Here is a 57671-nt window from a genome sequence, read left to right as displayed (position 1 = left end):
GTGTCCTTATCTGGGCCGGTATCGGACGGATGGTAAGTGTCTGCTTCATGTTTCTCGCCATTGCACAAGGCTCGGTCTGGTGGATGATTCTATTTGCAGTGTGTCTGCAAATATCCGCAGCCTTTTATTTTCCGGCGCTTCAATCGGTCATTCCACTTATCGTTCAAGATAAAGATCTTATCGCATTGAACGGAGTCCATATGAACGCTTCTACGATTGCTCGTATTATCGGAACGGTGGCAGCCGGTATGATGCTGTCTGTCATGAGCTTGTCTGCCTTGTACACAGCATCGCTCGTCGCCTATGGACTTCTTCTTGTCTCCACGTACTTCCTTGATATTGATGAGGGGGCTAAGGAAGACCGCAGCCAGAAGCGTAAAGAGAAGCAAGGCGGCGGATTCAAGGAGATTGTCCCGATGCTCAAAGGGATGCCTGTTGCTCTTATGGCGCTCTGTCTATCGATTATTCCAGGATTCTTTATTGGGAGCTTCAACTTGATGGTCATTAATATTAGCGAAATGCATCAGGATACGCAAATTAAGGGCTGGCTCTATGCAGCTGAAGGCATCGCCTTCATTCTGGCTGCATTCTTCGTGAAACGCATATCCGGTCAGCGCGATCTATTAAAGCAATTGTTCGCACTGTCCTTCATTATCGCAGCTGCGCAAGGGCTGCTATTCTTCGCTCATGTGAAATGGATGACGCTTGTGGCGTTCGGACTCTTTGGCTTTGCAGCTGGATTCTTCTTCCCCTTGTTGTCGACGTATTTCCAGAAGTCGATTCCGAAGGAACTGCATGGCCGCTTCTTCTCATTCAGGACGATGCTGGATCGGGTCATGTTCCAAGTGGTGCTTCTTGCGGCAGGTTTCAGTCTGGATACGATAGGCTTGCCTTACATGGTACTGATATTCAGCGCGCTATCGCTAGCTATCCTTTTGTATGGAATGGCTCATACCGTTGGCTCGACGTCCAAGCGCAAGCAGGACACCGAGAAATCGGTTATATGAAAGTAAGATATTCGTAAATGGGCTGTGTACAGGAGGGTTCCCAAATGTTCCGTAGAAGGAATATGATGGGAACTTTTTCTGTATGAGAAAAGGAGAGTGTACACCCCTTGTGGAATAGGATGTAGGGAAGTATCGATTTTGAGGACAGAGGAGGACGGAACATGAAACGGTCTGAGGAAATTATACAGAAAGCGGAACGATTCGGAGCGAGGAACTATCATCCGCTTCCTGTCGTAATCGAGAAGGCAGAAGGAGTGTGGGTTGAAGATCCAGAAGGGCGTCAATACATGGATATGTTAAGCGCTTACTCTGCCTTGAACCATGGTCATCGCCATCCGAAGCTGATCGAAGCTCTTGTGAATCAGGCGAATCAATTGACGCTTTGCTCACGTGCCTTCCATAGCGAACCGTTATCTCGTCTGAGCGAACAGTTGGCAGCATATACAGGCAAGTCCAAGATACTGCCTATGAATACGGGCGCTGAAGCAGTTGAGACTGCTCTCAAGGCGGCACGACGCTGGGCATATCGCCATAAGAGCATTCCGCGCGATCAGGCGGATATTATCGTATGCAGTGGCAACTTTCATGGTCGTACCATTACCGTTACCTCATTCTCTTCCAGTGAAGAATACAAAGAAGACTTCGGCCCCTTCACACCAGGCTTCACGATCATTCCTTACGGCGATGCCGAGGCACTGGAAAGTGCAATTACATCGAACACGGCTGCATTCCTCGTAGAACCTATTCAAGGAGAGAACGGAATTGTAATGCCGCCAGATGGGTATTTACGCAAGGTACGAGAGATCTGTACCCGACATCATGTGCTGTTCATTGCAGATGAAATTCAGACGGGATTCGGACGCACGGGCAAGCGTTTCGCCTGCGATTGGGAGCAGGTGATACCGGACATGTACATTATGGGCAAGGCACTTGGCGGAGGTGTGCTTCCGATTTCTGCTGTAGCAGCAGACGAAGCGATCTTATCCGTCTTTGAGCCAGGTTCGCATGGCTCAACCTTCGGCGGCAATCCGCTCGCTTGTGCGGTGGCCTCAGCGGCGCTTACCGTCCTTGAAGAAGAAGAGCTGGCAGAGCGCGCCGAACGGCTCGGATCATATTTCCAGAAGCAGCTTGCCAGCATATCCAGCCCGATTGTGAAGGAAATTCGCGGTCGTGGCCTGCTGATTGGCATGGAGCTAACGGAAGGGGCCAGGCTCTACTGTGAGGCTCTTATGCGTCTGGGTCTGCTCTGTAAGGAGACGCATGGCACGGTCATTCGCTTTGCGCCGCCACTGGTCATCACGGAAGAGCAGCTGGATTGGGCAGTAGAGCGTATTCGCAGTGTGCTGGTATCAGGGGCGATTATTGCTTGAACCACAAGAGGGTGACAACATCGCAATCTTCTTACTCGATAGAAGGTTTAAGTCATGCCTATTTAGTTAGAGAAGGAAATAGAAGTGATCATAGACGCAGTGAATAAGTAGAAGTTCGAATGGATATTCCAGAATTGTCATATCGAAGGGAGCGATCAGTATGACAGCACAGGACAGACAGATGAACATGCCATTATCTATTATTCAAGTACCATTCGGTCTAGGGGCAGGACGGCGTGGTGCGGAGTTAGGACCGGAATGCCTGATGCAGATCGGACTGGTGCGGCATCTCAATCAATTAGGGATTACTGTAGGAGAAGAACACCGTGTGGGCTGTACGGCTGCCGCCGTACATTCGGAGGCAGCAGCAACCGCAGCCCCAGTACGTAAGGCCAAGTATGTTGATGAAGTCATTGCGATGAGCGACGCCTTGTCCGAGCAGGTACAGGCATCTATAGAGTCGGGACGCTTCCCTCTGGTGCTGGGCGGAGATCATAGTATCGCCATTGGAACCTTGGCAGGTCTTACACAGCAATATCAGCAATTAGGTGTGATCTGGTTCGATGCACATGCAGACTTGAATACAGAAGAGACTAGTCCGTCAGGCAATGTGCATGGAATGTCGCTGGCCGTGGCGCTGGGGAGAGCCAGTTTGACCGAAGGTCAATGGAATTGGCCTGGCAAGCCTCTAAATCCGAAGAACATTGTGCTTGTTGGCTCCCGAGATTTAGATCCTGGCGAGCGTTCTTATATTCGTGAGCAAGGAATTGCATGCTTTACGATGCATGATATTGATCGCTATGGCATGCTGCATGTGATGAAGGAAGCCATCCGAATTGCCAGTGATGGCACAGATGGGGTTCATTTGAGCTTCGATGTGGATAGTGTCGATCCTGGTGAGGCTCCGGGTACGGGTACACCAGTACGAGGTGGGGTAAGCTATCGGGAAGCCCATCTTGCGCTCGAACTTCTGCATGAGTCTGGCATTGTGACCTCCGCTGAATTCGTCGAGGTGAATCCTTCACTGGATACAGACAATCGCACCGCACGGCTCGCGCTTGAGTTGATTGGCACCCTGCTTGGAGATCGAATCCTATAGGCTTCACTCCTATTTTTTCGCATAACATGGAAAGTTATACGATGGCATCCAGGTGAGGGCAGCATGCGGAGAAATTATCATAAACAAATTCATGTCCAATCCCAATCCTATGTTGTTCTGATGCAGGGTCGTCATCCGGCGATAGCCCTGTTAGGATGAGTTTTGAATAAGCTGGCATTGGATGGTTTTAGCCGTAGAGAAAGCTGCTGTGATTGCGTACAATATAGAAGGTATGGAACCTAATCCTAGCACGGAATGATAACGACAGCATTGCAGCGCATTAGCAGATAGGCGAGAAGCAGAAGCGGATCTTATTGCATCTCATGCCTATACTGTTTATGCGCTGATAGCTATGTAATGAAAGATCGTGACCAAGCGTGTGCATGATGAGAAGGGGATGTCGACGAAGGGGGAAGCGCGATGAAATATCGCAGTGTATTTGACATTATCGGCCCAATCATGGTGGGGCCATCCAGCTCGCATACAGCGGGAGCAGCGAAGATTGGTCGATTGGCAAGAAGTATTTTCGGCAGACAGCCGAAGCGGGTTCATATCTCCCTATACGGCTCATTCGCTGAGACTTACCGGGGGCATGCAACAGATGTTGCCATTGTTGCGGGTGTGCTCGATTACGATACGAACGATGCAAGATTGCCGGACTCATTGAAATATGCGGAAGAGGCAGGAATGGAAGTCATCATCACACCTGAGGAAGCTGTACCGGAGCATCCCAACACTGCCCGCATCCGGATGACGGACGAGCGCGATGAGATGGAGGTTGCAGGAATTTCAATCGGTGGCGGGAAGGTTGAAATTACAGAACTGGACGGGTTCAATCTGAAGCTCTCTGGACAGTGTCCTGCGATACTCGTTATGAACCATGACCGGTATGGAGTTATTGCGGGTGTGACCCATATATTGAGCGGAGAACAGGTGAATATCGGACATATGGAAGTAAGCCGCAAGGAGAAGGGGAAGATGGCGCTCATGGTCATTGAGACGGATGAGGCGATTGCCGAACCAATCCTGCAGCAAATTAGAGAGCTCCCTGGAGTAAATCGTGTGCTTCGTATGGAAGACTAAATACGATAGAAGGAAGGAGGAGTAGTTATGTTTCGCAATGTGGCGGAATTAATCGCAATTACTGAAGAACGACAGTGCAAAATCTCCGATGTGATGATTGAGCAGGAAATGGAAGTGCGTCAATGCTCGCGTGAGAAGGTGATCGAGCAGATGATGCGCAACTTGGATGTAATGGAGCAGGCAGTTGAGCGCGGCTTAGCAGGCGTTCGTTCCCATTCTGGGCTGACCGGCGGCGATGCGGTGAAGCTTCAACAATATATTCAATCTGGACAGTCCCTCTGTGGGGACACGCTGCTGGATGCCGTGAGCAAGGCGGTCGCTACGAATGAAGTCAATGCTGCAATGGGGCTTATCTGTGCTACGCCGACCGCGGGTTCGGCCGGGGTCGTTCCGGGTACCTTGTTCGCATTGAAGGACAAATTAAATCCTACCCGCGAGCAGATGGTGGAATTCCTGTTCACATCCGGAGCGTTCGGACTTGTCGTTGCGAACAATGCATCGATCAGCGGCGCAGCTGGCGGATGCCAGGCAGAAGTCGGATCAGCAGCTGGGATGGCTGCGGCTGCCATTGCCGAATTGGCAGGGGGAAGCCCTAAACAATCCGCACATGCGATGGCAATTGCGCTGAAGAACATGCTGGGGCTTGTATGCGATCCTGTTGCAGGTCTCGTGGAAGTGCCGTGTGTGAAACGAAATGCCATGGGCGCAGCGATTGCCATGGTCGCAGCAGATATGGCGCTGGCGGGTGTAGAGAGTGTCATCCCGTGCGATGAGGTGATTGAGGCGATGTTCCGCATTGGGCAGACGATGCCATCGACGATGCGGGAAACGGCGCGCGGAGGGCTTGCGGTTACGCCAACGGGAGAGCGATTGAAGCGGCAAATTTTCGGTGCGGAAGAACCGAAGGAAGAGGCTTAATCTTGAGGCATAATCGGGGAGCTTAATGCAACAGTGCAGCCCGACAGTGTTATCGAATAGGCGCAAGACTTAGGGAAATCAGGAAATAGGATTGCTGTGATTGACAGCGGATGAAGTGAGAATTGCAAACTTTAACTGACAGGCCATATACTGCACATACGATCAGGTGAGGAGGTGCGCCGATGCGGGAACGTCAGCCAGATTCGGCATCGTTGACCGAGCAGCGCAAGACAGAGCATATTCGAATATGCCTCGAACAACCAGTGAACGGAGTAGGGATAACAACAGGGCTGGAGCAATATCGCTTCGTCCATCAGGCACTGCCCGAAGTTGATTTTCGGGAGATCGAATTGAAGACAGAATGGCTTGGCAAGGAAGTTCGCACACCGCTGCTGATTAGCTCTATGACAGGAGGAAGCAGTCATGCGGCGCCAATCAATCGCAGGCTTGCTGTCGTGGCGGAAGCCCGTGGCTGGGCGATGGGTGTAGGCTCCGTACGCGCTGCGGTGGAGAATCCCGAGGTCGCGGGTACGTTCCGCATCCGTGACCTAGCCCCTACCATACCGTTATACTCCAATATTGGTGCCGTTCAGCTTAACGTTGGGATGGGAATTGAGCAGTGCCGCCGTGCGGTAGAGCTCGTCGAGGCGGACGGGCTTATTTTGCATTTGAATGCGATGCAGGAAGTGTTCCAGCCGGAGGGGGATGTCAATTTCTCCGGTCTGCTTCGCCGTATCGAGCAGCTATGCAGCGAGTTGGACGTGCCGGTCGGCGTGAAAGAGGTCGGCTGGGGCATTGCGCCGGATACAGCGAAGCAGCTTGTGGAAGCAGGCGTAGCCTTCATCGATGTTGCAGGGGCGGGTGGAACCTCATGGAGCCAGGTTGAGAAACTGCGTGCTCGCGATGCTGTCATGCAGCGTGCCGCGGAGGCCTTTGCCGATTGGGGCATTCCGACCGCAGTCAGTGTGCAGCAGGTACGCAAGGCGCTGCCGAATCAGCCTGTTATTGCGAGTGGAGGATTACATACAGGAGTCGATGCGGCCAAGTCGATTGCTCTTGGTGCCAATGTGGCTGGCTTCGGGCGCTCACTGCTTGCTGCAGCAGCAGATTCCGAAGAAGCGGTTGATAAGGTTCTGGCTCAGGTGGAAGCTGAGCTGCGGATTGCCATGTTCGGCATCGGGGTGCGCACGATACAAGAACTGCGTCATACAGAACGTATGGTTCGGCTGCTGTAATCGTCACAGTGGATTGAATATGTGATCGGCATAATTCGGGATAAACGGAATAATATCGTTATATCTATTGTTTTTATAGATAAAATATATAGTTTCCTCCCAATAATCCCTAGTTTTCGGTACAAAAGGCTAGAAAAACTCGATTTTGGAAAATAAAACCTGTATCCATACTATGGAAAATCCTTTATATTATGATTGGAATCACAATCTAACGTTCGGATTTAATAAAATCGTGATGAGGCCACCTCTCGAACGGGCGAGCGTCGATACCTATTTTGAGTGAGAAGGAAGGGTTGCATAAGGATGAAGCAATCAATTTTCGACTTTAACACCAAAACGGTAGTCGCCATCGGCATCGGGGCAGCATTGTACGGCTTGCTAAGCACAGTCACTATTCCGTTAGTGCCGCAGACCGGATTGCGTCCGGCAATTGCCATTCTGACCATCTTCGGAGCCATGTTTGGACCGATCGTTGGATTTTTGAGTGGAGCCATCGGGCATATCATTACTGATTTGACTTGGGGCGGCGGAACAATCTGGTGGACATGGGTGCTCGGGTCGGCTATATCCGGCTTTGGCATGGGACTTGTGTATTTGAATTCATCATTCAACATTAAGGAAGGGCGCTCCTCGAAGGGCAGCATTGTAGCATTGGCGATAACCGGATCGCTTGCGTTGGCTGTTGGTTTTGGTGTGTCCAGTATTTTGGATGTGTATTTGTTCGGAGAACCGGCAGATAAGATGTGGGTACAGTTTACGGCTTCCACGTTGGCGAATATTGGCGTTCACTTGGTGCTTGGATTGTTGGCTGTGCTGGCACTGCTTCAAATGAATCGCAACAATTCGAATTTGCGAGTGCAGAAATAATGCAGCGTTCAAGTTTGAAGACAGGAGCTACAGATTCAATGAAAGAACCGCTTATCTCGTTTCGAGATTTTAGCTTTCAATACCGTAGTTTGTCCGAACCGACATTGCGAAATGTGAACCTGGATATTTACCCAGGAGAAAAATATTAATTGCCGGCCCAAGCGGCTGCGGCAAATCGACCTTGGCCCATTGTATGAATGGGCTAATTCCTTTTACGTACAGTGGAACGATAACGGGAGAGTACACGCTTAAGGGGGAGCGTCCCTCTGAGCTTAGCATTTTTGAGATTAGCCGCAGCGTTGGAACAATCCTACAGGATCAGGATGGACAGTTTATTGGTCTGTCGGTTGGGGAAGACGTAGCGTTCGCTTTTGAAAATGATTGCATGAAAACGGCGGATATGAAGCCTAAGGTAACGAAGGCATTGGAAGTCGTGGACATGCTTCCTTATATCGATCATAGTCCGCATGAACTGTCGGGCGGTCAGAAGCAGCGTGTGTCACTGGCTGGTGTGCTGTCGATGGATGCGGATATTTTGCTGTTCGATGAGCCGCTTGCGAACCTGGATCCGGCAAGCGGCAAGCAGGCCATCGAGTTGATGGATCATATCCATAGCGAGACAAATAAGACGATTATTATTATTGAGCATCGGATTGAGGATGTACTGGAGCAGCATGTTGATCGCGTTGTCCTCATGTCAGAAGGTCGTATTGTTCAGATCGGAACGCCCGATGAGATGCTTGCTTCTTCTATCATGCAGCAGCATGGAATAAGAGAGCCTTTATATGTCTCTGCGCTGAAATATGCTGGCTATGTATGCAAGCCTGAGGACAAGCCATCTTCTCTACTTGCGATTAGCAATAATGACAAGGCAAGGGAATGCCTATCCAATTGGGTCGCTGGGGAAGGGGATGCCACTCGCCAGACAGAACGGACTTCGATGCTGGAGATGGATAATGTTCGCTTCTCTTATGACGGCGAACGGGAAGTGATTCGGGGAGTATCTCTGACGATTGGTGCTGGCGAGCGAATTGCACTGCTCGGGAACAATGGCGCAGGCAAATCCACGCTATCGCATTTGTTAACGGGAATAGCTACGCCGACGGCCGGCACGATCAAGCTAAATGGGGAAGATATCCGCTCGTGGTCGATTCGGAAAAGGGGCGGACATATCGGATATGTGATGCAGAACCCGAACCACATGATTACACAGCCTATGATTCGTGAGGAAGTTGCCTTCGGACTGCGCATGCGAGGCATGAAGGAAGAAGAGGTCATGGCGCGCGTTGAGGAGACACTGCGTATATGCGGTCTATACGGATATCGGGAATGGCCGGTATCTGCGCTCAGTTATGGACAGAAGAAGCGGGTGACCATTGCTTCGATTTTAGCCATGAAGCCGAGTCTTATGATCCTGGACGAGCCGACAGCAGGTCAAGATCATAAGCACTATACGGAGTTTATGAGTTTTATTTCTGAGCTGGCGGACAGTGGCATGTCCTTCCTGTTCATTACCCATGATATGCACTTAGCCTTGGAATATACGGAGCGTGCAGCTGTATTATGCAATGGGGAGCTGATTGCAATTGGCGATACCGCTCATGTACTGACCCACATGGAGGCGATTGAACGAGCCAATGTGAAGGAGACCTCACTTGGCACACTTGCCCGTCTGACTGGCGTGTGCGAGCCGGAGGCACTTGTGCGCAAATTCATCGACCACGAGAAGCGGGTGAAGCATCATGAGTAAGTCAGGTATGCTCTATATTGAACGGGATACGCTGTTCCATCGTATGGATGGAGCAGCGAAGATGCTTGTGCTGGCTGTGTGGACTGTAATCGTATTTTTATTTCAGGATTTGCGCATTTTCGTGCCCCTGTTTGGGATTGGTCTTGTACTTCTTATCAACGCGCAGCTGCCATGGAAGCGAATTCGGCTGCTCGTCTGGCTGATGATCGTATTTAATATATTCAATTCTTTATTCAGTTTATTAATTACACCGGCTTATGGCAGCACATTGACAGGTACGACTACTGTGCTTCTCGATATGGGCTACAACGCATTGACGCTGGAGACCGTTATCTATGTATTTACATTGTCCATGAAGTATATGTCTCTTATGCCGATAACCGTCTTGTTCATCTATACGACGCATCCGACACGGATGGCGAGCAGCTTAAATCGAATCGGCGTTCCTTACAAAATCGCCTATGCGTTCAGTATCGCATTTCGCTATATTCCAGATTTGCAGGCGGAATTCCGGCATATCTCGAATGCCATGCAGGCGCGTGGACTTGGATTCGGCAAGGGTGAGGGCACGATTATGCAGCGCCTTAAGCATTTTGTATCCATTACGACACCGCTCGTACTCTCCTCGCTGCATCGCATTGAGACGATATCGAATGCAATGGATCTGCGCGGCTTCGGGAAACATTCGAAGCGTACGTGGTTCTCGTCGACGGAATGGCATCGTGAAGATTATATCGTGGTCATTGTCAGCGTACTCGTGCTTGCCGCAGCGATTATATGGCGGGTGCAAGGGTTCGGGACATTTTGGTATCCATTTTAACGAATTCGTTACGAAGGAATCGTAACGTATATACACCCTCTTGGGTTCCTCTAGGATAGAGCATGCATGATGCTGTGCATGACTATCTGGGACACCTGGGAGGGTGTTTTTTGTTTTTTTGACCCCGGATCGTGGACTTAATGGAATCATTGGAATCTACTTGGGAATCTATCATTAACAAAACATTTATATGGAATTAACACTCTCTTGCTAGAGCAAGGTTATGGTATGAAAGGGTGGTGTAAGACATACCATCTCAATAAGGACGATACTGGAAAAGGGGAGAACACGGAATATGCAAATGCGCTCTAAGTGGATGCTACTTCTGTTTATGTGCTTTACACTGCTGGTAGGCTGCGGCCAGTCAGGGACAGCAGGAGGAACACAGACGCCAGAGAAAGGTACGACGCAGGAGGGGGCGACTACAGCTCCAGCCGATAACGCAGCCACACCGAAGGATGAGAATGTGGAGTTAACATTCTATTTTCCTATCGCAGTTGGTGGTCCACTGACGAAAGTGGTTGAGGGTATGACGGCGAAGTTCACCGAGAAGCACCCGAATATCACAGTGAAGCCTGTTTATACAGGCAGCTATGCAGATACGACGACAAAGATTCAGGCTGGCATCCAAGCAAAACAGCCGCCGGATGTAGCGGTTATGCTGTCTACGGAACTGTTCAGCATGTTGGATACGAATGCAATCCTTCCGCTTGATGATTTTATCGCGAAGGAAGGCAACGGTTTCCTTGATGATTTCTACCCGGCTTTCATGGCGAACTCGCAAGTTGAGAACAAGACATACAGTATCCCTTTCCAACGCAGTACTATCGTTCTTTATTACAATAAAGATGCTTTCAAAGAAGTCGGCCTAAACCCGGATCAACCGCCGAAGACTTGGGCTGAGCTTACAGAATATGCAACGAAGCTGAAAAAAGACGGTCGCCAAGGCATCGAGGTGCCAGGATCCGGATTTGCTTATTGGATGTTCCAACTGTTCTCCTTGCAGAACATGGCTGATCCAAAAGGCAACCTCATGTCCCAAGACGGCAAGAAAGTATTCTTCGATACACCAGAGAATGTAGAAGCATTGCAGTATTGGCAAGACCTGTCGAAGAAGCATAAGGTAATGCCGGAAGGTATTGTAGAATGGGCAACAGTTCCTACAGACTTCTTAGAGCAGAAGACTGCTATGATGATTCATACTACGGGCAACCTGACGAATGTGAAGAATAACGCTAAATTCGACTTCGGTGTTGCATTCCTGCCGATGAACAAGCAGTACGGTTCACCTACAGGCGGCGGTAACTTGTATATCTTCAAGGACATCGATCCGAAGAAACAAGCAGCAGCATGGGAATTCATTAAGTTCATGACAGAGCCGGAGCAAGCTGCTCAATGGAGTATTGACACTGGCTATGTTGGTGTCCGCAAGTCAGCGTACGACACAGATGTGATGAAGAAATATGCAGCTGAGTTCCCGCAAGCAGTTGTTGCACGTGATCAATTGGAGCACGCTTATGCGGAATTGTCTACGCACAACAATGGTAAAGTCTCCAAGGCGTTGACGGATCAAGTGCAAGCGGTGCTGACAGGCACGACGGATCCGGCATCTGCATTGAAGAAGGCACAGGAAGAGGCTGATCGCGCACTGAAGCCGTTCAACAAGTAATACACGCTCAAGATGCAATCGCATGCCTTATGTGCGTGCTGTATCGGCAGGGCTTAGGCCCTGCCGATTTATATACATCATGAACTTACTAGAATTCATTGGAGAAGGAGGTCAGGATAATGACCGCCAAATGGAAAGAACGTCTATCCCGCAATACATTGGCATGGGCGCTGCTGCTCCCGTCCCTGTTGTTCCTCATGCTCTTCACCTATTATCCAATGCTGAAGACAGCCTGGCTCAGTATGTATCAATCTGACCTGGCTACACCAGAGCCGATATTTGTAGGGCTTGATAATTTTACCATACTGTTCCAGGACCCTGTATTCCAGAAAGTATTCAGCAATAATATATGGTTTGCGATTGGCACAGTGCCTACTTCCATGGCGCTTGCTTTCATTATGGCGCTGTTCGCTGATAAGGCATTAGCGGGACGTTCATTCTCTCGTGTGGCATTTTTCTATCCGAATATGATTCCAATGATCGCGGTAGCGAATATTTGGCTGTTTATATACACACCTCAGTATGGTTTGTTGGCTCAACTGGCGAAGTGGGTTGGACAGTCGGCGGACATGAATATGCTAGGGCATCCCGATACAGTCATGTGGGCTATGATCGGCATGATGATTTGGAAGGAAGCCGGATACTTCATGATCTTCTACTTGGCCGGACTTCAGAATATTCCGAAGGACTTATATGAATCGGCCTCGGTAGACGGCATTGGTACTTGGAAGGTAACGACACGGATTACAATCCCGTTGACGATGCCTACTACGCTGTTCGTAGCAGTTGTAGCGTTGACGAATGCATTCAAGCTTGTGGATCATTTGTGGATTATGACCAAGGGTGGTCCAGACAATGCGAGCAGCCTGCTTCTGTATCACATTTATGACACAGCCTTCAGCTTCTACGATCAAGGAATGGCGGCGACCATGACTGTCATTATGATCGCACTGCTCTTGGTACTGTCATCACTACAATTTTTCGGCTGGGATCGCAAGATCCATTATCAATAAAGGAGGCGCCTTATGGACAAATCAGTTGGGATCAACGCAGAATTTAGTACAGGCGCCGTAGGCCGTAGGCCACCTTTATCGGATCGAGCCTTGAAGTTCGAACGGACGAAGCGCCGGATGAAGCAGTGGCTCTGGCATGCGATTATGCTCGTGGTCAGCGTCGTATGGTTTGTGCCGCTCATCTGGATGTTATGGACGGCATTCCGCCCCAAGGATGCGGGCATGAATTCATTCTGGTCGTGGGAGTGGACGTTAGCTAACTTTGCAAAGGTATGGGAAGGTGCTCCATTTGCCCAGTATTATTTGAACACCTTCACGATTGCAGGAGGAGTGTTGCTTGCGCAGCTGCTCAGCCTAACACTGGCTGCTTATGCATTTGCACGCCTGCGCTTCTTCGGGAAAGACGCTGTGTTTATGCTGTTCTTGGTACAACTTATGGTGCCAGCGGATGTTCTTATTTTCTCGAACTACCATGTATTGAAGGAGTTTGGTTTGCTAGATACGAAGCTGGGCATCATGCTACCGTACTTCGCATCAGCGTTCGGGATATTCCTGCTCCGCCAGACATTTAAGCAGCTGCCGCTTGAGTTGGAGGAAGCAGCGATGGTGGAAGGCTGCTCTCGCATGGGCATCTTATGGCGCATCTTCGTGCCGTTGTCTGCCCCTGTATATATATCATTTGCGGTTGTATCGGTCAGCTATCAGTGGAATAACTTTCTGTGGCCGCTGATTGTGACGAACTCCGTAGAGAATCGTCCGCTTACCGTGGGGCTTGCTATGTTTGCTCAATCTTTCGAGACGGGGGCGCAGTGGGCAGAAGTAAGTGCAGCAACATTGCTTGTTGTAGGGCCGCTAATTCTTGGATTTTTGCTGTTCCAGCGCAAGTTTATTAGCAGCTTCATGCACTCAGGAATTAAGTAAGAGCCACTCTTGGCTGCACGGATATGAATAGCACGATCTAAGGCGCTCTTTGGCTGCTCACACAGCACAAGGGGTGCCTTTTTTCATATGGATGCTGCAGGGAGATTGCTATGCTTGAGGTAGGCTGGAGGATTTGAGAAATATTACATTCGATTCGGAGCGCATTTTTGAATAAAATGGAGTTTATCTCAGTCCTTGGGGCACCCTAGAAAATACAGCAGGAAAGAAGGAGTGGCATACGAATTTATGTCAAAGAAGCAATTACAGCAGGATCCTCAGAAGGGAAATAAGTCGGAGCAATTCAGCTCTGCAGGATTTATATTGGCCGCTATCGGCAGTTCAGTCGGGCTGGGCAACATGTGGAAGTTCCCATACGTTACGGGGCAAAATGGAGGAGGAGCATTCTTCCTATTATTCATCGCCTGTCTCTTAATTGTTGGCTTGCCAGTGTTGCTTGGCGAACTGGCTGTTGGACGTGGCGGACGCGGTGACGCAGTCTCTGCTTTCACCACTTTATCACGCAGAAGAGGATGGGGCGTACTGGGCTTTATCGCCGTATTGGCTGCCTTCCTGATTATGACGTATTACAGCACGATCGCGGGATGGACGCTCCATTATGCAGTTGAGTCGGTATCAGGAATTTTATTTCAAAGTAGTGATTATGCGGAACACTTCAAGCTCTTCACCGGAGGGATGATGCCGATTGTCTGGCAGATCGTCGTGTTTGTCTTAACCGGATTCATCATTGCCAGAGGGATATCTGGTGGTATTGAGAAGTTCAATAAGATTGTTATTCCGGGCCTGCTCATCATTTTATTGGTTATGATGGTGCGTACGCTTACGCTGGACGGCGCTGCTGAAGGAATCTCTTACTTCCTGAAGCCTGACTTCTCACAGTTGACCTTCCATTCCGCACTGATGGCATTGGGGCTTGCATTTTTCTCCTTGTCACTTGGTATGGGGGCCATGCTGACGTATGGTGCATACGTAGACAAGCATCAATCGCTGCCACTTGCGACTGTTGCAGTAGGAGCAGGTGATTTAATCTATGCGCTTATTGCAGGGTTGATCATCTTCCCAACGATATTTACATTTGGAATTGAACCGGATTCCGGGCCGGGACTTGTCTTCGTGGCTCTCCCTGCAGCATTTGCCTCAATGCCTTATGGTGCATTGTTCGGCGGCTTGTTCTTCTTGCTCCTGGCAATTGCTGCGGTTACGTCTTGCTTGGCCCTTGCGGAAGTGCCTGTAGCCTATATCATGCGGCGCTACAACTTGGGGCGTGGCAAGGCAACCTCCTATGTGATTGCTGCCATGTACATCCTCGGTCTTCCGTGCACGCTGTCAGCGGGAGGGGTTCTGGAGGGAGCGACACTGGGCGGCCGTAACTTCTTCCAATGGATTGATTTCCTGACCTCGAATGTCATGCTGCCACTGGGTGGTTTGTTCGTAACGCTGCTTGTCGGATACGCATGGAAGCAGTCCGGAGAAGAGACGGGTCTCTCTCCCGTATGGAGAAGTATATGGCTGTTCACGATGCGTATTATAGCTCCTGTGCTCATAATATTGATTTTCTTGTCGTCGATCGGCTTGGTCTAAATTAGAAATGCCGAACAACGCCCCAGATGGCTGGATGAGCCTTCCGGGGCGTTGTTTTGTATTGCCTATTCATCTAAAGGGGGAGAATGTCATGCTACTTATCATTCACCAATCAGTGCTGATTTGAATCATCTTTGAATATGATTTCTTAACATACACTTGCACGGCTGCGGGCTGTTTCTGCTGATGTGTTCTTTTTTCGACATATTTCGATAAAACTATTCCAAAGTTGACATGAGATGATATAATGGAAATTAAAACCACAGCCCCTGTAACTCGGGCGGCTTATGGAGGCGTAGAGAAAATGGGCTTGGCTAATGGGGCAGGATCGGTATATTCGTTCGGCTCAGAAGACAATGTGCCGGAATTGCTCTGTGTCATGGAGAACGGATCGATGGAGCAATCGGCGGAGGCGGCTCAAGCATTATTCGAGCAGCTGTGCATGGAGCATGGTGTCCATGAAGCAACTAGTGCGCTGATCGAGCCGCTCTTGGATATTTTGACCGTACGATATAAGTCGGTTGCGAAGGCATCCATCTTGAATGGGATAGCGCAAGTACTGCGAACGGTGATGGACAGCCATCTTCCATTTGGGGTGACACCCTCTCGATATCGTCATGCTGATGATGCGGAGACTAGAGATATTGCCTCTCAGGTGGAGCAGAGCTGGTTTCACGTACTTCGTGAGCGCTATGCAGACTGGACGTCTCTCATTCACGAAGATGATCGAACAGCAGTGCAGGTGATTTATGTACTGCATTTGCTCCAATGGACAGATGAGGCTGTTGAGGATACGCTGCAGGAGGCTTCCTTCCATGGCCTTACAGCACGTGTGCGCCTTAATGGCTTGCTTGCGTTGGCAGATTATCGGCACCGTATCGGTAAGCCATTCAACCCATCCATAGCGTTCGGACAGCATCAAGACGATGAGCTTCACGAAGCGATTCGCGCTGTATGCGTAGCTGTTACCGCTCCTGAGTCACTAGGTCTTCTGGAGATGAGCAAGCTCATATCGGGGTGTGCGTTGCCTCGTCTGGATCGCATTCAGTTCCCGTGGGCGGACGGCGCTATTGCGTCGGTATGTGCGCAAGCTGCATGTCACTCCTTAAGTAAGGGGACAACCTTGGATGAACGAGCTGCTTTTTGGAAAGAAGCATTGGAGAAGACGATATCTGCTCATCAGCGCCGCTCACGGCAGGTAGTATGGGAGATAGGTGAGTCAACGGTTCAGTGGGATGAGGAGTGGCTGCAATGGAACTGGAACAGCCCGATGCTTGTCGCAGATGGCATGCTGTATTCTTTATTCCAGACGCCAGGTCAAGAGGGTGGCGTTATGCAGAAGCAGGAAGATGGAACGGTATCGATCCATCCTGCAGCTGCACGTGTCATTAAGGTATGCTTGCAAAATCAAGTCGATATGCCGAATGCAGAACGCTACGGAGCGGGTACGACGATTCGTTCGCTGTATCGATTCATCACATAAGAGAACCCTTGCTAGGTTAAGCCTACCTTCGGTTGTAAACGCAGGTAGATCGATTGGACAAGTTATGATGTGAATACACAATTGGACATTGAAGCTGGCAAGACGGAACTAGTCCGTCTTTTTCTTTTTCTCGGAGAAAGGTGTTACGGATTTTGCCCCTTCAATGGTGTCATTTACGAACGCCATATCTTGATTTTTCGCTTTCATTGCCGTAGTGCCTTTATAATTGCCACGATGCGATTTATTCTCCATAGTTGTGCCCCTCACTTTACTCAAAAATGATGGAAATTGAATGTTGGATCCAGCTACAGCAATAGTATGTTCGGTGCACAGTCTCCTTATCCAAGAAGAGCCAAGGCAAGGTGAAGGAAACGGTTGACATAGATATTAGACAACGCTACCTCCAAAAAAATTTAAGATTTGGCTGCAAGCGGATGAAGACGTAATTGGCTTCAGACAAGCAGCTTGGGTAATGATTTATTATTCCGAACAATAAAAATTGCTAAGATCTCAGAAGTCTCTACTGGCTTTTCTGCTCTCCTAAAGTGAGAAAAAGTTGACAATACGGAAAAAATCTAGTCGATGACTAGGTTTTTTTTGCGTTGTTGGTTATAATGGTTAAGGAATTTTTGCGTGTTTTTTACACGCGTCTTAGCGATACATGAAGCATAATTGATAGACTAGGTTTATGATAGTAGTGTAATGTTCGAAACAATGGCTATTCAAATATACGGTCTAAGGAGTTGTACTTATAAATGGCATTAAAAGCAGGTATTGTTGGGCTGCCTAACGTCGGCAAATCGACGTTGTTCAATGCGATTACACAAGCAGGGGCTGAATCGGCGAACTATCCGTTCTGTACGATCGATCCGAATGTCGGCGTGGTAGAGGTTCCAGATGAGCGCTTGGATAAGCTGACTGAGTTGGTTGTTCCGAACCGTACAGTTCCAACAGCGTTTGAATTTGTTGATATTGCCGGTCTGGTACGCGGTGCGAGCAAGGGCGAAGGGCTTGGGAACAAGTTCTTGGCTCACATTCGTGAAGTAGATGCAATCGTACACGTTGTGCGCTGCTTCGAAGACGAAAATATTACGCATGTTGACGGAAAGGTTGACCCAGTTAGCGACATTCAAACGATCAATTTGGAGCTTGTTCTGGCGGATTTGGAATCGGTTGAGAAGCGTCTTGATCGCACAAAGAAGAACATGAAGAGCGGCGACAAGAAGTATGCGGCAGAGGCTGCTGTATTGGAGCGTTTGAAAGAGGCGTTGTACGATGATAAACCAGCACGCAGCTTGGAACTGAGCGACGAAGAAAAGGTGCTTGTACGCGACATGCACTTGCTCACAATGAAGCCGGTATTGTATGCGGCGAACGTAAGCGAAGATGGCGTGAAGGATGCGGATAGCAATCCATATGTACAGCAGGTACGTGACTTTGCCGCAGCTGAGAATGCGGAAGTTGTGCCGATTAGCGCAAAGGTAGAAGCAGAAATTGCCGAGCTTGAGGGCGAAGATAAGGAAATGTTCCTTGAAGAGCTTGGACTGGATGAGTCCGGTCTGAACCGCTTGATTAAGGCTGCTTATCGCTTGCTTGGTCTGTATACGTACTTTACAGCTGGTGTACAAGAAGTACGCGCTTGGACGATTCGCAAAGGGATGAAGGCCCCGCAAGCGGCAGGTGTTATTCACACCGACTTCGAGCGCGGCTTCATTCGTGCCGAAGTGGTCTCCTATAATGATCTAGTTGCTGGCGGTTCCATGAATGCGGTGAAGGAACAGGGTAAGCTAAGATTGGAAGGTAAGGAATACGTTGTTCAAGATGGCGATGTTATGCATTTCCGCTTCAACGTATAGCGCTTCTGCATCTTCGCTTGCTTAGTTAATGCAGTGAGATCATCTGCGCATTTTAATGCAGGTTGAGCGAAGGAACGGTTGCGGAAATGGTTATGGTGGAACGCCGTAATCATTCATTTATTGAAGCACGAACCATGATTGCGCAAATCAAGGTTCATGAATATACGTGGTAGTATCGAATTGGAGAAGAGAGGTGAGCGTGTATGATGTTAGATAGACTGCAATCCCTTGCGGATCGCTATGAGAAGTTGAGTGAATTGCTATGTGACCCGGATGTGGCGAACGAGCCGAAGAAGCTTCGTGAGTATTCGAAGGAGCAATCCGATCTGCAGCCAGCTTATGAAGCATTTATGGAATTTAAAAATGTACTTAGCGAACTGGATGCGGCGAAGGTAATGATGCAAGAGAAGCTTGACGATGAGATGCGCGAAATGGTGAAGATGGAAATCGAGGAACTGAGTGCGCGTCAAACGGAACTTGAGGAACGTATTCGTATTTTGCTGCTGCCGAAGGATCCGAATGATGACAAGAACGTGATCGTGGAAATTCGCGGTGCGGCAGGCGGTGATGAAGCTGCGCTCTTCGCTGCTGATTTATACCGCATGTACACGCGCTATGCGGATTCACAAGGATGGCGTACAGAGCTGATGGAAGCGAACATGAGCGATCTGGGCGGATTCAAAGAAGTTATCTTCTCGGTATCCGGTAAGGGTGCTTACAGCAAGCTGAAGTATGAGAGCGGCGCGCACCGTGTTCAACGCATACCGGCAACTGAATCAGGCGGACGTATTCATACGTCAACTTCGACTGTAGCTGTGATGCCAGAGGTCGATGAAGTAGAAGTCGAAATATTCGATAAGGATATTCGTGTTGATACATTCTGCTCTTCTGGTGCGGGCGGCCAGTCCGTCAACACAACGAAGTCGGCAGTACGTGTAACACATATTCCGACAGGAATCATGGCTACGTGTCAGGACGGGAAGTCTCAGAACGATAATAAGGCGAAGGCATTGCAAGTCTTGCGTGCCCGCATCTATGAAATTAAGCGGCATGAGGAAGAAGCCAAGTACGCTGGCGAGCGCAAAAGTAAGGTCGGAACGGGTGATCGCAGTGAACGTATTCGGACGTACAACTATCCTCAGAGCCGTGTGACAGATCATCGTATCGGCTTGACTCTGCATAAGCTTGATCAAATTATGAACGGCGATGTGGAGGAACTCATCCAAACGCTTACGCTGACTGAACAAGCGGAGCTGCTGGAAAGGGAGAATCAAGCATGAGTGAGCCTTGCGGACGGAATGAGGAGCGTGGTCAGCTAAATGCGGCAGACAGAGCTCCATATCGCCTCGCATGGCCTGCAACAATAAGAGAAGCCTGGGTACAGGCTTCTTCTTTTTTAGCAGAGAATGGAGTCGATGATGCTGCACATCATGCCGAACTGCTGCTGCGGCATGTACTGGGTATGGAGCGAGTCGCTTACTTGGTTGCATTGACAGAGTTGATGCCTGAAAAAGCAATTCCTGTCTTTGAATCGGCAGTGACACGGCGATCTGCGGGTGAGCCGACCCAATATATTATTGGGGATGCTTACTTCTATGGTTTGCCGTTCGAAGTGACGTCGGATGTGCTTATCCCAAGACCGGAGACTGAGCTCCTCGTAGAGGCGATTCTGACTGAAGCTGACCGGATCTGGTCGCAAGATGAACCACTTCATGTTGTGGATATTGGTACCGGCAGCGGTGCAATTGCTTGTACATTGGCACATGAGCGTCCACATTGGCATATCACGGCTGGCGATATCTCGCCAGGGGCGCTTGCTGTTGCGAAGCGAAATGCGGAGCGGCTTGGCGTTGCAGAGCGGATGTCGTGGAAACAGGGGGATCTGCTGGCGCCGCTCGCTGGTAGTGAATTGGACATTCTCGTATCCAATCCACCATATATACCGGCTGGTGATATCGCGGATCTGATGCGTGAGGTGCGCGACTATGAGCCGCGTACGGCGCTGGATGGTGGAGCGGATGGCTTGGATCCGTATCGACGGCTGGTCGCCATGCTGTCCGAGCTTGGCAAGGCTCCACGAATGATTGGCTTTGAAGTGGGTCAAGGACAAGCGCAAGATGTGGCGGCAATGCTCGCGCAAGCTGGTTATGATGAGAAGCTGATCATTGTGCCTGACCTGGCTGGTATTGAGCGCCATGTGATTGGTGTTAGAAGCTTAGGAGATATTTAACTCTATAAGGACTGTTCCATGACGCAGAACATATCTGCGACTAGGGCAGTCCTTTTTTATGCAATAAAAATTTGGGGATCGGTTCATAGGCTGCATAATAACCACCAGTTTCACATAAGACTTTGACGAATCTATTTATCTATCAAAAAAACAACTATTGATAGGTTTAAGGATCCTGCTCACGGACATACTGATAGACAAGAGGCGCGCCCAACCTCACAAGGAGCAGGATGAACATGAATTTTCGTGTGTTCGTACTCGGTCTCGCGATTGCTGTACTGGCAGCGGGAGCTTTGATGCGTTGGGATAATGGCCATGCGGAGGCCATTGATAATCAGAATACTCAGAAGCAAACGATAGAGAAGCGGGATCATATTCCTGAGGATGCGATTCGGCTGCGAATATTGGCCAACTCGGACGCCGATAACGATCAGCGTGTGAAGCGTATGGTTCGGGATCGGATTGTGGAGCAGATTAACGGCTGGCTTAAGACAGAAAAGAAGCCGGATACTCGGGAAAAAGCACGCAAGCTGATTGCAGGACATTTGGATGAACTGAAGCAGACGGCAGAGCATGTGCTGAACGAAGAAGGACTGGCGTATGGAGTCAAGGTGAAGCTTGGAGAGGTTTCCTTCCCTGCCAAGTGGTATGGAGGCGAAGTATATCCTGCCGGGATGTATGAAGCATTGCTCGTTACATTAGGCGAGGGAAGCGGACAGAATTGGTGGTGTGTCCTGTTCCCGCCGCTCTGCTTCGTCGATGGGAGTACGGCTCAAGCACAAGCTGGCGATGCGAAGTCCAAGTCAGCTGCGCCATCTAAGAGTGGAGAACAAGACAAGGGCGCTCTATCAGCTGAGGGAAATGCTCAGGCAGCAGACGGGAATGCTCAAGCCCATGCCGCAACAGAATCGGGCGGGACAGAAGTGAAGTTCTTTCTGTGGGAGGCTCTAGAGGCATTGTTTCGGTTGATTGGTTCCATTTTCAGTGCAATATTTGGGTAATCTAATTCAGTAGCTGTGTGCACTAGGTGTGCCTTCTGCTCGTCTGGACGTGCTGTCGCCATTATGGTACAACTAAAATAAGCAACAGTTATTTATAGATTCGAATTAGGTACGAATACGTGTGAAACTTCAATTTATGAAGATGCCGAAGCTTCTTTGGCATCTTTCTTGCGTTGCTCCCGCCTTTTCTTTTTTGTTGTCGACATCGGGGCGGGAGAGCATACACTCTATATCGAAGTAAGGGATGTACACAATGAATACTCGACATGAACGGAAACAGAAGGACAGCGCGACTTCCGTGACGGAAGGAAGCGCTCAACGATTGCATACGAAGTGGTGGTCAGTAGACGAACACATGCCGCTCGAACAGCAGTATGGAATAACAGAAGGGGCGGCAATTCTAGCTGCGGGCGGTACCGTTGCCTTCCCAACGGAGACGGTATATGGGCTTGGTGCGGATGCTCGTGATACGGAGGCAGTTGAACGTATATTTGCTGCAAAGGGGCGTCCATCCGACAACCCGTTAATCGTTCATATTGCTGAACGGAACCAGCTTGATGAGCTTGTCCTGCCTTATAGTGATATCGCTGCTCGTCTTATGGAACGCTTTTGGCCGGGTCCGTTGACGATCGTGCTGCCGGTGCGAATGGGGGCTGTATCCCCTCGAGTGACGGCAGGACTGGATACGGTTGGTGTACGGATGCCAGGACATGATACGGCTTTGGCTCTTATACGTGCTTCTGGGTGTCCCGTGGCAGCTCCAAGCGCCAATCGTTCAGGACGTCCTAGTCCAACGCGTGCGGAGCATGTACGGGAGGATTTGGACGGCCTTATCGACGGTATTGTCGATGGTGGTGCGACTGGCGTAGGGGTAGAGTCTACTGTTGTAGAATTAATAGGCAGTCGTGTCCATGTACTCCGCCCGGGTGGGGTAACAACTGCGATGCTGCAAGAGGTGGCTTCCGAGGTAACGATTGATCCAGCGGTCGATCCCGATGGGGGGATGATCCGTGCGCAGGTTCCACAATCTCCAGAATCTGCGCTGGAGGATCAAGATTCCTTGTCTACGTCGCTGGTGAACAAGGAAGCAGATCCTTCGGCAGCAACGAGCGACATAATTAGCGATGGGTCGGTATCTCCTCAAGCTGCTTCAAAGCAAATGGGGCAAGCGAATGACATCCAGATGAGCGCGCCTCGCTCACCTGGAATGAAATATACCCATTATGCTCCCCAAGGTCAGCTGCATATCGTGCAGGGGAAGTCTGCGGAACAAGTGAGCGAATGCATTCAGCGTATGCTGCATGAAGCACAGCAGCGCGGGGAGACAACGGGTGTACTTGCCTTCACAGAGCATGCAGAACAATACCGAGCTGATATTGTAGCAACGATTGGCAGTGTGCATGCATTAGAAGAGGCAGCCGCACTGCTATATGATGCCCTGCGGCATTTCGATGAAGCGGGTGCAACTTATATTCTGGCAGAAGCTTGCACTACAGAAGGCATCGGTCTTGCCGTGATGAACCGTATGATGAAGGCTGCAGGTCATCGTATCATTTGGTGTGAATGAAGAACCTTGTTTGGGTAATGTAGCTTATAAGAGACAAGCTTCGTAATCTCCTTGCCGCTTGTCATGAAACTATCCTTGTCCGCATACGTTGGATACAGACGCTATGGGACGAGGAGTGGGGGCAATGTGGGAAACGGCAGCACCAATCGGCCAATGGATCACGATTCTTTTGATGGCGGCAGCATTGGGCTCAGATGCCTTTTCACTGTGTCTAGGTATCGGTATGAGAGGGGTACGGCGAAGAGATGCAGTTCGCATTAGCGGAGTTATCGCATTGTTCCATGTGCTGATGCCGCTGGCGGGTGTTGCAACAGGCATGTATATGAGCATGCTGCTTGGTGAAGTAACCACATGGGCAGCGGGAGGCCTTCTTATTATGCTAGGAGGGCATATGATATACAGCTCATTGAAGGGTGAATCCTCGCAAATGATTAATACTTCAACGGTATGGGGGATGCTGCTGTTCGCACTCAGTGTGAGTGTAGACTCCTTTTCCGTTGGAATATCACTGGGAATGTTCGGCTCTGATTTGTTGATGACAATCATTTCCTTTGGATTGTTCGGCGGTGCAATGTCGATCTTTGGCTTACTGCTTGGCCACCACGCAGGCAAGCATTTCGGCGAGTACGGGGAGGCTGCAGGTGGGGCGATCCTACTTACCTTTGGGGTATTGTTTTTGCTGCCTATCTAAGCTTTCTAAGATTTCTAAGATTTGGAGCGAAGTCAAAGCAAGCAGGAATGAGATTGATGAAGATGCGCGACCCTATAGATAGGTTTCATGGTATGAAGGGAGGGGGTCATATGATACGCATTTTATTTGTATGTACAGGCAATACATGCCGAAGTCCAATCGCAGAGGCTATACTGAAGCATATGGCAGAGGAACGCGGCTTGGGAATTCATGTTCAGTCAGCAGGTGTGGCAGCATGGGACGGCACACCGATGTCACAGCACGCTTCTACTGTACTAGAGGAGCAGAATATTGCCAATCATCGAGATTTTCGTTCAGCTGCACTGAATGAAGAGCGTGTGCATTGGGCAGATCTTATATTGACATTGACAACTAGCCACAAGCGTCATGTGCTTCAACAGTTTCCGGGTGCAACGAGCAAGACATTTGCGCTTAAGGAATATGTGAGCAACCCGGATTCAGAGCAGGAGCAATATCAACAGCTGCAATCATTGGCTGCGGATCTTCAATTGAAGCTTGCTATGGGACAAGCTCCAACGGAAGACGAACTGGTACAGCTTGCTGAATTGCAGCGGCTTATGCCGAATCAGGATGTGGCAGACCCGTATGGCGGTTCTTTGGAGCAGTATCGGATGACAGCGGCGGAGATCCAGGCTGCGCTAACTAGGTTGCTTGATAAGCTTCAGCCATAGACGGTTTAGTTTAGATTTATGGCACTGCCAAATGCAGCAGTATGTTGCTGTGTGTGTAAGTGGGCAGGAAAATAACGATTGCAATTGGTTGCGACATCCATTATGATCGATTTATATGGAGAGGATCCGATGTAACTGGCGACGGAAGTGGGGAACCACGGTGGAGCATCGGAGCATACGGCCGGTCGCCTGGGCAGAAGAGCAGTGTACGGATAGAGAGCCGTGCTATGCTCTTTTTTCAATCAATGAGACATGTTACACTGGAAGTAACGTGCAATTGGCTCGTCTAATTTGCGGGAAATTCGTTATAATAGACCCGTAGCATACCGAGCATGGTAACATGGACGGAGAGCACAATTGAAGACAACGGATGGAGGGTACGACAATGAAAATTGCCATTGGTGCAGACCATGCTGGCGTACGACTTAAGGAAGGGATTGTACAAGTCATCAAGGAGCTTGGTCATGACGTCGTTGATGTAGGCTGTGATTGTACAACATCAGTGGATTATCCGGATTATGCAGTACCTGTTGCAGAAATGGTTGCCTCAGGCGATGCAGATCGAGGCGTACTCATATGTGGTACCGGAATTGGGATGTCCATCGCAGCGAATAAGGTGCCAGGCGTCCGCTGTGGGCTTGTTCATGATTTATTCTCTGCTAAGGCAACGAGAGAGCACAATGATACGAATGTACTTGCTATGGGCGAACGTGTCATTGGGCCTGGACTTGCTGAAGAGATTGTACGCGTATGGCTGGGTACGGAATTCAGCCAAGGAGAGCGCCATATCGGACGTCTTCGCAAAGTCGCAGACGTAGAACATAAATATCACTCGCAAGCGTAGCGAGTGGAGGTGAATGGGCAGTATGAATGAGATCGAGAAGAACGAACATCAAGGTTCAGCATCGTCATTCTTGAAAATAGGGCAGGTTCGCGAGCAGGCAGAGGCAGCTGCACATGCCCTCGTACGCGAGGCAGGACTCAAGCCCGGGCAGCTAGTCGTCATTGGCTGCAGTACAAGCGAGGTGGCAGGTGCGCGCATTGGAACTTCGGGCGCAACGGATACCGCACAAGCGATATTTGCCGGGCTCGACGTGCTCCGCTCAAGCTATGGCCTCGAGATTGCATTCCAATGCTGTGAGCATTTGAACCGCGCACTTGTCGTTGAACGCCGCACATTGGAGCGGCTCCGGCTGGTGGAAGTATCGGCAGTTCCGGTGCGGAAGGCGGGAGGCTCGATGGCCGCTTATGCATATCGCCATCTGACTGATGCATGTCTCGCAGAAGAGATATGTGCCCATGCTGGCATCGATATCGGCGAGACGCTTATTGGCATGCATTTGCGCCGGGTAGCTGTTCCTCTGCGTACAGAAGTGCGATATATTGGCAAGGCGCGTGTCAATATGGCGAAGACGCGGCCGAAGCTTATAGGCGGGGAGCGGGCAGTCTATCAGCTTCCAACTGAGGATGGATTGTCTTCATGTGAATAGGCGCAGCGCTTGAATGCCAGCTGTTCACAATCAATTGCAGTGGGGCGGGAGAGCTACTGCTGCACTTATACTGCTGCTACGATAGAACCTTAACGCAGATGCGTTGTCATACATTGCAATAAGGGAATGAAAATGTGGGAGGGCTATGCCAATGGTAGATCATTTACGACAAGCAGATCCTGAAGTGTTGAAAGCAATGGACTTGGAGTTGCAGCGTCAGCGCAACAATATCGAGCTGATTGCTTCTGAAAACATCGTCAGTGAGGCGGTTATGGAAGCAATGGGGACGGTTCTGACGAACAAATACGCGGAAGGTTATCCAGGCAAACGCTACTATGGCGGCTGCGAGCACGTGGATATTGTGGAGGATATTGCCCGCAACCGCGCGAAGGAACTCTTCGGAGCTGAGCATGTCAATGTACAGCCGCACTCCGGTGCGCAAGCGAACATGGCTGTGTACTTGGCAGCATTGAAGCCAGGAGATACCGTGCTTGGCATGGATTTGGCGCATGGTGGACACTTGACTCACGGAAGCCCTGTGAATGCATCTGGTTTGCTGTACAACTTTGTGGCTTACGGTGTGGAAGAAGATACGTTCCGTATTGATTATGATAAAGTGCGCAAGGCAGCATTCAAGCATCGTCCGAAAATGATCGTGGCAGGCGCAAGTGCTTATCCACGTATTATCGATTTTGAAGCACTCGGCCAAATTGCGAACGATGTAGGCGCTCTGTTCATGGTAGACATGGCGCATATCGCAGGATTGGTTGCCGCAGGACTTCATCCAAGCCCAGTACCGCACGCTCATTTCGTTACGACGACAACACATAAGACACTGCGCGGTCCGCGCGGAGGTATGATTATGTGCCGTCAAGCTTGGGCACAAGCGATCGACAAGGCTGTATTCCCAGGCACACAAGGCGGCCCGCTTATGCATGTGGTGGCTTCTAAGGCTGTTGCATTAGGCGAAGCACTGCAGCCATCGTTCAAGCAGTATGCTGAGCAAGTGATCAAGAACGCGCAAGTATTGGCAAGTACGCTGGTTGAGGAAGGTTTGAGTATTGTATCTGGCGGTACAGATAACCATCTGATGCTGATCGATACGCGCAATATCAATATCACGGGTAAAGATGCGGAGAAAGTATTGGATTCCGTTGGCATTACCGTGAACAAGAACGCCATTCCTTTCGATCCGACAAGTCCGTTCATAACGAGCGGTATTCGTATCGGAACACCAGCGGCGACATCCCGAGGCATGGATGAAGCAGCAATGCGCGTTATTGGCCAAGTCATTGCTATGACATTGAAGCAGCCACAGGATGAGGCTGTATTAAACAAAGCACGCGGTATGGTCAGCGATCTGACAGCTCAGTTCCCGTTGTACTCTACATTGAAATATTAATTAGGTAGGAAGACACGCCTTTTGGCGGGTAGGACTCTTTTATTGCATATTTAATTGACAGAGCAGGTAATCACTCTTGAAGATGATCACCTGCTCTTTTTTGCGTAAATAGGCATGGAGAACTCTCGATTTCAGTACAGGATGCCTAGGTAGTGTGCGAGAGCCTCAGCAGAGTAGAATCTCGACAATTTCCGATGTTTGCTGCATGACCATGTATAAGCTGACTTCAACATGCTTAGAAATAGTACAGTGTGATCCTTTTGCACCGAGTTGTCGGAAATGTGAAAAATACCTCAAAAGTGCCTGCAAAACGTGCAGTGATAGGCTCAGAATGTTATAATAGAGCCTGTTTAGCTTAGATGAAGCCGGATAAGCTTGGAATGTACGGCTGTTCAAAGTAGGAATATCAGTTCAAATCATCACGTATTGAGATTAAAAGCAACGAGAGTAAAAGGCGGAGGGACACGAAATATGGGTAAACTGGTCATTTGCGATCATCCACTGATTCAACACAAATTGACATTGATTCGAGACAAGAAGACAACGACGAAGGACTTCCGCGAGCTCGTGGACGAAGTAGCAACTTTGATGGCGTATGAGATTACACGTGAACTGCCACTGCAAACGGTGACAGTCGAAACGCCAGTTGCCGAAACAGAGAGCAAAATGATCGCTGGCCGCATGCTGGGTCTAATCCCTATTTTGCGTGCTGGACTTGGTATGGTAGAAGGCGTTGTGAAGCTGATTCCAGGTGCGAAGATTGGACATGTGGGCTTGTTCCGCGATCCTGAGACGCTTCAACCGGTTGAGTATTATACGAAGCTTCCTACAGACGTGACAGAGCGTCAATTGATCGTTATTGATCCAATGCTTGCTACAGGCGGATCGGCGATTGCGGCTATTGACGTACTGAAGAAGCGCAGCTGCTCGCAAATTAAATTGATGTGCCTCATTGCAGCGCCGGAAGGTGTCAAGGCTGTTCAAGAAGCACATCCTGACATCGATATTTATTTGGCTGCATTGGACGAGCGTCTGGATGATCACGGCTATATTGTTCCAGGTTTGGGCGATGCTGGCGACCGCCTGTTCGGTACGAAGTAGAAGAATTAAAACTCGCTTCGGAAGCTCGGCTTCGAGTTCTTGCAACCTTCTCGGTGCTGAAAAGCGATCTTTTTGAAGTCAAAAAAATGATCTTAGAGCCAATAATGTATTGACTATTATGCAAGAAGAAAGACGGAGGATAAGACTATGTCCAAAGTGAAAGTAATGACGGTATTCGGTGTTCGTCCAGAAGCAATTAAGATGGCGCCGCTTATTCTGGAATTACAGAAGCATCCGGAGCACATCGAATCCATCGTATGCGTCACGGCCCAACATCGTCAGATGTTGGACCAGGTGCTCGATGTGTTCAATATTAAGCCAGACTATGATCTGGACATTATGCAGGCGCGTCAGACGCTGAATGATATTTCCGTGCGTGTCCTTCAAGGATTGGAGCCTGTATTGCGTGAGGCGAAGCCAGATATTGTGCTTGTACATGGTGACACATTGACAACGTTCCTCGCCAGCTACGCGGCATTCATGCAGCAGATTAAGGTAGGGCACGTTGAAGCGGGACTTCGTACATGGAATAAGCTTTCTCCGTTCCCGGAAGAAATGAATCGCCAATTGACAGGCGTTTTGGCTGATTTGCACTTTGCGCCTACCGATTGGTCGGCAAGCAATTTGCGTAAAGAAAATAAGCAAGATGCATCGATATTTGTCACAGGCAACACGGTTACAGATGTGTTTCAATATACAGTACGATCTGACTACAAGCATGAGGTGCTCGATTGGGCGCAAGGCAAACGTCTAGTATTGATGACTGCACATCGCCGCGAATCACAAGGTGAGCCGCATCGCAACATTTTCCGTGCTGTTCGCCGTATTGCAGACGAATTTGAAGACATCGCTATCGTATATCCGGTACATCCAAGTCCGGCTGTACGTGAACCGGCTCATGAGATGCTGGGAGATCACCCGCGCATTAAGCTGATAGAACCGCTTGATGTGGTTGACCTCCACAACTTCTATCCGCACACGCACCTCATCCTTACCGATTCTGGTGGTCTTCAGGAGGAAGCACCGTCATTCGGCATCCCAGTGCTCGTCCTCCGCGAAACTACCGAACGACCGGAAGGCATTGATGCAGGAACACTGGAATTGGTCGGCACGGATGAAGAGAAAGTGTACGCGCGTGCGAAGGCGCTGTTGTCGGACGAAACGATATATGCACGTATGAGCAAAGCTGCGAACCCTTATGGGGATGGCAAGGCGTCCCAAAGGATCGTCAGTGCGATTCTTCACAGTTTTGGGGTTCAAGAAGAGCGCCCGGAGCCATTTCACACAAAGTTCACAATTTGATAGATGACACTCTTCTATGAGGGAAGGCACCAGCATACAGTGATACTGTACGGTTTACGCGGATTTTCAAAGCTTGAAAGCGAATGTATATCGTTTTCATCCTTGTTGTTACGCGGTTTTTATCAATTGACAAAGACTCGTAATCTTAAGTAAAATGAATGGGAATTATAGGCTATGAAAATGTCGAATCGTAACGATCGCCCATGGCTGGTCGCCCTCTCCATTAGTGGAGCGGGTGTCTTGCTTGCCTTGTACATACTCTTAGGCTTTTACGCGGGGAAGTGGATCGCGAATGCGTCGAATGGGTCCAAGCTCTGGCTTGGAGTAGGGAGTATCGTCGGGCTATGCCTTGGCATCGTCAATATCATCTACTTAGTAAAGAAGTTCATGGGGGAACAAAATGAATGATATGGCTTCCATGGTTCGTGCCGTTACGAGAGTAACGCTCCTCTTGTTGTCTGCGTTCATCCTCGGTTGGGCTGTAGCACCGGAATACCGGACGTATACGGCTGGACTGACACTGGGAACTGCGGCAGGGCTGGCTTATGCTCACTACTTGTCTATCAAAGTTAGACAGATTGCAGAGATGGCTGCTAGTCAAGAGAAGAGGCGGTACAGCTTTGGATTTGTAACTCGGATGTGCATTGTACTCTTGGCAGTCATGTTCGCCATTAAGTTCGAACAGCACATATCCCTTGTGGCGACAATTGTCGGATTTTTCATTACTCAGTTATTGTCGATTTTCGTTAGTATAATTTGGGCAAGCAAAAAGAAAGCGTAAGCAGTCTATTGGAAAGGGGTGAACACATTTATGCACTCAGCACCGATTATCGAGGTTATGGGACTGCACCTGGATTTGTCCATCATCTTCACGCTACTCTTTAGCGGAATCATTACCTTTATTATTGCCCGGCTCGCTGTTCGCAATCTTTCGGTTGAAAATCCTTCCAAGATGCAGAACTTCTTGGAGTGGGTTGTCGAATTCGTACAAGGCATTATCGGTAGTGCGATGCCGCTGAAGAAAGGCAAGGCATTCATCTCATTAGGGATGACGCTTATCTTGTTTATTTTCATATCCAACGTACTAGGTTTGCCGTTCGCAATCATTACCGAAGCACATCATCCGGTGTCTATCTTCGGTCACGAGATTGCTGCTACAAGCCAAGCGGTATTCGATGATCTTGCAACTAAGGGCAAACCTGAACACGTCCATTTGTTGTGGTATAAGTCGCCAACGGCTGACGTATCCGTAACATTCGGTCTGGCGTTCTTGGTCTTCATTATCGTGAACTTCCTAGGCCTCAAGAACAATCGGAAGCACTACTTGAAGCACTACATTGAGCCATTCCCAATCTTCCTTCCACTGAACATCGTGGAGAACTTGGCGAAGCCAATTGCGCTTGGTATCCGGTTGTACGCGAACATCTTCGCGGGTGAGGTACTGATATCCACGCTCATTGGAGCAGGGGTATTCGGTCTACCATTCCTCGCGGCATGGCAAGGCTTCAGTATATTTATCGGCGCGCTCCAAGCCTTCATCTTCACGATGTTGACAATGGTATATATCGCGCAGGCATCTGTACATGAAGAACATTAACAAACTCTGCCGAGTCCCATACTGAGTTATGGACAACTTCGGGTGAGACATATAAACAAAGCAATTCAATAATACATGAATTTTGAGGAGGACTTTTCTAATGAATTTGATCGCAGCAGCAATTGCAGTAGGTTTGGGCGCTTTGGGCGCAGGTCTTGGTAACGGTATGATCGTTAGCCGCACAGTTGAATCGATTGCTCGTCAACCAGAAGCTCGTAACATGTTGCAAACAACAATGTTTATCGGTGTTGGTATCGTCGAGGTTATTCCGCTCGCAGCTACAGTTATCGCGTTCTTGGCAATGTTCTCTTCTTAATGAATAGACAAACGGTTTGGCGGGGAAGGCCGATGCCATCCGCGCCTTCGTTTTGTTAGCACGTCATGTTAACGGAAAGGAGTGACTGTAGTGAGTTTTGTTTGGGAAAATTTCGTGTGGGCGATCCTTGCTTTCTTAATTCTATATTTCTTACTGCAAAAGTACGCGTTCGGAGCATTGTTCGACGTGATGGAGAAACGCCGCGAGCTCGTGCAGCAGCAATTGGATGAAGCGGCGAATAGCCGTTCACAGGCACAAGTATTCGTAGAAGAACAGAAGGAAGCTCTTGCTACAGCGCGCAAAGATGCGTACGACATCATCGAGCAAGCGAAACAAACGAGCGTTCGTCAAGCAGACGAAATTATCGGCGGCGCGAAGAGCGAGGCTGTTCGTCTGAAGGAAGAAGCAGCTCGCGATATCGAGAGCGAGAAGAACAAGGCAGTTGCCGCTCTTCGCGAAGAAGTGGGCAACATGTCCGTTGCAATCGCATCGAAGATCTTGGAGAAGCAAGTTGACGAGAAAGATCAAGAGCAATTGGTCGGCCAATACCTGAAAGAGGTAGGGGGCAAACAATGAGCCAGAACATCGTAATCGCCAAGCGTTATGCCAAAGCGTTGTTCGAACTTGCTCAGGAGCGTCAACTGGTCTCGGAAACGGAACAGCAGTTGAAAGATACTGCGGAATTGGTGAAAGCCAATCATGAATTGTACCTTATTCTGACGTCGCCGAATATTGGTCATGTCGAGAAGTCCGCTGTGCTTAGCAAAGTACTGGATGGTCACGTATCTGATATCGTGTTGAACATGGTACAGCTATTGAGCGAACGTGGGCGCATTGACGCACTTCGCGAGATTGCGGACAGCTATGTACGCATTGCTGGCGAAGCGCTCGGCATTCTGGATGCAACAGTGACATCCGCTTATCCGCTTGATGAATCGGAGAAAGAAGCTGTCGCTGTTGAATTTGGTCAGAAACTAGGCAAGACGATTCGCGTTCATAACGTTGTTGACGCATCCGTAATCGGAGGCTTGCAAGTCCGCATTCGGGATCACCTGTATGACGGCAGCTTGTCCGGCAAGTTGGAACGCCTAAATAGATCATTGAAATCGCAAGCGCAGTAGTTCTTATCGAGACTGTTCAAGAAGTCCGTTTTTGAACACTCATTTACTATTTAGCACGGAAGAATGGGGTGAAGCGAGTTGAGCATCAGACCTGATGAAATCAGTACACTGATTAAAAGTCAAATCGAACAATATAAATCGGAGATCGAAGTGGCGGAAGTCGGTACAGTCATTAATGTTGGTGACGGTATTGCCCGTGTACACGGACTAGAGCAATGTATGTCCGGCGAGTTGCTCGAATTCTCTAACGGCGTTATGGGTATGGCCCTCAACTTGGAGGAGAATAACGTTGGTATCGTAATTCTTGGACCTTACAAAGACATTCGCGAAGGTGACCAAGTAAAGCGTACAGGCCGCATCATGGAAGTTCCAGTCGGTGAAGCGCTGCTTGGACGCGTTGTCAATCCACTCGGCCAGCCAGTAGACGGCAAGGGCCCGATCGCTACGACGGAATTCCGTCCAGTTGAATCCAATGCACCAGGCGTTATCGACCGTAAATCGGTACATGAGCCAATGCAAACGGGTATTAAAGCGATTGACTCGATGGTTCCAATCGGTCGCGGTCAGCGTGAGTTGATCATCGGTGACCGTCAAACAGGTAAAACAGCAATTGCGATCGATACGATCATTAACCAAAAAGGCAACGGCGTGAAATGTATTTACGTCGCAATCGGCCAAAAGCAATCTACAGTTGCACAAGTAGTAGAGACTCTGCGTCGTCATGGCGCATTGGACTACACCATCGTGGTAACAGCATCTGCATCCGAGCCAGCACCGCTTCTGTTCTTGGCTCCATATGCAGGTGTTTCCATGGGTGAGTACTTCATGTACAAAGGCGAGCACGTGCTCGTTGTCTATGATGACTTGTCGAAGCAAGCTGCGGCATACCGCGAATTGTCCTTGCTCCTTCGCCGTCCTCCAGGCCGTGAGGCATATCCTGGTGACGTATTCTACTTGCACTCCCGCTTGCTGGAGCGCGCTGCGAAGCTGAGCGACGAGAATGGCGGCGGTTCCTTGACTGCATTGCCATTTATCGAGACACAAGCATCTGACGTATCGGCTTACATTCCAACGAACGTAATCTCGATTACGGACGGACAGATTTTCTTGGAATCTGACTTGTTCAATGCTGGTCAACGTCCAGCGATTAACGTAGGTATTTCCGTTTCCCGTGTTGGTGGTTCCGCACAGATCAAGGCGATGAAGAAGGTAGCAGGTACACTTCGTCTCGACTTGGCACAATATCGTGAATTGCAAGCCTTCTCCCAATTCGGATCCGATTTGGATAAGTCAACGCTTGCTCGCTTGAACCGTGGTGAGCGCTTGATGGAAATTCTGAAACAAGGTGTCAACCAGCCGCTTCCAGTAGAGAAGCAAGTTGTCAGCTTGTATGTAGCGACGAGAGGGCATTTGGATGAAATTCCGGTGCAAGACATTCAACGCTTCGAGAATGAATTCCATGCTTACTTGGCAAGTAATCAAGATAGCATCTACCAATCGATCAGCGATACGAAAGATCTAGTAAAAGAAAACGAAGACGCACTGGTTGAAGCTGTTACGAAATTCAAGAAGAGCTTCGCCGTGTCGGTGTAATAGATAGAATTTGACTGTAGCCGGGAAGCCGCAGGGGCTCCCGGTGCGCATTCGAAGAAGTCCGCTTTGCCCTGCGCAAAGCGCTAAAGGCAGGTGAGATGGAAGTGGCTAAAGGAATTCTCGAGATTAAGCGCCAGATCAAGAGCGTGCAGAGCACGAAGCAGATCACGAAGGCGATGGAGATGGTTGGTGCGGCGAAGCTGCGCCGCGCGCAATCGAAGGCTGAGGCAGCTCGTCCTTATGCGGATAAGCTGAAGGAAGTCGTCTCCAGCATTGCGGCTGGTACGCAAGGGATTTCCCACCCGATGCTAGAGAAGCGTCCTGTTAAGAAGACAGGATTTCTCGTTATCACGTCCGACGGTGGCTTGAAGGGCGGCTACAATGCCAACGTTCTTCGTAAGGTCATGGTTACCATGCAGGAACGCAAGCAGACGAAGAATGATATCGTATTGTTCGTCATCGGACGCAAGGGTCGTGATTACTTCCGTAGAAGAGGATTTAATATCGTGGAGACCGTTACGGAGTTGCCGGATACGCCTTCATTTGCAGACATTAAATCTATCGCATACAACGCCGTGAAATATTTTGAAGAGCAGAAGTATGATGAACTGATTTTGTTCTATAACGAATTCGTGAACGCAATCACGCAGGTTCCGGTAGAGAAACAACTCTTGCCGCTTGATAATGAAGCGTTTAACGGTCCAGTAACATCGTATGAGTATGAGCCTTCTGCTGAAGAAGTGCTAGGGCAATTGCTGCCGAAGTATGCGGAGACACTCATTTACAGTGCGCTCCTCGATGCGAAGGCAAGTGAGTTCGGCGCGCAAATGACCGCAATGGGCAATGCGACGAAGAACGCAACGAAGATGATTAGCTCGTTGCAGCTCGTGTATAACCGTGCACGCCAAGCGGCGATTACACAGGAAATTTCGGAAATTGTAGCAGGGGCAAACGCTCAGGCTTAATTGGAAATGCATGTTTGACAGTAGGAGGGAACGAGATGAGTAAAGGACGCGTGCTTAGCGTAATGGGTCCGGTTGTCGACATTGAGTTCGAACGTGGACAACTGCCTGAAATTTTGAACGCGATCAAGATTGAGCAGAAGTCAACGACTGCCGGCGCGCCTGACATCAACTTGACTTTGGAAACATCGGTTCACTTGGGTGACAACGTAGTTCGCTGCGTTGCGATGTCTTCCACTGACGGCTTGATTCGCGGCATGGAAGCGACAGATCTTGGCGCTCCAATTACAGTACCGGTAGGCGAAGTGACGTTGGGTCGTGTATTCAACGTGCTTGGTGAAGCAATTGATAATGCGGGCGACGTTGTTAAAGAAACAGTTAGCCCGATTCATAAAGAAGCTCCTAAATTCGACGAACTTTCCACACAAGCGGAAATTCTCGAAACAGGGATCAAAGTTATCGACTTGCTGGCTCCTTATGTAAAGGGCGGTAAGATCGGTCTGTTCGGTGGTGCCGGCGTAGGTAAGACGGTAACGATCCAAGAGCTGATCAACAACATCGCGCAGGAGCACGGCGGTATTTCCGTATTTGCGGGTGTCGGCGAGCGTACGCGCGAAGGTAATGACTTGTACCATGAAATGAAGGATTCTGGCGTTATCAGCAAAACGGCGATGGTATTCGGTCAGATGAATGAGCCGCCAGGAGCACGTTTGCGTGTTGCCTTGACGGGTCTGACAATGGCGGAGCATTTCCGTGATGAAGAAGGCAAGGACGTACTCTTGTTCATCGACAACATCTTCCGTTTTACACAAGCAGGTTCCGAAGTATCCGCCTTGCTCGGCCGCATGCCGTCCGCGGTAGGTTACCAACCTACATTGGCTACGGAAATGGGTCAATTGCAAGAACGGATTACTTCCACGAAGAAAGGTTCTGTTACATCCATTCAGGCGATCTACGTTCCTGCGGATGACTATACAGACCCGGCTCCTGCAACGACGTTCGCTCACTTGGATGCGACGACGAACTTGGAGCGTAAAATTTCCGAGATGGGTATCTTCCCAGCGGTTGATCCGCTTGCATCCTCATCTCGTATCTTGTCGCCGGAAATTGTCGGCGAAGAGCACTACCAAGTTGCGCAGAGCGTTAAGCGTCTTTTGCAACGTTATAAAGAACTTCAAGATATTATCGCAATCCTTGGTATGGACGAGTTGTCCGAGGAAGATAAGCTGACAGTATCACGTGCACGTAAAATTCAGCGCTTCCTGTCGCAGCCGTTCCACGTTGCGGAACAATTTACGGGCATTAGCGGTAAGTACGTGCCTGTTAAAGAAACCGTACGCAGCTTCAAGGAAGTCCTGGACGGCAAGCATGATGACCTTCCAGAAGCAGCCTTCTTGTACGTTGGTACAATCGAAGAAGCTGTGGAAAAGGCAAAGACGCTGTAAGCGGCTTGACGTGAAACGGTCTGTCTAATGCCAAGGCGGAGGACAGAACGGAAGGAGGAAACCTCAGTTGAGCACCTTTTTGTTAGAAATCGTTACACCGGAGCACAAAGTGTTCGAACAGCAGGTGGACATGATTAGCGTCAAGGGCGTCGAAGGAGATCTCGGTATTTTGGCGAACCACATTCCGATGGTTACGCCGCTTCGCATTGGTCCGATGAAGATCAAGGAAAGCGGTAAGGAGCATTGGATTGCGATTCATGGCGGATTTGTTGAAGTGCGTAAGGACAAAGTCGTCGTGCTTGCAGAGAGCGCGGAAATGCCGGAAGACATCGATGTGGAACGTGCTAAGGCAGCAAAGGTCCGGGCGGAGCAACGTCTGGCACTGGCTGCGCGGAGCAAGCAAGATTCCCTAGACTTCCGTCGTGCGGAATTGTCGCTTCAACGTGCCGTGACGCGGATTAAAGTCTCGCAAAAAGAATGGTAATCATGATATAAATCGAAGAAGAGCTGTTCCAGAACCCCTCAGGTTTTGGAACAGCTCTTTTCTCATAAGGATTAATTTTTCATCATTCATATGAATTTGATTATGGCTTCAACATAACCTCAGCCTCAGAGCGATTCGTATGCATGCTGTAGAAGGCTTCTCCGACCAATTGCGGGTCAAAGGAGGTGTTTGGCTGGACGAAGCCGCAGACGGTCAATGTGCCAGCATACAGACCGTATTGCTTGAACTCATCATGTAGGCTGAGGGCAAGGCTGCGCAGACCAGATTTCCCGACACCGAGTGATGCCAGTGATGCTGTTGGCTGCAGTGCTTGTCCACCACCCGTCAGCAGGTATGAACCTGTACCGCGTGTTTTCATGCCCGGAAGAACACATTGGGCAGTCGTCAGCGCACCTACTACGTTTACCTTGAAGTCCTCGATCATATCAGAAGGCTGCACTTCAGAGGGAAGTCCAGGTGCATGGGCAGAAGCGTTGTATACGATAGCCTCAGGCGTGCCATACTCCGCTTCAAGTGCTGTTAGTGCTTGACGAAGAGCGGCTTCGTCGCTAGTAAGTGCGACAGCGCCTGTCGCTTCAATATTCATATCATGCAGAATGTCTTTCATTTGCTCTAACGTATCCGATTCTCGCGTAATGAGAACGGGAAGGTAACCACGTTGTCCAAAGGACTTGGCAATGCCAAGTCCGATGCCGCATCCGGCGCCGACGATCCAAATCATCGGTTGTGTCATATGTCGTTCAACCCCTTGTTGTATGATCCGATGTATGGATATTGTAAACCGAACATGCAGCAGAGTTCAAAACCATTTTTCACATATCCCGTCATTCACCAGAAAAATATTTTGGAAAATCTTATTTTATTGCTTGACTCACGTATAGGGTCTGTTTATAATAAAGACAGTTAATATTGATAATCATTCTCAAGTAAGGATTATCGGTTAACGACATCAATTGTACGTTCAGGAAGGCTACTTCTTGAACTGTCACATCAAGTGAAATATCCTTCTTCTTGGTTCTTTTGATTTTCAGTAGGTTGGTTAATTGTAGGTAGTTTCCTCATCCTCCGTGAGCTGTGGCCGGATCGCAGCTCTCTTTTTTTTGCCCTCATTTCCACTCGTGGGTATAGGGATGGTCACAACTCAAAAGAGTGAATCAGGTTAGAGCCGAGCCGAATTGAAAATGAGTTATATGAGTTGAATATAAGTTGGATATAAGTTGAATGTAACTTGTACTGGAATGCGTCGAAGCTGGCCCGTGTAATGCGGGCATTCATTGGCCCCTTTTTTGATCTGCGGATTAGAAAGGGGGTTTGTTGTTTCTTTGTTTTTTACTTTTAAATTGAACGAAATCAAAAGGAAAATCGTACTAATTACAGATTCGCAATAAGGAGGAATTTGTAATGAAGAAAATATTCTCTTGGGTACTAGCTCTAACACTTGCGTTGTCGATGATCGCGCCGTCAGCGTCAATGGCATCCCCGTCAAGCAGTAGTGATCTCGCAGTAGCTGCTCAGGGATTGGAACAGATCGCAGCGGAGAAAGCCGCACTTCTCACTAAAATGGGGACGGTAAGCGTACAATATGCCCTGATTGACAACGGAAAGATTACGTTGTCCGGCCAGGCTGGCATCAACGATATGGAAGGAAAGAAGCCGTTAACCAAGGATACAATGTATGGCATCGGATCAACGAGCAAAATGTTCACGGCCGCAGCCGTAATGAAGCTAGTGGAAGAGGGGAAGATTGACCTCGATGCGCCCTTGATCAACTATATTCCCGATTTCACAATGAAGGATGAACGGTATAAGCAGATCACACCGCGCATGCTGCTGAACCATTCCTCTGGCTTGCAAGGAGGCTCCAGTTACGGCAACGCCTTCCTGTTCGAGGACAATGATACCTATCCGCATGATACGCTGCTTAAACAATTATCAACGCAAAGCCTAAAAGCAAATCCAGGTGCGTTTTCTGTTTACTGTAACGACGGCTTCACACTGGCTGAGATTCTGGTAGAGAGAGTTAGCGGCATGAGCTTTACAGCATTTATACACAACTATTTTACGGAACCATTGAAGTTGAGTCATACCAAGACATCGCAGGACGTATTGGAACAAGATAAGTTGGCGGGGCTCTTTTTCCCTTTCTACCAAGGACAGCTTCCGAATGAAACCGTCAATGCGATTGGGACAGGGGGAATTTATTCTACAGCGGAAGATTTGGTGAGATTCTCTCAATTGTTTACGGGTGAGACGAAGGGTGTCCTCTCTGACAAGGCGATACAGGCGATGGCGAATGAAGAATACAAGAAGGGTCTGTGGCCGGAAGATACGGATAATAGTTTCAACTACGGTCTCGGCTGGGATAGCGTGAAGCTGTTTCCATTCAATGAATATGGCATGAAGGGATTAGCCAAAGGCGGCGATACGATGCTGTATCATGCTTCCCTCGTAGTGCTTCCAGAACAGAAGATGGCGGCAGCAGTGTTGACTTCTGGCGGTTCAAGCATGACAAATGAGATGCTGGCGAACGACTTGCTGCTGCAAGCGCTGAAGGAGAAGGGGGCAATTAAAACGATAAAACCGGAGAAATCCTTCGGCAAGCCTCTAAAGGTTGAGATACCTGCTGAGGTGGCGAAGCAGGCTGGTTATTATGGTACTAGAAATCAGCAAGTGAAGGTTGAGATCAAGAAGGACGGCGAACTGTTTTTGCCGTTAGCAACTCTCATTGATCATTCGAAAGAAAAGTATGTGTACACATCGGATGGAAGCTTCATCAATGAGAACGGAACTTCCAAGGTCAGTTTTGTAACCGAGAAGAATGGCCGCACATACATCTGGGTGAGAGAATATATGAAAATGCCAGGTCTGGGACAGTTTGTACTGTCGCATTATGCGGCAGAAAAACTGGAAGTGAACAAGCTCTCTAAGGAGACTGCTGAGGCATGGGAGAAGCGGCAAGGCATGACATTCTATCAAGTAAACGAGAAATATTCTTCCCTCATGTATTTCTTGCTAAAACCGGCGTTACAGATTGCTCGTTCTAACGAGCTGCCAGGCTATTTAGGGGATAAAAAAATTACAGGTCCAAACACGGCCGCAAGCGAGCTTAATATTCCGGGCATGCTGGGCGGTCGGGATCTGGCGGAATCTAGATTCTTCACGCAAGATGAAGTCGAATACATGGAGGAGGCCGGCAAATTGTATATCAGCGGTGCGAACGTTAATCCCCTTTATGCTGGAAAAAGCTCAACTGCCACGCTGCAAGCGAACGGGCATGCAAGATGGTATACAGTTCCGGATGTAGCCGTGGGCAAGACGATGACTGTTGCGCTACCAGCGAAGGGTGCATTCGTGGTCTATAACGAGCAAGGCCTACCAGTTAACTTTACAGTTGTCAGCGGCAATAACGAAGTGACGCTGCCTAAGAATGGCACAATCGTCTTTGCTGGTGCACCAGGCTCGGAATTTGGCATTACATTGAAATAACCAAACGATAGATGATGGAACGGCGACAGCAGCATGCACGTGATAGTTGAAGTAAGTTGAGCCGCTACCTGGATCTATCTAAACTGAAGTGCACTCTTTAATAGTAGTCATTGGGTAGACACCTCTGTGTCTTATCTGATGAATGTCTATAAGGAGTGCATTTTTTGGTTTTTACAGGATATAAATCCATAGCTCAGCCAGTGGTTGCATCCAGTGAGAGGAGAGAAGCATATCTGCTGATTGGTTACTCTCCTGAGACTCCAGAGCTGCTCGAGCTCCCAGATGTTCATAAAACATTCACCAGCTGATCTTCTATCGTTCTCCTTATGTGAATATGTATATAACCAAAACCGAACAACTTTTCATAAAACTGTCCAAAAGGTGGTATTAATTGCATAGACGGAGTTGGTAGGTTTTGTTATAATTGTGGCGGGTTTATTACAAAATTCTCTATTTTTTTGCAAAATGGCAGTTGCTGCGGCGGAGGGGATGACTTTTGGAACAGTACATCAACAATTACGTCATTGTGGCCATTTTTATTGCACTCGGTATTTTATTGCCGGTTGTCGCACTGACGGTAGGGAGATGGCTCAGACCAAAGAAGCCGACAGATATGAAGCAAACAACTTATGAAAGCGGTAACGAACCTGTTGGTGTCGGACAAGTCCGATTCAACGTACGGTACTATTTGTTTGCGCTCATGTTTGTCATTTTTGATGTCGAAACCGTTTTCTTGTATCCATGGGCGGTTGCATACAATCAGCTTGGATTGTTTGCACTTGTCGAAATGTTGATTTTCGTCGGATTGCTGTTGGTTGGATTAATTTACGCCTGGAAAAAGAAGGTGCTTCAATGGGACTCACTTTAGAATCAATTACGCCGGAAGAACGGCAGGAGTTGGAACGCAATGTGTTCTTTGGCACGCTTGAACAGTTGAAGGCATGGGCTCGCAGTAATTCATTATGGCCGCTTACGTTCGGTCTTGCCTGCTGCGCAATCGAGATGATGGGGACGGGAGCGTCGCACTACGACTTGGATCGCTTCGGCGTTATCTTTCGAACGTCTCCAAGACAATCGGATGTTATGATCGTATCTGGTACAGTCACGAAGAAGATGGGGCCGCTATTGAAGCGTCTGTATGATCAAATGCCTGAGCCGAAATGGGTCATCGCAATGGGATCATGCGCGACGGCTGGAGGGCCGTACGTGAAGTCGTATTCAGTCGTCAAAGGCGTGGATCAGATAGTGCCTGTTGATGTTTATATTCCAGGCTGCCCGCCGAATCCTGCGGCCCTTATCTACGGCATCAACAAGCTGCAAGAGAAAATCCGCTATGAGGCGAAAACCGGAAAGCGGGTGACGAATCGATGAGCGAGGAACAAGAGAAGGACAAGACAGCTGAAGAACAATCCTCTGAGCAACGATCGAAGCAAGAATCAAATACGGAATCTAATTCGATTCCAGAATCGAAACCAGAATCGAATCTAGGTTCAAAACCGGATTTAGATGAAGCAACAGCAAGTGAAGGAATCAAGACCGCAGCAGGAGAAAAGTCCGAAGTGAAAGCGGATGAACCGCAAGTGCCAGTTCGGGAGGCATCAGATGTGGAGACCGTCCCTGAAGTGCCAGCGCAGAAGCTAGAGACGGTCGAAGGGACAGTAGAAGAGCAGAAGGAAGCGGCAGCACTACAAGATGATCCAGTGGCTCCTGCATCTGCTGAATCCCAGGAGCATGCGGATGCGACGAAGGAGGTTTCCGTAACAGCGGAAACGGAGAAGCCGAAGCGTGCCCCTTTGACGGAAGAGGAGAAGGCTGCGCGAATTCAAGCGGCTGCTGAGGCGCGCGCGGCGCGGGCGAAGGCAGCAGAAGGCGGTAGTGAAACATCGACTACAGCAGATGCAGCAGCTCGTCCACCAAGAGCGCGTGCGAAGGAAGGCGGTGCAGGGGATGCTGCGGAGAAGCTAGAACGGCCCACACGAGCGCCTCGGGTTAAGGCAGACGAAGAACCGCCAAAGCCGAAAGAGCCCTCACCCAAACAGCCAGTTCTTGATCAGCTCATAGCCTTGCTTAAGGCCGAAGTCGCAGAGGATGCGGTTGAAGAGGAGGCTATCAATGAAGTCAATGATCATTTACCAACGGTAACGGTGAAAAATGATCATTGGCTGGTAGCAGCTCAGCTGCTTCGTGAACATAAAGATTGGTCGTGTGACTATTTGCGTAATTTATCCGGCATTGACCAGGAAACTCATTTAGAAGTAATCTATCATCTTATCAATTTAAGCACGAAAGCAGAGGTTGCTGTTCGTGTAAAGACAGATCGCGAGGTGCCTTCCATCGCATCGGTAACGCCTATATGGCCTACTGCGAACTGGAATGAGCGCGAAGTTTACGACTTGTTGGGCATTTCGTTTCCGGGACATCCCGACTTGCGTCGCATCATGATGCCGGATGACTGGGTTGGACATCCGCTTCGCAAAGACTACGTGCCGTTAGATTCGGAGGTGTAACCCTGTGATTCGTACAGAAGAACTATTGCTTAATGTTGGACCGCAGCACCCGAGTACTCACGGTGTATTCCGCATCGTCGTCAAGATTGATGGCGAGGTGATCAAGGAAGCGACCCCGGTAATGGGATATTTGCACCGCGGAACGGAGAAGCTTGCGGAAAACTTGAACTATACGCAAATTATTCCTTATACCGATCGTATGGATTATGTGTCCGCCATGACGAACAACTATGTACTCGTGCATGCCGTTGAGAAGCTGATGCAGCTGGAAGTTCCGGAAAGAGCAGAGTTTCTCCGACTTATCGTTATGGAATTGCAACGCGTAGCAAGCCATTTGGTATGGTGGGGGACGTATTTGCTTGATATTGGGGCGATGAGCCCGTTCTTATTTGCGTTCCGCGACCGGGAGATCATTATCGATTTGTTCAACGAACTATGCGGGGCACGGCTGACATACAACTACATGCGGGTCGGCGGCGTCAAGTGGGACGCGCCTCCAGGCTGGATCGACAAAGTCCGCGAGTTTGTTCCATACATGCGCAAAAGGCTGGATGAATACAACAAGCTCGTAAGCGGCAACGAAATTTTCCTGACCCGCATTAAAGGAATCGGTACTTATGATGCGGAAACGGCAATCGCATATGGACTTAGCGGTGCCAATCTACGCTGCACGGGAGTAAATTGGGATTTGAGGAAGCAGGAGCCTTACAGCCTGTACGATCGATTCGAATTCGATGTTCCACTTGGAACCCGTGGGGACTGCTATGAACGGTATTTGATTCGTGTTGAAGAGATACGGCAAAGTTTACGCATTTTGGAGCAGGCTGTGGAGCAATTCCCGAGCGAGGGAGAGACAATGGGCAAAGTGCCGCGCGTCATACGTCCGCCTGCTGGTGAAGTATACGCTCGTATTGAATCTCCGCGCGGAGAGATTGGCTGCTATATCGTATCCAAGGGCAAGGCGGAGCCGTTCCGGTTGAAGTTCCGTCGGCCGTCCTTCGTTAATTTGCAAATACTGCCGAAGCTGCTCGTAGGCGAAACGATGACGAATATGATTACCATACTGGGCGGGATTGATATCGTCGTCGGGGAGGTGGATGCATAGTGGGGGACTTGTTGAATCAGACGCTCACGTGGCAGAATGGTCTTATTTTTATCGCATGGGGAGTTGTTCTTCTTTTCGTCGTCCTTGGCTTCGTAACCTATGCGATATACTTCGAACGCAAGGTCATCGGCTGGATGCAGCTGCGTCACGGTCCTACACGGGTAGGTCCGCTGGGACTGCTGCAGACGGTTGCTGATATATTGAAACTACTACTCAAGGAAGACACAATACCTCGCAAGGCTGATAAAGCACTATTCATCTTGGCTCCAGTCATCACGTATGTACCAGCATTTGCGGTCATTGCGACGATTCCTTATGCCGCTAATCTAGGCTTTGCTGATCTAAATGTAGGATTGTTATATTATGCCGCATTGTCCAGCATCTCTACCATTGGTATTATTTTAGGAGGGTGGGCGTCCAACAACAAATACTCTCTGCTTGGCGGAATGCGCTCAGCGGCGCAAATGATTAGCTATGAAATTCCGCTCGTTATCTCAGTCGCAGGTATAATCATGTTGAATGGATCTCTCAGCTTGCGTACTATTGTAGAAGGGCAAGGCAACTATTTCTGGGAATGGAACTTTATCCCGCAAATCATCGGATTCATTGTCTTTATTATCGCGGGGGTATCTGAGTTGAATCGTACCCCATTTGATTTGCCAGAAGCAGAATCAGAGCTTGTTGCGGGTTATCATGTTGAATATAGCGGCTTCCGATTCGCCTTCTTCATGTTGGCGGAATACGTGTATGTATTCGCACTCTCGGCACTGACGACGGTCTTGTTCCTAGGCGGTTGGCATCCACCGCTCCCGTTCCTCGATTTCATTCCGGGGCTGCTGTGGTTCATCCTGAAATTTTCATTCTGCGTCTTCTTCCTATTCTGGCTGCGCGCAACGATGCCACGTATACGTGTAGACCAATTGATGGGCTTTGGGTGGAAGGTGCTGCTGCCGCTTGCCCTGCTTAACGTCTTCTTGACGGCGTTTTACATCGAAATTTTCAACAAATAGGCTAGGGGTGAGATCCGTGAAAGGACTGTTGAAGGGTCTAGGCGTTACATTCAAGGCGATGACGTCGAAGAAGGTCACCTACAAATACCCAGATGTTCCGCTTGAAATGCCTGACCGTTTTCGCGGCATACAGCATTTCGATCCGGATAAGTGCATCGTATGCAATCAATGTGCCCGCATCTGTCCAACGGAATGCATTACGTTGACAGGCAAACCGAATCCAGATCCAGAGAAGAAGGGCAAAGTAATCGACACGTACGATATTAACTTTGAGATTTGCATTTTGTGCGATCTTTGTACGGAAGTATGTCCGACCGAAGCGATTGTCATGACCAACAATTTTGAACTGGCGACATACAGTCGCGATGACTTGTTCAAAAATTTGAACTGGCTGAACGACAATGATGTCAATGTTCGTCAAGAGAACAACTCCGCCATGCCGAAGGGGGGCGCGAAGAAAAGTGTTTAACTTCTCTTTGGATTGGACGGGGGAGACGATTGTCTTCTTCGTGTTGGCCATCTGCATTATTTCCGGCGCGGTATTGATGCTTAACTTTACGAAGGTTGTACATATGGTCGTCTCTGTTGCCTTCTCCTTCCTAGGGTTGGCAGGGATGTACGTGCTGTTGGATGCTGAATTTGTTGCTTTTGTGCAGGTACTTGTTTATACAGGCGCGATATCGATACTCATGATTTTCGGAATTATGATGACCAAGCACGATAAGCAGGATGAGGCATTCGTCAAGCCGTGGAAGGAAGCGTTAGCCGCAATAGGCTGTATTGCCCTGTTTGGAGTGCTATTCTTCTCTATTCGCAGCTCTGAGTTTCCTGTACATCAAGACGCTGCATTGGTTCAGGATAATACGCTGAATATCGGGAAGCAACTGTTCACAGAGCATGTCATTCCGTTCGAGCTGCTGTCTGTTCTGTTGACGGTGGCCTTTATCGGAGCAATTGTGCTGGCTAAGAAGGAGGCGGATGAAGGATGAGTACGATGCTTGCTTCCTTTTTAACACTTGCTGCTATATTGTTCTGTATTGGTTTATATGGTGTATTAACAAAGCGCAATGCAGTTATTGTGCTGCTGTCCATTGAGTTGATGCTCAATGCGGCGAACTTGAACTTGATTGCCTTTTCGAAATACGGGGTCGTACCGAGCCTGAAGGGGCAAATTTTCTCTCTCTTTACAATTGCGATTGCAGCTGCAGAAGCGGCAATTGGTGTCGCCATCCTTATCGCGTTGTACCGGAATCGCGGAACGGCCAACGTGGACGAATTTGACGACTTGAAGAGATAATCGGTAGGGAGGATACGACAATGGAATCCGTCTTTTCGCAATTCGCATGGGCTATCCCGGTCATTCCGCTGCTCGCGTTCCTCATACTGACGGCATTTGGCCGCCAGATGAAAGGCGCAGCCGTTCTGCTCGGTGTCATCAGCTCTCTTGCTGCGTTCATTCTGTCTGCGCTCCTCTTGTGGGAGCGGGTGTCCGGAACGATGGAGGACTATACCCGGAGCTTTGATTGGATTCGCTTCGGTGACATCCGTCTGGAGTTTGGATTCGATGTGACGAACTTGAACGCGCTAATGCTCGTCATTGTCACACTGGTCAGCTTACTAGTAAATGTGTATTCCAAAGGCTACATGCATGGTGATGAGCGGCAAACGGTGTTCTACGCCTATATTGCGCTCTTTACCAGCTCGATGCTTGGACTTGTGCTATCTCCAAACTTGCTCCAGCTCTATATCTTTTGGGAACTTGTTGGGGTATGCTCATTCCTCCTCGTTGGATTCTGGTATGAGCGTCCTGCAGCACGTGCTGCGGCTAAGAAGGCCTTCATCGTTACACGGATCGGAGACGTTGGTTTATTTATAGCACTACTGCTTCTGTTCTGGTACATGCCGGGTCATGCGCTTGACTTCGGATCGATCAGCAATGTGTTCAGCAATGCAGATGCACTGGCACAGAGCGGTATATCTGCCGGACTGACGACATGGATTGCATCTCTCATATTTGTAGGGGCGGTTGGCAAGTCGGGTCAATTCCCGCTGCATACCTGGCTCCCAGATGCCATGGAAGGGCCGACACCGATCTCAGCACTCATCCATGCGGCTACGATGGTTGCGGCAGGGGTATATCTCGTTGCACGCACGTTTGATATTTTCCACATGTCGCCTACGGCAATGACGATTGTCGCGAGTGTTGGAGGATTTACTGCGATCTTCGCAGCGACGATTGCAATCGCGCAGCGCGACTTGAAGCGCATCCTTGCATACTCAACGGTTAGTCAGCTCGGCTATATGATGATGGCGCTTGGTCTTGGGGCTGTAACCGCAGGGGTGTTCCACCTGTTTACGCACGCCTTCTTTAAGGCCCTTCTGTTCCTCGGAGCGGGAAGCGTCATTCATGCTGTACATACACAAGATATATTCAAAATGGGTGGCGTTGGCCGCAATATGAAGGTTACCGCTTGGACATTCGGTATTGGCGCGCTGGCACTGTCCGGTATTCCGCCCCTGTCCGGCTTTTGGTCTAAGGATGCGATCTTGACAGCGGCTTGGGATCAGAATAATTGGCTCTTATTTATTCTTGGTGCAGTTGCTGCATTCTTTACCGCTTTTTATATGGCACGTTTGTTCTTCCTCGTATTTACGGGGGAACCATCAGCAGACAGCGAGGCTTCCAAGTCGCATGAATCGCCATTGTCTATGACAGTTCCATTGATCGTGCTCAGTGTACTGGCTGTGGTTGCAGGATTCGTCAACACTCCGTTCGGGGGTAGCTTCGGCACCTGGCTCACAGGCGAAGAAGTAGGTGAGCATGCAAATGTCATGGTGATGATTGTATCGGCGCTTATCGGTGTATTGGGTATTGGACTTGGATATGTCATGTACGGACCTGGTCGCAAGCGTCAAGATACGCTCGAACATGCGGCGGCACCTGTCTATCGTCTGCTTGCCAACAAATATTATATTGATGAACTATATCAAATCGTATTTGTTCGTAGCCTTACCGGAATTGGGCAACTGCTGAAGGCAATCGATAAATGGGTAATAGATGGTCTGGTACGCTTGGTAGCATGGTTTACAGTCAGTGTTGGCCGAACATCGCTGCGTGTGCAGAACGGTCAACTGCAAACCTATGGCCTAGTATCCCTGTTTGGCTTTGTCGGATTGATTCTGCTCGTGCTGGCTCTTGGAAGGAGGTTCTGGTAGATGCTGAATATTCTTTCTTCGATGCCGCTGCTAACGTTGCTGATTTTCTCTCCACTTCTTGGAGTCATTGTGCTTCTGTGCATTCCGCAGGGGCGTACGCGTGCGATTCAGGTGACAGGCATTGTAACGACATTCGTGCCTCTTCTACTGGCGCTTATCATTTATGGCAATTACGATGCACTCGGGCAAGGCAAAACCATAGCAGAGCAATGGTCATGGATATCGATTCCGCTCAATTCAGAATTGATTGAAGGGCTAAGCTCATGGGCATTTACGATTCAATATCATTTGTCGATAGATTCCTTATCGCTGCCGCTCGTGGTAATGACCACGATCGTAACTTCGATGGCGGCGTTTGCTTCCTTGTATGTGAAGAAACGCTGGAAGTCGTATTTTATTCTTTTCCTGCTGCTTGAAGTTGGCATGCTAGGTGTCTTTATGGCGCGTGATTTGTTCTTATTTTTCATGTTTTTCGAATGGACGCTGGTACCAACTTATTTCCTGATTGGTATCTGGGGCTATATGCATCGCGAGAAGGCCGCAAACCAATTCCTGCTGTACAATGGACTCGGTTCTGCGCTTCTCTTAGTTGCCTTCATTGTACTTACGGTGACAGCAGGCTTTGCACCTAACCCGGATATGGCGGCGAATGGCCATTACGTATATACGGGCAATCTTGATGTCATTATGAAGAACATTAATGATGCGACTTCTTTTATATATCAAGAGCAGAGCGGCGTATATTTGTCTGACAGCATGCGGACGTTTGTCTTTTTCTTGCTCATTGTAGCTTTTGGTGTGAAGCTCCCGATCTTCCCATTCCACACATGGATGCTGCGCGTGCATGCAGAAGCTCCGGCACCTGTGGTGATGCTGCACTCAGGAATATTGCTGAAGATGGGTGCTTACGGTCTTATTCAGTTCGGAACAGCATTGCTTCCGAAGGAAACAGCATCTTGGGCTGTACTACTAGCGGTACTGGGTGTTATTAATGTGCTGTATGGGGCCATACTCGCCTTTGTGCAGACAGAATTTAGACTTATCCTAGCTTATTCTAGTATTAGTCATATGGGCTTCGTTCTGCTTGGTATCGCAGCGATGAATGACATTGGGCTTCAAGGTGCTGTTGTGCAGATGGTCTCGCATGGATTTATCTCTGCTTTGTTCTTCCTGCTGGTAGGCGCATTATTAGAGCGTACAGGAACAACAAAAATTGGCGAACTGGGTGGATTAGCGAAGGGCATGCCATTCTTGTGTGGCATCTTATTGCTGTCAGGCTTGGCGTCGCTAGGCTTGCCGGGCTTGTCTGGATTCGTAGCAGAGCTTCTGTCCCTGCTTGGTCTGTTCGGAACGATGAAATGGGCAGCCATACTTGCTGCACTTGGGATTATATTAAGCAGTGTCTATGTGCTTCGTGGGGTGCTGGCAATCTCTTATGGGCCAAGAGACGATCGTTTTGCAAGCTTGAAGGATGCCAGACTTGTCGAAGCTGTGCCGATTATGGTGCTGACGGCATGCATTATTTTAATCGGATTGTTCCCATCATTTGTTACGGCTCCGATTGATAATGGCGTCGAGCATGTCATCGAATTATTCAAGGTGAGGGGGTAGGCCCATGGAAGCGACTACAGTTAAATTGCTGCAATTGGGCGATCTCGCACTGCTGGCACCTGAGCTGACGCTTGTTATTGCAGCGATTGTGATCTCGCTCATTGATTTGGCGCTGCCCCGTCGTGTGAACCGGGATATTATCGGGGGGCTGTCCCTGCTGGGCGTTCTAATTTCGCTTGGCTTCGTGGTATGGAAGTTGTATCAACGAACATTACTTAACGAGGAAGCGGCTCGATCCATGCAGCTGCTCAATCAAAGCTATCGCGTTGATGATTTTGCCCTGCTGCTCAAAATTGTATTTCTTACCGGTACGGCGCTCATACTGCTAATGAGTATCGGCAATATAAGAGATAAGGAGATTCCGCATCGCGGCGAATATTATTACTTGCTGCTTCCAGCTGCGCTTGGCGCGATGATCATGGCTTCATCAGGGGATCTAATTACGCTCTATGTTGGTCTGGAATTGTTAAGCATTACTTCCTATATTCTCGTTGGGTTGAAGAAGAATGACCGGAAGTCATCAGAAGGTGCATTCAAATACGCGGTACTGGGAAGTGTAGCGTCTGCATTTATTTTATACGGGATGTCCTTCGTATACGGCATGACAGGAAGTACGCAGCTTGGTGCGATTGCAAGAGGGCTGGCGGATCAAGTTCATTCCTTCGAACCGCTTATCTATGTCAGCTTTCTGCTCATGCTGGTGGGCTTCGGGTTTAAGGTTGCAGCAGCACCATTCCATGCCTGGTCACCTGATGTATATGCGGGTGCGCCAACACCTGTCGCTGCTTTCTTGGCGGTCGTATCCAAAGGTGCGAGCTTGGCAATTCTGTTCCGCATATTCTATAGTCTCTATTTTGGTCTAGGTGCCAATAGGGATATGCTTATCTATCACGACTTTGCAACGATTCTTCTAGTGCTCGCAGCGGTGTCTATGGTGATCGGGACAACAATGGCGCTCAAGCAGTCGAATGTCAAGCGGCTTCTAGCCTTGTCTGGTATTGCGAATGCAGGTTACCTGCTTGTGCCGATTGGGCTCGATATGTTGGATGGATCGTGGCATTCATCGAACTTCTCGGAGTTCCTATTCTACTTGTTGGCCTATTTATTTACGACGATTGGTGCGTTTGCCGTCCATACGGTTATGGAGCGCGCTGCAGGCCATGATGAAATGAAGGGATATGCCGGCCTGTATTATCGTTCTCCATGGCTAGCTGTAGCGATGACCGTACTTGTGCTGTCACTTGCAGGGATCCCAGTTACAGCTGGATTTATGGGTAAGCTGTACATCATTTTTGGAGCAGCTGCCAGCCATGCGGTGTGGCTCTCTGTGCTCATGATGGTAACAGGCGTAATCTCTTTCTACTTCTACTTCGGCTTCATACGCCAGATGTATATGCGTGCTGGCAATGAGGATGAAGTTCGTATATCGATTACTCAACGAGCAGTCATCGCCTTATGCGTATTGATTGTACTGCTGCTCGGTGTGTTCCCTAACTTCGTCGTGAAGGTCATTCAGCATGTGTTCTCTATTGGAGTAGATTTGCTGATCCGCATGTAATCGGAACTCAGGTTAGTTGGAGCATGCAATGACATATAGGCTAGTGTGTGCTAGCGGAGAATCGAGGTCTCTCATGAGAGACTTCGATTCTTTTTTTGTAAATGTAGGACTCAGGACTCAAATTGATCAATACGAACAGGAAAGCATGTCTCCATGGCGAAACTTTATAACGTTTAACGTGTAAAGGTATATTGTGATTGAATGGATGGGAGAAACGTTGCTTGCTTGTCTTTACCATTCATAGACGTGAATAAAGAGCAAGGTAGAGGTCGGAAGAATTGGATTCGGTGACGAATTTGGTCATCTTCTCGTGAATCATGTTTTAACACCCTCTAGCATAGGCCTTCGGAACAAGAATAGGAAGGGATTCATTATGAAACGATTGCCTCGCGTCGTCGTGACTGGCACCATCATTGTACTATCAAGCATGCTGCTGATAGAAGCGTCAGGCATGCGCCAAGCGATCTCGCCGATATACGAGGTAAGGTTGGAGGAGGCGACGCAGCGAAGCTGGACGAATGAGCAGCTATCGCCATCTGCGAGTCTTGTCAGGAATGAGAACCATGAGGAGGAAGCAACCTCAACCTCATGGATTATTAAGTGGAAACAAGGGGCACAGGATGACACATTATTGCGTCGCAGTATAGTAGAATCAGAGCAGGAATCAGTAGGAATTATGGTTGTCCGACCTAAGGAAGAAGAGAAGTCGGGAGATTGGCTTCGCGATGCCAAGCGCTCGGACGATATCGAATACATCCAGCCGAATCATACGGTTCGCACGCTGCAATCGGTGATAAAGCCGAATGATACTTTATACGGGCAGCAGCACTATTTGCAGCAAATCGGAATTGAAGCGGCATGGACGAAGACAAGGAGCAATTTGTCTACTACAATTGCGCTGGTTGATACGGGGGTTGACTTTAACCATCCCGATTTGAAGCCGAATATCGTGAAGGGGGTTAACCTGCTAGATACAGGTATCCCACAAGATGATAACGGTCATGGTACTAGCGTTGCCGGCGTCATCGCAGCAGTAGGCAATAATAACAAAGGGACAACCGGAATTCTATGGTCAGCCAAGATCATGCCTATTAAGGCACTTGATGCTAGAGGCTATGGCGATGAGGATAAATTAGGTGCGGGCATTCTATACGCTGTTGATCACGGTGCCAAAATCGTTGTCATGTCGGTTGGACTATACCGATATTCAAAGTACATGGAAGAGATTGTGAATTACGCCGAGCAGAAGGGCGTTCTACTCATTGCAGCTACTGGAAATGATGGCAAACGCTACGGAGAAAAAATCGCGGTCAAATATCCAGCTGCTTATCCTACGGTGCTCGCCATCGGTGGAAACACAAGACAGCAGCGGGTAGAGCCGCGTTCGAATACGGGGCCAGAAGTGGATCTCGTTGCACCGTGGCATGTATTTACCACAGCATTAGGTGGTGGCTATGCTGCTGAGGAAGGCACCTCGATGGCAGCTCCCCAAGTAGCTGGAGTGGCGGCATTGCTGTGGAGCCAATATCCTGAACTGAAGCCATATCAAATTCGTCAGCATTTGCGGAAGACGGCGAAAGATATCGAAGCCCAAGGCTGGGACCAGCTTAGCGGATACGGGATGCTGCGTGCCGATCAAGCGCTCTTGAATCCGGTAGAGAAGGATCCATTTGGGACGAATACAACTCGTGATAAGGCAAGGATGTTCCCGATTGACACTTCCTTAGCAGCAGAATTGAACGGGAAGAAGAAGAATAACTGGTTCGTCGTAGATGCACCCTACGATGGAACACTAGAGTTGAACGTGCAGCGAATACAAGGAACCAGCAAAATTGGAATCACACATTTCTTAGCAGATAGTCGTTCGGGTACCGCGTATAGTCACCCTATTAGCAAGCCGCTCACCGTTCCAGTTAAAAAAGGGAAGAATGTGTTTCGATTCTATGCGGAAGAAGCTGGCGCAGCCATATCTTACAAACTGTCGTCACGCTTTCTCATTTATGAGGATCCGTTCGAACCGAATGACAAGCAGTTTCAAGCATATGCCCTGCCTGCACGGACGCAGGATATTGTAGGGACATTCAGTCATGCTTCCGACTTGGATTGGTATACGATTCAACTGCCGACCAAGGCGACACTTCGGTTGAAACTAGACACAGACACCGTGCGTATTGACCCAGCGATAGAGATTCGCGGTTCACAGATGGAAACGCGATGGGTGGATGAACAGAAGGAAGGCCAAGCTGAATCGGTAGTTCTGCCTGACTTGCCCGCGGGCAAGTATTATATATTGGTGCAGAATGCAGTAACAGCTCGTCCTGAAGCAGTGGCGGGAGAGTATAAGCTGCATATTGAATACCTGACTCAGTTCACGGATCCGAATGAGCCGAATGATAAAGTATACGAAGCGATCACAATGAGTGAAGGAACGGAATATAAAGGTGTCTTCCATGAGGATAATGATGTGGATTGGTTCCAATGGAAGGTGAAGGAGCAGGCGTATGGGCACTTTCGGATAGGCAATGTGCCTTCGAATCGTGTGGTGACGATGTCCGTTCTGTCGAGAGAGCAGAAGGTGCTTGCCTCAGCACGCAACCGGTTGGGTGAATCCGCTGTAGAATTGGGCACTGAGCTGGAGCCGGGCACGTACTACGTTCGACTCACGACAAGCGATAAGTTCGATACACAGTTCTATTCCTTATCTGTGCAGGCAGATCCACTTGTGGCTGGGTTCCGAGACATAGGGGAGCATTGGGCTAAGGATTCAATCGTCCGAGCAGTCAAGTCAGGCTGGATTAACGGTTATCCTGAAGCGGAATTTGGCCCGGATCGGCCGATCACTCGTGCAGAGGCTGCGTCCATTCTCGCCAATGCGTTTAAGTTGAATGCGAAGGGAAAGCAGACAACTTCATTCAAGGATGTCACTTCGAAGCATTGGGCGTATTCTGCGGTATCACGAGTTACCAATGCCGGTATTACGGGGGGGATTGGTGGCCAGCGCTTCGCGCCCAATCAGAAGGTGAAGCGTTCGGAGATGGCGGTAATGATCGGCAATGCACTTCATCTGAAGGCTGGAGCGATAAGCACGGGGCCGTTTGCGGATGTACCTGCTGTCCATTGGGCAGCTCCTATGCTGGCTGAGATGAAGCAGCAAGGGTACGTGCATGGTTATGAAGGCAATGCGTTCGAGCCGGATCGCGATGCGACTCGGGCCGAGTTCGCAGCGATGCTCCTCGTTGCCTTGGACAGGAAATCGTAAGGAGGAGTCTAAGTGGGCGGAAATGAAACATGGACACAGGTCACCTCGTCTGTAGGTTGGAGTGGTGCGATTCAAATGATCATTACACTGATGTGCATTGCACTCGCATGGTGGGCACTGCAAAATGTAAAGATCGATTTGTTCATTCGGCATCCGCAGAGCCCACAAGGCAAAATGGTTCATTTGATTTTAGCCATTTTGGTTGGCCGGGCAGTGGCACATTTTTTTGTCGATTATTGGAGTTGGACACAATCACTGCGTTTTTTGTTTTGAAACAATCAATAATGGTTAAGAGGAATTGGACGGCGGTACACCGACGGGGTTAATACCGTGATTTTCTCTTGATTAAACCCCGTCCGGCAAGGGTTCAAGCACTTGTCGAATAACATCGAATGAAGATGTCAACACTGGATGATAGCCCCAAGGAAAATGTGGAAGGGTCTGTCGAAAAATATCGCTTGTCCATAGCTGTAAAGCAGTGGTATGATGTAATTTGGAAATCAAAAGAACGTACCATTTTTTACAGATATACGGATAATGGGGCGAAATAAAGCGCGGAGGGAAACATGATGAGTAAATTTATCGTCCGCGGAGGCAACCGATTGACGGGTACTGTGCGTGTTAGTGGCGCGAAGAACTCTGTACTTCCGATCATCGCTGCTTCGTTACTGGGAGAAAAAGGCGTTAGCGTAATTTGCGATGCACCTCCACTTGACGATGTGAAAACGATACACAATGTACTAGAAAAATTAGGTGCAAGCCTTACATATGCCGACGAAACCATTCGTGTGAATGCGGAGAACCTTCATTCTTTTGAAGCCCCATATGAGTTGGTACGTAAGATGCGAGCATCATTCCTCGTCATGGGTCCATTGTTGGCTCGCGCAGGACAGGCGCGTATTTCTCTGCCTGGTGGATGTGCTATTGGGACTCGTCCGATCGATCAGCATTTGAAGGGCTTTGAAGCCATGGGTGCGGTTATCGGTCTGGGACAAGGATATATTGAAGCGAAAGTGGACGGCCGACTAAAGGGCGCCAAGATTTACTTGGATGTTGCGAGTGTCGGTGCGACGGAAAATATTATGATGGCCGCTACATTGGCCGAAGGTACAACAATGATTGAAAATGCAGCTCGTGAGCCGGAAATCGTTGACTTGGCGAACTATCTGAACAAGATGGGCGCAGTCGTTCGCGGTGCGGGAACAGGTGTTATCCGCATTGAAGGTGTGGATCACTTGCATGGTGCTGAGCATACGGTTATCCCTGACCGCGTCGAAGCAGGAACTTATATGGTTGCTGCAGCGATGACAGGCGGAGATGTGTATGTGGAAGGTGCGATTGCAGATCATCTTGGTCCTGTTATTGCGAAGATGGAAGAGATGGGCATTACGATTGATCCGGATGAGAATGGTATCCGCGTCCGTGCGGAACAGCCGTTGAAGGCTGTCGACGTAAAGACGCTTCCATACCCTGGATTCCCGACAGACATGCAGTCGCAAATGATGGCATTGCTGCTTGCAGCAGAAGGCACATCTGTAGTGACCGAAACGGTATTCGAAAACCGCTTCATGCATGTGGATGAATTCAACCTGATGAATGCTAACATCAAGGTTGAAGGCCGTACTTCTGTCGTAACAGGCCCGGCTAAGCTAAGAGGCGCTAAGGTAACGGCAACTGACTTGCGTGCTGGAGCTGCGTTAATCTGTGCAGGGCTGATTGCGGAAGGAACAACAGAAGTCGGAGGCGTTCATCATATTGATCGTGGTTATGTGCACTTAGCAGAGAAGCTGTCTTCGCTCGGAGCAGATATCTACCGCGTTAAGATGAATGAAGAGCCACAAGGCGTGAAAGAAGAGAAGGAAGAAGGGACTTTTCGAGCACAGCCAACTTGGGCGTAAGCCTATCGTGAGCTAAGGCTGGAGAAGGAGCTTCCACCCGGATCATATAGACAATTGCATCGATAGAAAAGGTGTACCGGCTAGATATAAAGCCGCCTCGTGAAGAGGCGGCTTTTTTGCGTGTATATGATTTTGGGTGCAGATGTTTTGAGTATGTGCCGTTTTGCATGTAGATGTCCTGAAACGTATACGATTTTTCGAATGTATTCGCATGTGTAGATGACGAGTTGCTAGTAGTTATCCGTATCGAACATTGAACCTAGAAACCTTCTACACGTAATCAGGAAAGGGATACGAGGTTATGTGGTTCTGTCTT

52 protein-coding genes, 1 pseudogene and 1 riboswitch (1 of these 54 running past the window's edge) are annotated in these 57671 nt (G+C 49.1%); of the genes and pseudogenes, 51 read left to right on the top strand and 2 right to left on the bottom strand.

Annotation, left to right across the window (positions count from 1 at the left end; all coding sequences use genetic code 11):
• From AZ66_RS00635 to AZ66_RS00570, 14 genes and pseudogenes are all read left to right on the top strand, one after another.
• Positions 1–1007 carry the 3' portion of an MFS transporter gene (locus tag AZ66_RS00635; RefSeq protein ID WP_021258937.1) on the top strand. Its footprint begins 211 nt before the window's first position, so only the last 1007 of its 1218 coding nucleotides appear in the window; its start codon lies off the left edge, out of view; its stop codon occupies positions 1005–1007.
• Between the two features lie 161 nt (positions 1008–1168).
• Positions 1169–2377 carry an ornithine--oxo-acid transaminase gene (locus tag AZ66_RS00630; protein ID WP_044353156.1) on the top strand — a complete coding sequence of 403 codons (1209 nt, stop codon included), beginning with the start codon at positions 1169–1171 and terminating at the stop codon, positions 2375–2377.
• A 160-nt stretch (positions 2378–2537) separates the two neighbouring features.
• Entirely contained in the window at positions 2538–3476 is a 939-nt protein-coding gene (rocF, locus tag AZ66_RS00625) for an arginase (protein WP_021258935.1), read from the top strand.
• A 420-nt stretch (positions 3477–3896) separates the two neighbouring features.
• Positions 3897–4559, top strand: coding sequence for an L-serine ammonia-lyase, iron-sulfur-dependent subunit beta (sdaAB, locus tag AZ66_RS00620; RefSeq protein ID WP_044353155.1), 663 nt, complete (start codon positions 3897–3899; stop codon positions 4557–4559).
• A 27-nt stretch (positions 4560–4586) separates the two neighbouring features.
• Entirely contained in the window at positions 4587–5477 is an 891-nt protein-coding gene (gene sdaAA, locus AZ66_RS00615; protein WP_044353154.1) for an L-serine ammonia-lyase, iron-sulfur-dependent, subunit alpha, read from the top strand.
• Positions 5478–5659: 182 nt separating this feature from the next.
• Positions 5660–6712 carry a type 2 isopentenyl-diphosphate Delta-isomerase gene (gene fni, locus AZ66_RS00610; RefSeq protein WP_021258932.1) on the top strand — a complete coding sequence of 351 codons (1053 nt, stop codon included), beginning with the start codon at positions 5660–5662 and terminating at the stop codon, positions 6710–6712.
• Between the two features lie 303 nt (positions 6713–7015).
• Complete coding sequence (locus AZ66_RS00605) at positions 7016–7579, top strand: ECF-type riboflavin transporter substrate-binding protein (protein WP_021257200.1); 564 nt, start codon at positions 7016–7018, stop codon at positions 7577–7579.
• Between the two features lie 38 nt (positions 7580–7617).
• Positions 7618–9329 (top strand): annotated as a pseudogene (locus AZ66_RS00600) (ABC transporter ATP-binding protein).
• On the top strand, positions 9322–10149 hold the full coding sequence (locus tag AZ66_RS00595) for an energy-coupling factor transporter transmembrane component T family protein (RefSeq protein WP_021258930.1): 828 nt from the start codon (positions 9322–9324) through the stop codon (positions 10147–10149). Before AZ66_RS00600 ends, AZ66_RS00595 begins: the two are co-directional and overlap by 8 nt.
• A 295-nt stretch (positions 10150–10444) precedes the next feature.
• Complete coding sequence (locus tag AZ66_RS00590; protein WP_021258929.1) at positions 10445–11818, top strand: ABC transporter substrate-binding protein; 1374 nt, start codon at positions 10445–10447, stop codon at positions 11816–11818.
• A gap of 119 nt (positions 11819–11937) precedes the next feature.
• Positions 11938–12831, top strand: a complete 894-nt coding sequence (locus AZ66_RS00585; RefSeq protein WP_044353153.1) for a carbohydrate ABC transporter permease — start codon at positions 11938–11940, stop codon at positions 12829–12831.
• Between the two features lie 117 nt (positions 12832–12948).
• On the top strand, positions 12949–13752 hold the full coding sequence (locus AZ66_RS00580; protein WP_044353170.1) for a carbohydrate ABC transporter permease: 804 nt from the start codon (positions 12949–12951) through the stop codon (positions 13750–13752).
• Positions 13753–13998: 246 nt separating this feature from the next.
• On the top strand, positions 13999–15351 hold the full coding sequence (locus AZ66_RS00575) for a sodium-dependent transporter (RefSeq protein ID WP_044353152.1): 1353 nt from the start codon (positions 13999–14001) through the stop codon (positions 15349–15351).
• A 247-nt stretch (positions 15352–15598) separates the two neighbouring features.
• Positions 15599–16834 (top strand): hypothetical protein, encoded by a 1236-nt coding sequence (locus AZ66_RS00570; RefSeq protein ID WP_231586676.1) that lies wholly within the window; start codon positions 15599–15601, stop codon positions 16832–16834.
• Positions 16835–16942: 108 nt separating this feature from the next.
• Here the strand turns inward: AZ66_RS00570 and AZ66_RS31750 are convergent, their stop codons facing one another.
• Positions 16943–17086, bottom strand: coding sequence for a hypothetical protein (locus AZ66_RS31750; protein ID WP_021257192.1), 144 nt, complete (start codon positions 17084–17086; stop codon positions 16943–16945).
• Positions 17087–17589: 503 nt separating this feature from the next.
• Here AZ66_RS31750 and ychF point away from each other — a divergent pair.
• The 22 genes from ychF (at position 17590) to AZ66_RS00460 (ending at position 37684) form a co-directional block, all read left to right on the top strand.
• Positions 17590–18690: a redox-regulated ATPase YchF gene (gene ychF, locus AZ66_RS00565; protein WP_021258923.1), complete on the top strand. Its 1101-nt coding sequence runs from the start codon at positions 17590–17592 to the stop codon at positions 18688–18690.
• A 206-nt stretch (positions 18691–18896) separates the two neighbouring features.
• Positions 18897–19970, top strand: a complete 1074-nt coding sequence (gene prfA / locus AZ66_RS00560) for a peptide chain release factor 1 (protein WP_044353169.1) — start codon at positions 18897–18899, stop codon at positions 19968–19970.
• Complete coding sequence (gene prmC / locus AZ66_RS00555; RefSeq protein WP_082061388.1) at positions 19967–20920, top strand: peptide chain release factor N(5)-glutamine methyltransferase; 954 nt, start codon at positions 19967–19969, stop codon at positions 20918–20920. The genes prfA and prmC overlap by 4 nt, the downstream gene beginning before the upstream one ends.
• 236 nt (positions 20921–21156) lie before the next feature.
• A complete protein-coding gene (spoIIR, locus tag AZ66_RS00550; protein ID WP_044353151.1) occupies positions 21157–21921 on the top strand; it encodes a stage II sporulation protein R in 765 nt (254 codons plus the stop codon).
• 244 nt (positions 21922–22165) lie between these two features.
• Positions 22166–23488, top strand: a complete 1323-nt coding sequence (locus AZ66_RS00545; protein ID WP_082061387.1) for an L-threonylcarbamoyladenylate synthase — start codon at positions 22166–22168, stop codon at positions 23486–23488.
• A 124-nt stretch (positions 23489–23612) separates the two neighbouring features.
• Positions 23613–24179 carry a manganese efflux pump MntP gene (locus AZ66_RS00540; protein ID WP_044353150.1) on the top strand — a complete coding sequence of 189 codons (567 nt, stop codon included), beginning with the start codon at positions 23613–23615 and terminating at the stop codon, positions 24177–24179.
• A 110-nt stretch (positions 24180–24289) separates the two neighbouring features.
• On the top strand, positions 24290–24871 hold the full coding sequence (locus tag AZ66_RS00535) for a low molecular weight protein arginine phosphatase (RefSeq protein ID WP_044353149.1): 582 nt from the start codon (positions 24290–24292) through the stop codon (positions 24869–24871).
• Between the two features lie 121 nt (positions 24872–24992).
• A riboswitch (ZMP/ZTP riboswitch) is annotated at positions 24993–25073 on the top strand.
• Between the two features lie 183 nt (positions 25074–25256).
• The gene (rpiB, locus tag AZ66_RS00530; RefSeq protein WP_021258916.1) at positions 25257–25715 is read left to right on the top strand and encodes a ribose 5-phosphate isomerase B; all 459 of its coding nucleotides are present in this window, start codon (positions 25257–25259) and stop codon (positions 25713–25715) included.
• A 22-nt stretch (positions 25716–25737) separates the two neighbouring features.
• Positions 25738–26361: a TIGR01440 family protein gene (locus AZ66_RS00525; RefSeq protein WP_044353148.1), complete on the top strand. Its 624-nt coding sequence runs from the start codon at positions 25738–25740 to the stop codon at positions 26359–26361.
• A 151-nt stretch (positions 26362–26512) separates the two neighbouring features.
• A complete protein-coding gene (gene glyA / locus AZ66_RS00520; RefSeq protein ID WP_044353147.1) occupies positions 26513–27763 on the top strand; it encodes a serine hydroxymethyltransferase in 1251 nt (416 codons plus the stop codon).
• A gap of 471 nt (positions 27764–28234) precedes the next feature.
• Positions 28235–28864: a uracil phosphoribosyltransferase gene (upp, locus tag AZ66_RS00515; RefSeq protein WP_021258913.1), complete on the top strand. Its 630-nt coding sequence runs from the start codon at positions 28235–28237 to the stop codon at positions 28862–28864.
• Positions 28865–29011: 147 nt separating this feature from the next.
• A complete protein-coding gene (gene wecB / locus AZ66_RS00510) occupies positions 29012–30166 on the top strand; it encodes a non-hydrolyzing UDP-N-acetylglucosamine 2-epimerase (protein ID WP_044353146.1) in 1155 nt (384 codons plus the stop codon).
• A gap of 174 nt (positions 30167–30340) precedes the next feature.
• A complete protein-coding gene (locus tag AZ66_RS00505; protein WP_044353145.1) occupies positions 30341–30574 on the top strand; it encodes an AtpZ/AtpI family protein in 234 nt (77 codons plus the stop codon).
• Complete coding sequence (locus tag AZ66_RS00500) at positions 30567–30947, top strand: ATP synthase subunit I (RefSeq protein ID WP_021258910.1); 381 nt, start codon at positions 30567–30569, stop codon at positions 30945–30947. Before AZ66_RS00505 ends, AZ66_RS00500 begins: the two co-directional genes overlap by 8 nt.
• Before the next feature lie 30 nt (positions 30948–30977).
• The gene (gene atpB, locus AZ66_RS00495; protein WP_044353144.1) at positions 30978–31763 is read left to right on the top strand and encodes a F0F1 ATP synthase subunit A; all 786 of its coding nucleotides are present in this window, start codon (positions 30978–30980) and stop codon (positions 31761–31763) included.
• 100 nt (positions 31764–31863) lie between these two features.
• The gene (atpE, locus tag AZ66_RS00490; RefSeq protein WP_021258908.1) at positions 31864–32079 is read left to right on the top strand and encodes a F0F1 ATP synthase subunit C; all 216 of its coding nucleotides are present in this window, start codon (positions 31864–31866) and stop codon (positions 32077–32079) included.
• A 90-nt stretch (positions 32080–32169) separates the two neighbouring features.
• Positions 32170–32655: a F0F1 ATP synthase subunit B gene (gene atpF / locus AZ66_RS00485; protein ID WP_021258907.1), complete on the top strand. Its 486-nt coding sequence runs from the start codon at positions 32170–32172 to the stop codon at positions 32653–32655.
• On the top strand, positions 32652–33200 hold the full coding sequence (locus AZ66_RS00480; RefSeq protein ID WP_044353143.1) for a F0F1 ATP synthase subunit delta: 549 nt from the start codon (positions 32652–32654) through the stop codon (positions 33198–33200). The genes atpF and AZ66_RS00480 overlap by 4 nt, the downstream gene beginning before the upstream one ends.
• Before the next feature lie 78 nt (positions 33201–33278).
• Entirely contained in the window at positions 33279–34793 is a 1515-nt protein-coding gene (gene atpA, locus AZ66_RS00475) for a F0F1 ATP synthase subunit alpha (protein ID WP_021258905.1), read from the top strand.
• Positions 34794–34897: 104 nt separating this feature from the next.
• Positions 34898–35758 carry an ATP synthase F1 subunit gamma gene (gene atpG, locus AZ66_RS00470; RefSeq protein ID WP_036619216.1) on the top strand — a complete coding sequence of 287 codons (861 nt, stop codon included), beginning with the start codon at positions 34898–34900 and terminating at the stop codon, positions 35756–35758.
• 35 nt (positions 35759–35793) lie between these two features.
• A complete protein-coding gene (gene atpD, locus AZ66_RS00465; protein ID WP_021258903.1) occupies positions 35794–37200 on the top strand; it encodes a F0F1 ATP synthase subunit beta in 1407 nt (468 codons plus the stop codon).
• A gap of 67 nt (positions 37201–37267) precedes the next feature.
• Positions 37268–37684 (top strand): F0F1 ATP synthase subunit epsilon, encoded by a 417-nt coding sequence (locus AZ66_RS00460; protein WP_021258902.1) that lies wholly within the window; start codon positions 37268–37270, stop codon positions 37682–37684.
• 100 nt (positions 37685–37784) lie between these two features.
• On the opposite strand, the gene AZ66_RS00455 is transcribed toward AZ66_RS00460, so the two are convergent.
• Positions 37785–38438 carry an SDR family NAD(P)-dependent oxidoreductase gene (locus tag AZ66_RS00455; protein WP_044353142.1) on the bottom strand — a complete coding sequence of 218 codons (654 nt, stop codon included), beginning with the start codon at positions 38436–38438 and terminating at the stop codon, positions 37785–37787.
• Positions 38439–39106: 668 nt separating this feature from the next.
• Between AZ66_RS00455 and AZ66_RS00450 the strand changes: the two genes are divergently transcribed.
• From AZ66_RS00450 to murA, 15 genes are all read left to right on the top strand, one after another.
• On the top strand, positions 39107–41191 hold the full coding sequence (locus AZ66_RS00450) for a serine hydrolase domain-containing protein (RefSeq protein ID WP_044353141.1): 2085 nt from the start codon (positions 39107–39109) through the stop codon (positions 41189–41191).
• A 496-nt stretch (positions 41192–41687) separates the two neighbouring features.
• Entirely contained in the window at positions 41688–42059 is a 372-nt protein-coding gene (locus tag AZ66_RS00445) for an NADH-quinone oxidoreductase subunit A (RefSeq protein ID WP_005544817.1), read from the top strand.
• Positions 42044–42562, top strand: a complete 519-nt coding sequence (locus AZ66_RS00440; RefSeq protein WP_021257170.1) for a NuoB/complex I 20 kDa subunit family protein — start codon at positions 42044–42046, stop codon at positions 42560–42562. Before AZ66_RS00445 ends, AZ66_RS00440 begins: the two co-directional genes overlap by 16 nt.
• The gene (locus AZ66_RS30305) at positions 42559–43698 is read left to right on the top strand and encodes an NADH-quinone oxidoreductase subunit C (protein ID WP_082061386.1); all 1140 of its coding nucleotides are present in this window, start codon (positions 42559–42561) and stop codon (positions 43696–43698) included. Before AZ66_RS00440 ends, AZ66_RS30305 begins: the two co-directional genes overlap by 4 nt.
• Before the next feature lie 4 nt (positions 43699–43702).
• Positions 43703–44803 (top strand): NADH-quinone oxidoreductase subunit D, encoded by a 1101-nt coding sequence (locus AZ66_RS00430; RefSeq protein WP_021258898.1) that lies wholly within the window; start codon positions 43703–43705, stop codon positions 44801–44803.
• The gene (nuoH, locus tag AZ66_RS00425) at positions 44803–45813 is read left to right on the top strand and encodes an NADH-quinone oxidoreductase subunit NuoH (RefSeq protein ID WP_021257167.1); all 1011 of its coding nucleotides are present in this window, start codon (positions 44803–44805) and stop codon (positions 45811–45813) included. The genes AZ66_RS00430 and nuoH overlap by 1 nt, the downstream gene beginning before the upstream one ends.
• Before the next feature lie 16 nt (positions 45814–45829).
• The gene (gene nuoI, locus AZ66_RS00420) at positions 45830–46282 is read left to right on the top strand and encodes an NADH-quinone oxidoreductase subunit NuoI (protein WP_044353140.1); all 453 of its coding nucleotides are present in this window, start codon (positions 45830–45832) and stop codon (positions 46280–46282) included.
• Positions 46275–46802, top strand: a complete 528-nt coding sequence (locus tag AZ66_RS00415; protein ID WP_021258896.1) for an NADH-quinone oxidoreductase subunit J — start codon at positions 46275–46277, stop codon at positions 46800–46802. The genes nuoI and AZ66_RS00415 overlap by 8 nt, the downstream gene beginning before the upstream one ends.
• Entirely contained in the window at positions 46799–47110 is a 312-nt protein-coding gene (gene nuoK, locus AZ66_RS00410) for an NADH-quinone oxidoreductase subunit NuoK (RefSeq protein ID WP_021257164.1), read from the top strand. Before AZ66_RS00415 ends, nuoK begins: the two co-directional genes overlap by 4 nt.
• A 20-nt stretch (positions 47111–47130) precedes the next feature.
• Positions 47131–49029, top strand: a complete 1899-nt coding sequence (gene nuoL / locus AZ66_RS00405; protein WP_021258895.1) for an NADH-quinone oxidoreductase subunit L — start codon at positions 47131–47133, stop codon at positions 49027–49029.
• Entirely contained in the window at positions 49030–50640 is a 1611-nt protein-coding gene (locus AZ66_RS00400; RefSeq protein WP_044353139.1) for a complex I subunit 4 family protein, read from the top strand.
• Between the two features lie 4 nt (positions 50641–50644).
• Positions 50645–52198 carry an NADH-quinone oxidoreductase subunit N gene (locus AZ66_RS00395; protein ID WP_021258893.1) on the top strand — a complete coding sequence of 518 codons (1554 nt, stop codon included), beginning with the start codon at positions 50645–50647 and terminating at the stop codon, positions 52196–52198.
• Between the two features lie 373 nt (positions 52199–52571).
• The gene (locus AZ66_RS00390; RefSeq protein WP_044353138.1) at positions 52572–55457 is read left to right on the top strand and encodes a S8 family serine peptidase; all 2886 of its coding nucleotides are present in this window, start codon (positions 52572–52574) and stop codon (positions 55455–55457) included.
• Positions 55458–55469: 12 nt separating this feature from the next.
• Positions 55470–55730 carry a DUF1146 family protein gene (locus tag AZ66_RS00385; protein WP_021258891.1) on the top strand — a complete coding sequence of 87 codons (261 nt, stop codon included), beginning with the start codon at positions 55470–55472 and terminating at the stop codon, positions 55728–55730.
• Between the two features lie 296 nt (positions 55731–56026).
• Positions 56027–57355 carry a UDP-N-acetylglucosamine 1-carboxyvinyltransferase gene (gene murA, locus AZ66_RS00380; protein WP_197081629.1) on the top strand — a complete coding sequence of 443 codons (1329 nt, stop codon included), beginning with the start codon at positions 56027–56029 and terminating at the stop codon, positions 57353–57355.
• Positions 57356–57671: the final 316 nt, after the last annotated feature.

The organism is Paenibacillus sp. E194 (genome assembly GCF_000935845.1).
Classification (GTDB): Bacteria; Bacillota; Bacilli; order Paenibacillales; family Paenibacillaceae; genus Paenibacillus_B; species Paenibacillus_B alvei_B.
This window is presented reverse-complemented; position numbering and strand designations above follow the sequence as displayed.

Coding starts and splice junctions, on each gene's coding strand:
- AZ66_RS00630 (WP_044353156.1), top strand. CDS start 1,169: ATGAAACGGTCTGAGGAAATTATACAGAAAGCGGAACGATTCGGAGCG.
- rocF (WP_021258935.1), top strand. CDS start 2,538: ATGACAGCACAGGACAGACAGATGAACATGCCATTATCTATTATTCAA.
- sdaAB (WP_044353155.1), top strand. CDS start 3,897: ATGAAATATCGCAGTGTATTTGACATTATCGGCCCAATCATGGTGGGG.
- sdaAA (WP_044353154.1), top strand. CDS start 4,587: ATGTTTCGCAATGTGGCGGAATTAATCGCAATTACTGAAGAACGACAG.
- fni (WP_021258932.1), top strand. CDS start 5,660: ATGCGGGAACGTCAGCCAGATTCGGCATCGTTGACCGAGCAGCGCAAG.
- AZ66_RS00605 (WP_021257200.1), top strand. CDS start 7,016: ATGAAGCAATCAATTTTCGACTTTAACACCAAAACGGTAGTCGCCATC.
- AZ66_RS00595 (WP_021258930.1), top strand. CDS start 9,322: ATGAGTAAGTCAGGTATGCTCTATATTGAACGGGATACGCTGTTCCAT.
- AZ66_RS00590 (WP_021258929.1), top strand. CDS start 10,445: ATGCAAATGCGCTCTAAGTGGATGCTACTTCTGTTTATGTGCTTTACA.
- AZ66_RS00585 (WP_044353153.1), top strand. CDS start 11,938: ATGACCGCCAAATGGAAAGAACGTCTATCCCGCAATACATTGGCATGG.
- AZ66_RS00580 (WP_044353170.1), top strand. CDS start 12,949: ATGAAGCAGTGGCTCTGGCATGCGATTATGCTCGTGGTCAGCGTCGTA.
- AZ66_RS00575 (WP_044353152.1), top strand. CDS start 13,999: ATGTCAAAGAAGCAATTACAGCAGGATCCTCAGAAGGGAAATAAGTCG.
- AZ66_RS00570 (WP_231586676.1), top strand. CDS start 15,599: ATGGAAATTAAAACCACAGCCCCTGTAACTCGGGCGGCTTATGGAGGC.
- AZ66_RS31750 (WP_021257192.1), bottom strand. CDS start 17,086: ATGGAGAATAAATCGCATCGTGGCAATTATAAAGGCACTACGGCAATG.
- ychF (WP_021258923.1), top strand. CDS start 17,590: ATGGCATTAAAAGCAGGTATTGTTGGGCTGCCTAACGTCGGCAAATCG.
- prfA (WP_044353169.1), top strand. CDS start 18,897: ATGTTAGATAGACTGCAATCCCTTGCGGATCGCTATGAGAAGTTGAGT.
- prmC (WP_082061388.1), top strand. CDS start 19,967: ATGAGTGAGCCTTGCGGACGGAATGAGGAGCGTGGTCAGCTAAATGCG.
- spoIIR (WP_044353151.1), top strand. CDS start 21,157: ATGAATTTTCGTGTGTTCGTACTCGGTCTCGCGATTGCTGTACTGGCA.
- AZ66_RS00545 (WP_082061387.1), top strand. CDS start 22,166: ATGTACACAATGAATACTCGACATGAACGGAAACAGAAGGACAGCGCG.
- AZ66_RS00540 (WP_044353150.1), top strand. CDS start 23,613: ATGTGGGAAACGGCAGCACCAATCGGCCAATGGATCACGATTCTTTTG.
- AZ66_RS00535 (WP_044353149.1), top strand. CDS start 24,290: ATGATACGCATTTTATTTGTATGTACAGGCAATACATGCCGAAGTCCA.
- rpiB (WP_021258916.1), top strand. CDS start 25,257: ATGAAAATTGCCATTGGTGCAGACCATGCTGGCGTACGACTTAAGGAA.
- AZ66_RS00525 (WP_044353148.1), top strand. CDS start 25,738: ATGAATGAGATCGAGAAGAACGAACATCAAGGTTCAGCATCGTCATTC.
- glyA (WP_044353147.1), top strand. CDS start 26,513: ATGGTAGATCATTTACGACAAGCAGATCCTGAAGTGTTGAAAGCAATG.
- upp (WP_021258913.1), top strand. CDS start 28,235: ATGGGTAAACTGGTCATTTGCGATCATCCACTGATTCAACACAAATTG.
- wecB (WP_044353146.1), top strand. CDS start 29,012: ATGTCCAAAGTGAAAGTAATGACGGTATTCGGTGTTCGTCCAGAAGCA.
- AZ66_RS00505 (WP_044353145.1), top strand. CDS start 30,341: ATGAAAATGTCGAATCGTAACGATCGCCCATGGCTGGTCGCCCTCTCC.
- AZ66_RS00500 (WP_021258910.1), top strand. CDS start 30,567: ATGAATGATATGGCTTCCATGGTTCGTGCCGTTACGAGAGTAACGCTC.
- atpB (WP_044353144.1), top strand. CDS start 30,978: ATGCACTCAGCACCGATTATCGAGGTTATGGGACTGCACCTGGATTTG.
- atpE (WP_021258908.1), top strand. CDS start 31,864: ATGAATTTGATCGCAGCAGCAATTGCAGTAGGTTTGGGCGCTTTGGGC.
- AZ66_RS00480 (WP_044353143.1), top strand. CDS start 32,652: ATGAGCCAGAACATCGTAATCGCCAAGCGTTATGCCAAAGCGTTGTTC.
- atpD (WP_021258903.1), top strand. CDS start 35,794: ATGAGTAAAGGACGCGTGCTTAGCGTAATGGGTCCGGTTGTCGACATT.
- AZ66_RS00455 (WP_044353142.1), bottom strand. CDS start 38,438: ATGACACAACCGATGATTTGGATCGTCGGCGCCGGATGCGGCATCGGA.
- AZ66_RS00450 (WP_044353141.1), top strand. CDS start 39,107: ATGAAGAAAATATTCTCTTGGGTACTAGCTCTAACACTTGCGTTGTCG.
- AZ66_RS00440 (WP_021257170.1), top strand. CDS start 42,044: ATGGGACTCACTTTAGAATCAATTACGCCGGAAGAACGGCAGGAGTTG.
- AZ66_RS30305 (WP_082061386.1), top strand. CDS start 42,559: ATGAGCGAGGAACAAGAGAAGGACAAGACAGCTGAAGAACAATCCTCT.
- nuoK (WP_021257164.1), top strand. CDS start 46,799: ATGAGTACGATGCTTGCTTCCTTTTTAACACTTGCTGCTATATTGTTC.
- nuoL (WP_021258895.1), top strand. CDS start 47,131: ATGGAATCCGTCTTTTCGCAATTCGCATGGGCTATCCCGGTCATTCCG.
- AZ66_RS00400 (WP_044353139.1), top strand. CDS start 49,030: ATGCTGAATATTCTTTCTTCGATGCCGCTGCTAACGTTGCTGATTTTC.
- AZ66_RS00395 (WP_021258893.1), top strand. CDS start 50,645: ATGGAAGCGACTACAGTTAAATTGCTGCAATTGGGCGATCTCGCACTG.
- AZ66_RS00390 (WP_044353138.1), top strand. CDS start 52,572: ATGAAACGATTGCCTCGCGTCGTCGTGACTGGCACCATCATTGTACTA.
- murA (WP_197081629.1), top strand. CDS start 56,027: ATGAGTAAATTTATCGTCCGCGGAGGCAACCGATTGACGGGTACTGTG.